The following is a 57671-nucleotide window of genomic DNA, read 5'->3' on the forward strand; positions in this document are numbered from 1 at the left end:
ATTCCCAGCTAGTTTTATTCTAAGCTGGTTAGAATATATGTATAAGCTAACAACAAGCAAAACTTTTTCATTTTCTTTCTCCCAAAAGAATGAAAATCCCAAAACTCCCTTTTTGATCGATGCGGTTTACTCTCTTTTCCGCATCGATTTTTTTGTGTCTGGTATTTGAGAGTGGAAATGAGGACTAGGCGTATCAAACTCGCCGTAAATGGCTTAGGGAGGATTGCTCGGTAAAGCGCTTTCCTTTTTTGCAAAAACTAGCGTAAAGTTGCTTAGTTTTTGCTATAATAACGATGAGGTGAGCGGAATGAAAAAAATGTGGGCCAAAGATCACCCAAGTATGGTGATGGGAATTTTAAACATGACTCCAGATTCGTTTTCTGATGGAGGAAAATACATAGAGCTTGAAAAAGCTGTTGAACATGCCGTTCAAATGGCGGATGATGGCGCAGAAATTATTGATATTGGTGCCATTTCAACAAGACCAGGTCATGAACCAGTTTCTGCGGACGATGAAAGAAAGCGTCTTTTGCCTGCAGTTCGAGCGGTTCGAGCAGCGCTTCCAGATATTTGGATCTCTGTGGATACTTGGCGAAGTGAAGTGGCTGAGGAAGCGGTTCTTGCTGGCGCTGATTTTTTGAACGATCAGTGGGGCGCAAGGTTTGATCCGCGGATGGCAGATGTGGCGGCCAAGTATCAAATTCCAATTTGCTTGATGCATAATCGTAAGGACCAAGCGTATACAAATTTTATGGAAAATGTGAAGGAAGACTTGCTGGAAAGTATTCAGATTTGTAAGGATGCAGGTGTTTCGGATGAGCTTATTATTCTTGATCCTGGTTTTGGCTTTGTGAAAACTAAAAATCAAAATCTCGAAGTTTTGCGTCGTGTGGATGAGCTCGTAGATTTGGGTTATGAAGTGCTTCTTGGAACAAGCAGGAAAGGGACGATCGGATGGGTGCTAGATCTTCCGTCAGACGAGCGCGTGGAAGGTACGGGAGCCACGGTAGTTTATGGAGTTACAAAAGGTTGCTCGATTGTGCGTGTGCACGATGTGTTGCCGATTGCTCGGATGGTTAAAATGACGGATGCGATCACTGGGAAAGTAGTTTTGGATGAGGAGAAGGGATGAAAACATTGGATAAAATTTATATGAATGAACTGAGTTTTTATGGGTATCATGGTGTTTTGCCGGAGGAAAACAAGTTGGGACAAACATTTCAAATTTCACTTGTTTTGCATCTGTCGACGAAGAAGGCAGGGGAAACGGATAGCGTGGAAGATACGGTGAGCTACGCGGATGTGTATGAGACGGTGAAGGCAGTTGTGGAAGGGAAGCGGTTTAAGCTGATCGAAGCTGTAGCAGAGACTATTGCGTCGGAGGTTTTGGCGGGCTATCCACTTCTTTCGCGGGTAACTGTCAAAGTGGTGAAGCCGAACCCGCCGATTCCTGGCCATTATCATTCGGTTGCGGTGGAAATTGAACGGGAGCGTGCTTTGTGATGAAGACGGCTTATCTTTCGCTTGGAACAAATATGGGGGATCGCCTGCAAAATTTGATGGATGCTGTGCAAATGCTAGCGGCGTCAAGCGGAATTTCTGTTATAAAGGTTTCGAGTGTTTATCAGACGGATCCGGTTGGTTATGAAGATCAGGATATCTTTTTTAATATTGCGGTTGAAGTTGCGACAAGTCTTTCACCAGATGAATTGCTTGATCGTTGTCTTGCAATTGAGCTTGAACTAGGACGTGTTCGTTTGTTCAAGTGGGGGCCGCGCTTGATTGATATTGATGTTTTGTTGTATGAAGATGTTGTGATGGATACGGAAAAGCTTAAAATCCCACATCCTTATATGAAAGAGCGTGCGTTTGTCATGATTCCTTTGCGAGAAATTGCTGAATCTGTGGCTCTTAACTATTGGTGCGAGGATTTGATTGCTGGGCAAACGGTTTTAAAAACAGATTTTTAAGTAAAACTGTGAAAAATGGCTTGCGAATCTTTAAATCTGTGTTAACATATCACTAGCGCATGAATAAGGAATTTTTTGGAAAAGGAAGGGGTTTTTAAATGTTTCAAATTGGTGATGTGGAGATTAAGAATCGTGTGGTTGTTGCACCGATGGCCGGCATTTCAAACTCTGCGTTTAGGCTTACGGTAAAAGAATTTGGTGCAGGCCTTGTTTGCTGTGAAATGATCAGCGACAAAGGGATTGCTTACCGCAACAAGAAAACAATTGATATGCTTTATATAGATGAGCGTGAAAAGCCGCTTAGTTTGCAAATTTTTGGTGGTGAAAAAGAAACGCTTGTTGAAGCAGCAAAATTCGTTGCTGAGAATACGACCGCAGATATTATAGATATCAACATGGGTTGCCCAGTGAATAAAATTATTAAGTGTGAAGCTGGGGCGAAGTGGCTGCTTGATCCGAATAAAGTGCACGATATGGTCAAAGCGGTTGTGGAAGCCGTGGATAAACCTGTGACGGTTAAAATGCGAATCGGCTGGGATGATGAACACGTCTTTGCAGTTGAAAATGCATTAGCTGCGGAAAGTGCAGGGGCATCGGCTGTTGCGATGCATGGCAGAACGCGTGTGCAAATGTATGAAGGAAAAGCGAACTGGGATATTCTTCGTGATGTGAAGCAGGCCGTTAAGATTCCGTTTATCGGAAATGGCGATGTGAAGACGCCTGAAGATGCGAAGCGGATGCTTGAAGAGACAGGCGTTGATGGTGTTATGATCGGACGCGCGGCACTTGGCAATCCGTGGATGATTTACCGGACGGTGAAATATCTAGAAACAGGCGAGCTTCTTCCTGAACCGGAACCGCGTGAAAAAATCGAAACGGCTTTGCTTCATCTTGACCGTCTCGTAGCTTTGAAAGGTGAAAATATTGCGGTTCGAGAATTTAGACAACATGCGGCTTACTATTTGAAAGGTGCTCGGGGAAGTACACGTGCAAAAGTCGCAGTTAACCAAGCAAGTGAAAAAGAAGAAATGGGAAAAATTCTGCGTGATTTCGTTGCGCAATATGAGCAAAAAACGTTATCTAAGCAATCTTAATACGTGGGAAAGTTGTCTAAATTTAAATTTAGACAACTTTTTTTCGTTTTAGGCTAGAAAAAAGAGGAGGTTTAAGCGTATAATGGAAACATCTGTAGATATTGAAAAGAATAGGAGTGTCATGACATGAGTCACGAAAATCACGAAGAATTAAACGACCAGCTGATTGTTCGCCGTGAAAAAGTGGATACACTGCGTGCTGAAGGCGTCGATCCTTTCGGCGGAAAATTTGACCGTACGGCAAGTCCGGAAGAACTGGAAGAAAAATATAAAGATAAATCGAAGGAAGAATTGGAAGAAGCAGCTATTGAAGTATCCGTTGCGGGACGAATCATGACCAAACGTGTAAAAGGAAAGGTCGGCTTTACGCACATCCAAGATCGCTTCCACCAAATTCAAATTTATATTCGTAAGGATAATATCGGCGAAGAGGAATATGCAATTTTTAAACAAGCCGATTTAGGAGATATCATTGGAATTAAGGGAACGGTATTTCGGACAAACACGGGAGAGCTTTCTGTAAAAGCAACGGACTTTATGATGCTTACAAAGGCGCTTCGTCCGCTACCGGATAAATACCATGGTTTGAAAGATGTGGAACAGCGCTATAGACAACGTTATTTGGATTTAATTACTAACGAGGAAAGCCAAAAACGGTTTGTGATGCGTAGTCAAATTTTAAAATATACGCGTGACTACATGGATGACCATGGTTACTTAGAAGTGGAAACGCCAGTGCTTCACACTGTCGCAGGTGGTGCAGCAGCTAAACCGTTTATAACGCATCATAATGCGCTTGATATGGATTTGTATTTGCGTATCGCGCTAGAACTTCACTTGAAACGTTTGATTGTAGGCGGCATGGATAAAGTGTATGAAATCGGACGGGTATTCCGGAATGAAGGGATTTCAACACGTCACAACCCTGAATTTACGATGCTTGAATCTTATGCGGCGTATGAAGATTTTGAAGATATCATGAACTTAGTGGAAGGCCTTGTTTCTTATGTGGCTGAAAAAGTTACTGGAGGAACAACTATCACTTATGGTGAATATGAAGTGAATCTTGCACCGAAATGGAGAAGAGTTCACATGGTTGATGCCGTTAAGGAATATACGGGCATTGACTTTTGGAATGTTACAACGGAAGAAGCACGTGCACTTGCGAAAGAGCATCATGTGGAAATTACGGAACACATGACTTACGGACACATTTTAAATGAGTTCTTTGAAACGTTTGTTGAAGAAAAATTGATTCAGCCAACTTTTGTTTACGGGCATCCGATCGAAATTTCGCCGCTTGCTAAGCAAAATAAAGAAGATGGCAGATTTACGGATCGATTTGAACTCTTTATTGTGGGTCGCGAACATGCGAATGCATTCTCGGAATTGAATGACCCAATCGATCAAAGAAAACGTTTTGAAGCTCAAATGGTTGAGCGGGAACAAGGAAACGATGAGGCACATGAAATGGACGAAGACTTCCTGACTGCTCTAGAACAAGGGCTCCCACCAACTGGTGGACTTGGAATCGGAATGGATCGCTTGATTATGCTTCTAACAGACGCTCCTTCAATTCGCGATGTACTGCTATTCCCGACGATGAAGCATCGGGACTAATACGATTTAGGCGGCTCTTGCAGGTTTAAAGTTCGTGTGCTTGCGCTTCTAAATTTTGCTGTTATAATAAAGGTATTCAAATGAACGAAAACGTAGATGGGAAGAAGTACAAAGCGGGGAACTTAAAGAGAGAGTCCGGTGAGCTGGGAAGGACTTAGTGAAACGACTTTGGAAATGCATCCTGGAGTTCTTGCGGGAAATGAAGTATCGCAAGACGGCGCAGGCCGTTAAAACTAGTAATGAGGTGGGGCTTTTTTGAGAAAAGCTCAATCAGAGTGGAACCGCGCAAGGCGTCTCTGTTTTTATGGGGGCGCCTTTTTGTTTTGAATAAATGTTCGTTTGATAGGAGTCAGCAAAAGAGGGATCTAGGAGGAAACGACATGGTATGGAAAGTTAAGGAGGATTTGCGTGCGATTATGAAAAATGACCCAGCAACGCGAAGTTATGTGGATGCGTTTTTCACAAATGCGGGTGTTCATGCCATTTGGGCATATCGGTTGGCTCATTTTTTCTACAAGCGCAAGTTGATACTTTTTTCAAAAATCATTTCGCAAGTAGCGCGATTTTTAACGAATATTGAAATCCACCCGGGAGCAGAACTTGGTAGACGTTTATTTATTGATCACGGGGCTGGTGTCGTTATTGGGGAAACTGTGGAGCTTGGAACGGATGTAGTGCTATTTCATGGTGTAACACTTGGCGGAACGGGGAAACATACGGGTAAGAGGCATCCAACGGTGAAAAATGGTGCGATGATTTCAGCTGGTGTGAAAGTGCTCGGTCCGGTGACGATCGGCGAAGAATCAAAAATTGGTGCGGGAGCAGTGGTCTTAAAAGATATTCCGCCTTATGCAACAGTAGTTGGGATTCCAGCTAAAGTGGTCAGGATTAATGGGAAATCTGTGGGACATGCTGAGCCGAATCTGGAAAATTTATATGAACGCATTGAAGTGCTAGAACGAAAATTAGCTCAATATGAGGAGAAAAAGGAGTCGATGGATAAATGACTTTGCAGATTTATAACACGTTGACGCGCGAGAAGGAAGCTTTTAAGCCGATTGAAGCTGGAAAAGTAAAAATGTACGTATGTGGTCCAACGGTGTATAACTACATTCACATTGGGAATGCTCGTCCAATCATTGTGTTTGATACAGTGCGTCGCTATCTCACTTACCGAGGTTATAATGTGGATTTTGCTTCGAATTTTACGGATGTGGATGATAAACTGATTCGGGCTGCGGAGGAATTGAAGCTTACTGTTCCAGAAGTGGCAGATAAATTTATTGGCGCATACTTTGATGATGTTGATCAATTAAATGTTGCCAAAGCCACTGTGAATCCGCGTGTTACGGAAAATATGGATGATATTATTATGTTTATTTCTGCGCTGATTGAAAAAGGTTTTGCCTACGAATCTGGCGGCGATGTTTACTACCGGACGCGAAAATTTGCTGATTATGGTAAGCTCTCGCATCAGCCGATTGAAGAGTTGCGCCACGGTGCGCGTGTTGAAACAAATGAACTAAAAGAAGAACAATTGGATTTTACGCTGTGGAAAAAAGCTAAGCCGGGTGAAATTTACTGGAAAAGTCCTTTTGGAAATGGACGTCCTGGTTGGCACATTGAATGCTCGACGCTTGCGAAGAAATATCTAGGAGATACGATAGATATTCATGCTGGAGGTCAAGATTTGATTTTTCCACATCACGAAGATGAAATTGCGCAGTCGGAGGCTTTAACGGGACACACGTTTGCTAATTACTGGATGCATAATGGCTTTTTAAACATTGACGGCGAGAAAATGTCGAAGTCGCTTGGCAATTTTATTACGCTACATGATCTTCTCAAAGAAGTTGACCCAAATGTGATTCGCTTTTTCATGCTTTCTGTTCATTATCGCCGACCGATTTCACTTAGCGATGCTACGCTTAGCGATGCTGCAAATGGCCTAGAACGTCTGCAAACGGCTTATCAAAATTTGAAATATCGCCTTGAAACGATGGATGAGGATCACTTTGAACCAGAGCATCAAGATGAGTGGCTCGAACAATTAACGGAATTGAAACAGCAATTTGAATCGGAAATGGATGACGATTTTAATACGGCAAATGCTATTACAGCTTTTTATGAGCTCGCGAAGCGTTCCAATATTTATTTAGCGCGTGACAAAGTCTCGGTAACGGTTCTCCGTGAGTTCTTGAGTATGTTACAGCTCTTTGCGAATGTATTAGGGATTAAATTGGAACAAGTGACTGTTTCTGGGCTGGAAGACGCGGAAATTGATGCGTTGATCGAGGAACGACTCCAAGCAAGAAATGAGCGGGACTTTGCTCGTGCGGATGAAATTCGTGATTTGTTGAAGGAAAAGAATATTATCTTGGAAGATACGGCGCACGGAACGCGCTGGAAACGGGGTTAAGCGATGCCTCGAGTGAAAGATTATAAACAGTTAAATGGCTTGACGCTTGCGTATATGGGCGATGCGGTGTATGAAAAATATATTCGTGAGCATTTGCTTGTGTCAGGAAAAACAAAGCCAAATCAACTTCATAAGACGGCAACAAAATATGTTTCTGCAAAGGGACAAGCAAGGGTTTTAACCAGACTTTTAGAGCAAGGATTTTTGACGGAAGAAGAGGAAGCGGTCTATCGGCGTGGTCGAAATGCAAAATCGCATTCGGCTCCTAAAAATACGGATCTTGCGACTTATAATTTATCGACAGCTTTCGAGGCTGTGATTGGCTATTTATATTTAGGTGAAGAGGAAAGTCGACTTGAGGAATGGCTGCTTTTGGCAGTGCAAATGATTGAGGAGGAGAATCTGGATGGCAAAAAATGAAGATTGGATTGGTGGACGAAATCCGGTTCTCGAAGCGCTGCGCTCAGGACGGGAAATTCAACAAATTTTAGTTGCAGAGGGCTCAAATAAAGGTGTGATGCAACAAGTGGTTCGTCTTGCAAAGGAAAGAAAAATTGATGTACGCTTTGTGCCAAAAGTGAAAATTGACAAGGTCGCAGAAGGTGCTCACCAAGGTGTTGCGGCGCAGGTGGCAGCTTATCATTATTATGAATTGGATGATTTGTTTAAACGCGCAGAAGAAAAGGGCGAGCAACCATTTTTTATTATTTTGGACGAGCTTGAAGATCCGCACAACTTAGGTTCGATTATGAGAACTGCAGATGCGGTTGGCGCGCACGGAATTATTATTCCAAAAAGGCGTTCTGTTAGTTTGACGCAAACGGTTGCCAAAGCATCTACTGGAGCGATTGAATATATTCCCGTTGTGCGAGTGACGAATATTTCGCAAACGATGGAAGAGTTGCAGAAACGCGGCTTGTGGATTTTTGGGACAGATGCGTCTGGCAGCAGTGACTATCGTACGATGGATGCGGAGCTTGCTCTTGCGCTTGTGATCGGGAGTGAAGGGAAAGGGATGAGTCGCTTGGTTCGTGAGAAGTGTGACTTTCTAATTCATTTACCGATGATAGGAAAAGTAACGTCGCTTAATGCCTCTGTTGCTGCAAGTCTTTTGATGTACGAAGTTTATCGCAAGCGGAATCCGTTGGAGAGTTGAAATAATGAGACGGATACTACTTGTTGATGGCTATAATGTCATTGGTGCTTGGCCAAACTTAAGTCGTTTGAAGGATTATGATCTTGAGTCGGCTAGGAACATGCTGATTGAACTAATGGCTGAATATCAAAGCTATTCAGGTTATCAGGTTGTTGTTGTGTTTGATGCACAGTATGTTCGGGGTATTAAAAGAAAGCTTCGTCAAAATAATATTGATGTGATTTTTACGAAGGAAGATGAAACTGCGGATGAGTATATTGAACGCAAGGCTGTAGAATGGAAGAATGCCAAAACGCAAATTATGGTTGCAACGAGTGATTATGCAGAACAATGGGCCATTTTTGGACAAGGGGCACTTCGGATTTCGTCACGAGAACTCTTTTTTGAAATTCAAGAAATGGGGCGGGATATTGATAAGAAAATCAAAAGTATCCAGGAAGAAAAGCCAAAATCAAAACTAAATTTGGATTCTGAAGTGATTGAGCAGTTAGAAAACTGGCGAAGAGGCGAAAAATAGTCGTTGACGGTAGAAGTTCTGCTTCGTTATAATAAGGCAACCTAAAAATCTTCTTACAAAGGAGCTTAGCCGACATTGAAGCATGAAAATAATGAAGAACGTAATGAACTGGATTTGCTTGAACTTGCTCGGGATGGAGATGCGGATGCGCTTGAATATTTCTTTTCAAAGTATCAGCCGGTGGTTTACTGGAAGGCTACGCAATATTTTTTGCAAGGAGCAGAACGAGATGATTTGATTCAAGAAGCCATGATCGGCCTTTTTAAAGCGATTCGCGATTTTGATCCGGAAAAGGAAGCTTCTTTTAAATCGTTTGCCGAAATGTGCATTAATCGGCAATTGCTTTCGGCTGTGAAGCGCTCACTGCGAAAGAAAAACATGCCTCTTAATCAGTCGGTCTCGCTAGATACGCCACTTGCGTCGGATGAAGATGTGGTTGACTGGACGTTAATAGATGTGATTTCAGAAAAGCAAGCGGAAACTCCGGAAGATTTCTTGATAAAAAATGAAGATTTGGCTCATGCGGTCAAAAAATTAGAACAAGTTACGAGTCCGTTTGAGAAAAAAGTTTTGCAGCAATATTTGGAAGGAAGAAGCTACCAAGAAATGGCTGAGAACTTCGATGTGAAAGAAAAATCAATTGATAATGCTTTGCAGCGCATTAAAAGAAAAATGGGGCAGGAACTTTCTTGAGCAAAAACTGTAACAAAATCTTCACAGAATTGGGTTTGACGTTTGGGGGCAACTAGTGATATATTTATAAAGGTGAATAGTCTTCTTTGAAACACCACGTAGTGAAATAGTATCGGAGTTGAAAGAAGTCAATGAAAAAGAAAACTTCACTTGCATGTAGCGAGTGTGGCTCAAGAAATTACACAGTAAGTGCCAGTGGATCAAATAAGCAGGTTCGATTAGAAGTGAAGAAGTTTTGCCGGCACTGTAATAAACACACTTTACATCGAGAAACGAAATAGAGGTATTGGAGGTTTATAAGCATGTCCGCAATTACGAGATTCTTTAAAAATGTAGCGTCTGAAATGAGCAAAGTAACATGGCCGACGCGTCAAGAAATGGTGAAATATACGGTAACTGTAGTAATCACAGTTATTCTTTTTGCTGTCTTCTTCATGGTCTTAGATTTTGGAATTGAACAATTGATTCAACTTCTTATGTAAAAGCTAGGATTTTTTTAAAAAGAATGCTATAATACTACTTGAGCTAAAACCCGATTGATGCGGGTTTTTTGTTTTGAGAAAAATGAGTCTAAAGATAAATGATTAATTTGAAGGAGGAAGACAGCACAGGCTGTCAAAAAATGTGATGGAAAAAAATTGGTATGTGGTTCACACTTATTCCGGTTATGAAAACAAAGTAAAAGCGAATCTTGAAAAACGTGTAGAATCAATGGGCATGTCGGATAAAATTTTCCGTGTAATCGTCCCTGAGGAAGAAGAAACAGAAGTTAAAAACGGTAAAACGAAAACAATCAAACGGAAAACTTTCCCAGGTTATGTGCTAGTTGAAATTGTGATGACGGATGATTCTTGGTATGTCGTGCGAAACACGCCGGGCGTAACTGGTTTTGTTGGTTCGGCAGGATCGGGATCAAAACCAACACCGCTTCTTCCAGATGAAGCTGACCGAATCCTGAAAAGTATGGGAATGGTCGACAAAGCTGCAGAAGCTGATTTCGAAATCGGCGAGACAGTTATGGTTAAAGAAGGGCCGTTTGCGGATTATTCTGGTAAAGTGGATGAAATGGACTTTGATAAAGGTAAAGCCAAAGTTATGGTTAACATGTTCGGGCGGGAAACGCCAGTTGAAGTTGACTTTGACCAAGTTGAAAAAATTTAACTTAGAAAACAGTTCGCGTAAGCGGTCTGTTTTTTTATGTAGTTTTTAAATGCAACGAATTTGTGAACAATGAGTGGGACTACTTAGCTTTTCTAGGTCTAGGTATTCTAAAGGTCCTGTTGCCTATGCTACACTGAAAAGTGACTAAAATGACATCAAGGAGGAGTTTCAACATGTTGAAAAGAATACTAGCAGTTAGTTTTGGGATGGTTTTGATAGCGGGAAGTTTTGGAATAGTGAATGTTAATGCAGTCGGGAATACCGGAGATACTACATTTAATTTGAGATTAGCACCATCGAAAAATGATCCAGATTACGATCATACTAAATTTCGCAAAAAAAATAATACTTCGGCTGTTTATATGAAAGTTAATTACGTAAAAAACAATAAAAACAAAGTATCAGCATGGGTTCTTGGTGGTAATGGGTGGACAAGTAAGAATTGTTCAGGTGGAAACTATTATAGTGCACACGTTCGTGGAATAAAGAAGATGACGAACTATGTGAGAGAAGAAGGAAGAACAAGTGCTTCGATCAAAGCTGGAGCTGATCCAAAACATCCCAATAATGTTGAAGGAGCCTGGAGTCCTGACTCGAGAAGATAGTTAATCAGAAAGATTCACGGTCAGCTGACTATGGATCTTTTTATAAAAAGGAGTGGTAGGGTGCACCATTATTTTATTCGACGTATTTTTAAACGAAAACCATTTCAGATTGCATTAGCTACTGGAATGTTGTTATCTCTTTTTTATTTAATTGCAGACATTTATCCTAATCGTTTTTATGGAGGTTCTCCTTATACGAGATGGATCGAGAGTTTTACAGGATCGGAAGTTCCTCATCTATTATTTAAGTTTATGCCAATTATTGCAGCAATGGCAGCTGCGGATATTTATGCGTCTGATAAAAAGGCCGGATTTTTTGACCATATCTATCTGAAAAGGAAAAAAATAAGTTACTTTGCTAATCTATATGGCTATAATTTCATTCTTGGAGGTGTGATTTTTATAGCCCCACTTTTACTAAATATCTATGGCTGTTTTATGCTGCTACCCAATCATCAGCCCGATTTAGTAGTCACGACGAATGAAGCCGTTCCATTATTAAATTCTACGACACTGTTTCCAGAGTTATATTATGCACATCCTTTTTTACATATGTTGATGTATATTGGTATTGCTTTTTTCTCTGCTGGAATGTTCGCAACGATCGCATTAGCGGTTGGAATGTTTTTGAAACAAAGTTTTGTGATATTTCTTACCGCTTACATCATAGACTATCTTTGGAACTATGTTATTCCAGACGATGTTGAGAATGTCTTGTCATATTATCCAACTCTTTTTTCTAAGCAAATTACCTCCCCTGTTTTATCTTGGCAAATTATGGTAGGTGTCTTGTGTGTTGGAACGGCGCTAGCGACAATCGGTTATATCTTTGGAGTTAGAAAAAATGTTATTAAATAAGTATGCGTTTAAGCAAATGGCACTGGATATCCAAGCAAAAAAATGGCTTTTTATAGGCATTTGGATAGCCGTTTTTGCAGCGGTTATGAACGCGGCGTTTTCATCAGAAATTACTGATGGAATCGATTTGCTCACCTTTTTTGGTGGTGGTTTGTTAGAAAAAATCATTTTGCCAGCTTTCTCCATTTTATTATATATTATGGTTGTAAATTGCTTGCTGACTAACCATGTTTTCGCATTAGGCAGCAGATCCAAATTAGTCTCTGTCTTAATCGGAAGATCCGTACTTACTGCGACGGTCTATATCTTCGCTTATACTGTTTTCGCTTTTTTGGCAAGTTTCTTTGCGAACGGTAGTATCTCTTGCTCGCTGAGTATGTTAGTTAAACTCGTTTTGCTATATTGGAGCTTCTTGGTTTTTATTGCAGCTATCTTTATTCTCGCCACTATCTTGATTCGTTACTTTATTGCGGCGATTATAATCGTGCTATTTATCTTGCCGATCGATCAAAGTATTGATGTGTATTTCAATAAATCCATCATTAATAAACGAATTCTTTGGAGTGCGCCAGAAGATTTGTTTTTCTCGGAAGCGCTGATGCGGATTTCCTTTTTCATCGGCATCAGTTTATTGCTTTTTGTTGTGATAGACAGCATAATCAGGCAGAAAAATTTCTATTGATGAGGAGGCAAGAAGATGCAACAACTTCGCTTATTAATGAGGCGTGACTGCCTGCTACTCGCCGCGAAAAGCTACAAACGAATGATTGCGGTTTTATTTATACTAATCGGAATAACCTTTAAGGAGGCCAAGACTACCGCTTTCGAACAAAACTCAGTCGCCGACTTACTTATCAATATGATGGGTGGTATCCCGATCGAAGTTTTGAAAGACAACCCTCTGCAATTTCCGGCAACATGGTTTCTCCTGCTCTTAATTCCCATCCTAATCTCGCATGATTTTTTGCGTGTGGATTTATTCGGCGAAGCGAGTCACGTGCTTGTTAAACTTTCGAACCGGTCGCTTTACTGGCTAAGTAAGTGCAGTGTCATCTTGATGTTAAATATTGTACTGCTTCTTAGCTACATCTCTATTATCATGGCTGTCAGTTTGTTATTTAGGTTTGACTTTTCTGTTTTTTTTAGAATGCTACCGTACGCTGGCTATTTGTTTTTAGGGATGAATCTCAGTTGTCTATTTTTCGTGCTCCTGACACTCTTCGTGAAGGAAATTGCAGCTGTTCTTTTGGTGATGATTTTTTTGTGTAGTGGACTGAGAAGTACGAATTTACTTTTCCCAACAGGGCATTTGATGTGGGTGAGGCACACAGATGTGACGCAGTTCGTGCTCTCGGCAAAGAGCACGCTCATATATGGAGGTGTGCTAGGAGCGATGTGGATGGGAATTGGGGTTTTGGGGATTACTCGGATTGATATTTTGACGACTAAAAATGAGGAGTGAATATATGGGAAGTTTGATTCAACTTGAGAATGTGACGAAGGTTATTAAGGGGAGGACTGTTCTTAGTCAGGTGACAGGGACTTTTGGTAGAAATCAAATTACAGGCATACGTGGTGAGAATGGATCGGGAAAGACGATGTTGCTTCGGGGGATTTCAGGACTAATTAAGACGGATGGTCGGATTTTGTTTGATGGAAAGGAGCAACTTGCAAACGGCAAATTTGCGCAAAATATGGGCATTTTAATTGAGCGCCCGGGATTTTTGAATGAATTTACTGGTTATAAAAATTTGGAACTTTTAGCGCTTTTGGATCGAAAAAAGCGAGAAATTGGTGATGAAATAAAAAAAACGTTGGAGCTTGTCGGGCTTGATCCAAATGATAAAAGGAAATTTGGCAAATATTCGCTTGGAATGAAACAGCGACTCGGGATTGCGCAAGCGATTATTTTTAAACCAGATGTGATTTTGCTGGATGAGCCGACGAATGCGATTGACGAAGGTGGGGTTGAAGAGTTGATAAATTTGCTACTCAAACTTAGGCAGCAAGAGACAACACTTATCGTGGCAAGTCATGACTCCTCTTTTTTACAAAAAATTGCTGACGTGACGTTCGTTATGAAAAATGGCGTTTTAAGTGAAGGAGCGTGATGGTGAAAAAGATTTTGTGGGCAATTTGTATTACGCTTTTGGCCGTTCTCTTTATTGGTGGCAGTATTTGGCGATATATGGTGCTTAATGAGGCAGGATATTTTATTGAGGAAACAACACATCATTTCGGTGAGGAGGTTGCGATGGGAAAACTGACCTATAAAATTGGAAAACCGCGGATAAAAAAGGTATATGCAAAGGAATATGACGATTATGTAAATCAATATTTTATTCCATTCGAAGCGGAAAATAAAACAACAAACAGTTCGGTGACGCAAAAAGTGACGATTGATGATCTTGTGATTGTGAGTGCTGGATCGAAGTGGCAGGTTGATCCGTTTGCATCCGCTGATTTAGGGGTGAACCGGAAACTTAAGAAAAAAATTCAACCTGGCGAAAAAACAAGCGGGGAGATGTTGATTGAAATTCCAATTGATAAAAAGGGCGAGGGCTACTACACGGCAGATGTCTTAAAGAATTATCAACTGTATTTTGTGGAGCGTCATAAACGAGGAGCCGATAAATATAAATTTCAAAACTAGCCTTGCTATCATGCTTGAATAATGGTATCATGTAAAAGTACGTTTTCGCGTACTTTTTGTCGTGGGAGGGGAAATCTCAATCCCCATCATAACCACAGCACGGACTTAAGGAGGTATGTCTCGTGGCTAAGAAAGTTATCAAAGAAGTGAAGCTTCAAATTCCAGCAGGTAAAGCAAATCCTGCACCTCCAGTCGGACCTGCACTAGGTCAAGCTGGTGTAAACATCATGGGCTTCTGTAAAGAGTTTAACGCTCGTACAGCCGATCAAGCTGGTCTTATCATTCCTGTTGTTATCAGTGTATTTGAAGACCGTTCGTTTACGTTCATCACTAAGACTCCACCAGCTGCTGTTTTGCTTAAAAAAGCTGCTAAAGTGGAAAAAGGATCTGGTGAACCTAACCGTAACAAAGTTGCTAAAGTGACTCGTGCTCAAGTACAAGAAATTGCTGAACTTAAAATGCCTGATCTAAATGCTGCAAACGTTGAGTCTGCAATGCGTATGGTTGAAGGTACTGCTCGTTCTATGGGATTCACTGTAGAAGACTAAGTTTTAGTAATTCTGAACAATAAGGAGGAAAAGAAATGGCTAAGAAAGGTAAAAAGTATCAAGAAGCTTTGAAAAAAGTAGATACAGCAAAAGCGTATTCTGTTGAAGAAGCAGTAGCGCTTGCTAAAGAAATTGATTTCGCCGGTTTCGATGCGACTGTTGAAGTAGCATTCCGTCTTGGCGTAGATCCTAAAAAAGCAGATCAACAAATTCGTGGTGCCGTAGTACTTCCAAACGGTACTGGTAAAACTCAACGTGTTTTAGTATTCGCTAAAGGAGAAAAAGCAAAAGAAGCTGAGGCTGCTGGCGCTGACTTCGTTGGAGATGCTGAATATGTTGAAAAAATCAACCAAGGTTGGTTTGATTTTGATGTAATCGTAGCTACACCTGACATGATGGGTGAAGTTGGTAAACTAGGTCGTGTGCTTGGACCAAAAGGCTTAATGCCAAACCCTAAAACTGGTACGGTTACTATGGACGTAACAAAAGCAGTAAACGAAATCAAAGCTGGTAAAGTGGAATACCGTGTTGATAAAGCCGGAAATATTCACACTGCAATCGGAAAAGTTTCGTTTGATACTGATAAATTAGTTGAAAACTTCCGCACTGTAAATGATGTGCTTCAAAAAGCTAAACCAGCGGCAGCTAAAGGGACTTACGTGAAACATTTGAGCGTAACAACAACTTTTGGCCCTGGAATTCAAGTAGACCCAGCGTCATTTTAATACTAGCTTGACGTAGTAGTTGTTTTTTGTTAAAATAACTAAGGCTTATTAAGTGAATATCCTTACCGTAGACAGCAGGTACACGTTTGTGTTTAAATTTGCCCGCCGAGGAGATTAACGATAAAAACAGTTTAGGCTGTTTTCTCGACCCTTGCTGATACGGTGGCAAGGGTCATTTTTATGTAGCTGATATCGTTTTGGACGGAGGTGTAAAAATGAGTGCAATCTTAGATGCTAAGAAAAACAATGTTGAAGAAATTACAACAAAACTTACAGACAGTGTATCTACAATCATTGTAGACTATCGTGGACTTAACGTAGCAGAAGTTACTGAATTACGTAAACAATTACGTGAAGCAGGTGTTGACTTCAAAGTCTACAAAAACACGATGGTACGCCGTGCTGTTGAAGCGAAAGGTTTTGAAGGACTTGAAGAAGTTCTAACTGGACCAAACGCTATTGCGTTCAGTAATGATGACGCTGTTCTTCCTGCTAAAATTTTGAATGACTTCGCGAAAGACCACGAAGCACTTGAAATCAAAGCGGGTATCATCGAAGGTAAAGTATCTTCTGTGAACGAAGTCAAAGCTCTTGCAACACTTCCATCTCGCGAAGGCTTGCTATCGATGCTTTGCAACGTATTACAAGCGCCAGTCCGCAACTTCGCACTTGCTGCGAAAGCTGTAGCTGACCAAAAAGAAGGACAAGAAGCTTAAGTTTGTCTAAAGGGAAATTAGCCCCTAATAAAACATTAAATGGAGGAATTTTAAAATGGCTTTAAACATTGAAGAAATCATTGCTTCCGTTAAAGAAGCATCTGTATTAGAACTTAACGATTTAGTAAAAGCAATCGAAGAAGAATTTGGCGTAACTGCAGCAGTTCCTGTAGCTGTAGCAGCTGCTGGCGGTGCTGCTGGTGGCGCTGAAGAACAAACTGAATTCACTGTAGAACTTACTTCTGCTGGGGATTCTAAAATCAAAGTTATCAAAGTGGTACGTGAAATCACTGGTCTTGGCTTGAAAGAAGCTAAAGAATTAGTAGACAACGCTCCAAAACCACTTAAAGAAGGTGCTTCTAAAGAAGAAGCTGAAGAAATCAAAGCTAAACTTGAAGAAGTTGGCGCTAGCGTAGAAGCTAAATAATTTCACTTTAAGTAAACGAAAAGCCTGTTAGGATTCATTTCCTAACAGGCTTTTTTTATATTCGCTAGGGGTCATTCCGACTTCTTCAAGAAAAGCTCGGTTGAATGAGCGAACAGAGTTAAACCCGGCGAGATCTGAAATTTGGCTAAGGCTGGATGCAGTTGTTTGGATGAAATTTTTGGCATAACTTATTTTGATAAAGATGGCGAGTTCGCGGGCGTTCATTTGGAAAGTTGCAAGTAGTGCTTGTTCGATATTTTTCTTGGAAGTGAAAAATACTTTTTCGAGTTTTGCGAGCGAAAGGTCAAGTTTGAAGTTTTCAGTCATGAAAATATAAATTTGAAAAGCTAAAGTTGGCTCCGCTTTTTTTGATGCTTGTTGATGATAATCTTTGGGTGTTTCGGCATAAAGCAGTTTAAATTGGCGGTTAAAACTAGGGAACGAATAAAATCCAACGCTAGAAGCAATGGTTTTAATGGGCAAGTTAGTGACCTGCATAAGCGCTCTAGCATGATTAAACCGAATTTGAGTCAGATTTTGCAATAAATTTTTCCCAGTGAGTTCTTTTAGTTCTTGGTTTAGTTTTTCGGGTGTGATTTTGAAATGCTGGGCAACTTTTGCGGTGTTTAATGGTTTGTTGAAATAATAGTGTAGGTATCTTAGAGCTTTCCAGCCGGTGGTGGTACTAAATTTTGGTTTTTCTTTATAAATTTGTCGTAAATAAAGCAAAATGATTTTTGTAACGTTGGCGAGAACAATGGTTTCAAATAACGGGTCTTTAACTTCTGATTCGTGCAGGGCTTCGCGAAATAGTTGCTCCAGTTGTTTGGCATCTGGATAAGTGATAACAGGTGAAAAATAATTTTGAAACATCATTTTATGCAAGTGGGCTTGATCGGGTCCATCAAGAATCTGCAACAAAACGCGGAGTGGAAAAGCGATTTCGATCACTTCAAGATTTTCTGCGTCAGCTAGGCTTGTTGAATGATAAGGGAAAATCCATGAAAGCGAGCCTCGTGAAATGGGATAGCGCACACCGTTGATTTTAATTGTGCCATGTCCTGATATTGTGGCAAATAAACGAAGTCGCTCGGTTTCATGATCTTTACGGGCTCCGGTGGTTAAGTGTCTAAAAATGTTGAAAATAGGTGTTTCCCATAAGTTGTTAGAATAGGTATTCGTTTGCGATTGTTCCAATGTCTATCACCTCTTTTTTATTATAACTGGAATCAGGATAATAAAAAACCTCATTTTGTCTCATTTAACAAAGGGAAACGTGTTAAAGTAATATTGCGATTAATTTCACTAAGTTTCATTAGACAACTGAAAGCGAGGGAAAAAGCATGGAAAAAATATTTGTTTTAGGTGGCACTGGATTTTTAGGCTACTATACAGTGAAGGAACTTTTAAAACGTGGCTATCAAGTGGAAACGGTTGCACTACCACCGATGCCTGAAGAGGGCTTGCTGCCAAAAGAAGTTAAATGTACCCTTGGCGATATTGGAGCCATGTCGGATGATGATATAAAAGCAATGCTTAAAGGCGTTTCTGGTTTTATTTATGCAGCTGGTGCAGATGAACGGATAATACCAAAAGCGCCAGCAGAAAAATTCTTTTATGAAGCGAATGTGCTCCCAACACAACGCCTAGCTCGACTGGCTAAAGAAGCTGGAGTCAAAAACTTCGTAGTATTCGGCTCGTATTTTGCAGAGTTTGCAGAACGCTTTCCGGAAACGGGTTTGAAAGATCAACCTTATCCAAATACGCGTTTACTGCAAGAGCAAGTAGCGTTTGCTGAAGGTGAGGGTTCGATGAATGTTTCAAGTTTGCGATTGCCTTATATTTTTGGAACAATGCCTGGCAGAATGCCGCTTTGGAAAATGTTTACCGATCAAATTAAAGGACAAACTGTTTTCCCTGCGCTTAAAGGCGGAACTGCGATGGTGACGGTGGAACAAGTTGCGGAAGCGGCAGTCGGCGCACTTGAAGCTGAAAAACACCGCGCTACTTATGCGATTTGCGGAGAAAATATGAAATATCAAACTTTTTATAAATACATGGTTGATGCTTTAGGGCAAGAAACGGAAGTGCCCGTTGTACCACTTGATGCAGTTCGTGACGTCTATGAAGGGATGGATCAAGCGTCGGTAGCTGATGGAACTGAGCATGGCATTCATTCGGTAGTAACAGCAGAACTTCAAGAGTTAGATTTATTTTTGAATCCTGAAGATACGAAAGCGATTCTTGGGATTCAAGATCATGATGTCGAACGCTCGATTCGTGAAACGCTTGCGAAATGTGTAGCTGAATAAAAAGTAAGCCCGTGGTAAAAAAATATGTGCCGCGGGCTTTTTGTATGGTAGAATACACAAGTGAAGGAGGTAGTTGAATGACAAATAATCATTATTTTACAAACGATCAAAATTTATCATCAAACCGACAAACTTTTAGCTACCAGTTGCGAGGCTTTGATTTGCAGTTTATTAGTGACGAAGGTGTGTTTTCTAAAAAAACTGTGGATTTCGGTTCGCGACTTTTAATAGAAACATTCGAACTACCTGAGCTTACAGGAAAGGTGCTTGATGTTGGTTGTGGATATGGACCGATCGGACTCGGGCTTGCGAAAGATTTTTCGGATCGAGAAATAGAAATGGTAGATGTGAATTTGCGAGCACTGGCGCTAGCAAAAGAAAATGCGGCGCTGAATAACATTCAAAATGTGCAGATTTATGAAAGCTCTGTTTATGATCGTGTAGATGTGAAAAACTTTGCAGCGATTGTGAGCAATCCGCCGATTCGAGCAGGTAAAGTCGTAGTTCATGCTATTTTAGAAGAGGCATACGAGCGCTTGGCTCCGTCTGGTGAGCTTTGGATTGTGATTCAAAAGAAACAAGGTGGGCCATCTGCAGCTCGCAAAATGGAGCAGACTTTTGGGAATGTAGAGGTTGTTAAAAAAAATAAGGGTTATTATATTTATCGAAGTATAAAAGCGTAAAAGAAGTCTTGATTTTAAGGCTTCTTTTTTGTAAACTAATGGGTTGACTTTTTTTGAGGGGTGTTGTATCATAGTAAGATGCCAAAAGAATCTAGACTGTTTTTTCGCATGCCCATTTTTCTGAAATGAGCTAGGGAAATGAAGTGTTTGCAAGGGTTTTGGCAAAATAAGACATGGATGTGGTTTTCAGAGCTGACAAAGCAAATTTTAAATTTAGCTGTTGTCGTGAAACTTTTTTAGGAAAGGATCAAAGCAAGTTGAATTCCGCTTTCTTTTTGTCTAAAAACAGGCTAGATTAATTGCTCAAGTCCCACTTTCTTTCTTGTAGAATAAAGGCAAGTAGCAGGAAACTTTTGATGAACGTTTGTTTAAGCGAGTATTTTTTACACGTGTAGAAAGCTCTTTGCTTAAATGACGGGTGCGGGGGGTTCCACTGTTTCGCGATTCTATTGAAAGCAGAAAGTGTGCTTATAAATTTAAAAAATTTGAGGGGTGAAGAGTTTGTCAGGACATGTAGTACAATACGGCAGACACCGTAAGCGTAGAAGTTTCGCTCGGATTAGTGAAGTGCTTGAATTACCGAATTTGATCGAAATTCAAACAGCTTCTTATCAGTGGTTCTTAGATGAAGGTCTTCGGGAAATGTTCCGCGATATTTCTCCAATTGAAGACTTTGCAGGAAATCTTTCACTTGAATTTATTGATTATGACCTTGGAGAACCGAAATATTCGGTTGAAGAGTCTAAAAACCGCGATGCAAACTACGCAGCTCCGCTTCGTGTGAAATTGCGCCTGATCAATAAAGAAACTGGTGAAGTAAAAGACCAGGAAGTTTTCATGGGTGATTTCCCGCTCATGACTGAAATGGGAACATTCATTATCAACGGTGCTGAACGTGTTATTGTTTCACAATTAGTTCGTTCACCAGGAGTTTATTTTAATGACAAAGTGGACAAAAATGGTAAAAAAGGTTTCGGATCGACCGTTATTCCAAACCGTGGTGCTTGGTTAGAGTATGAAACAGATGCAAAAGATGTTGTGCATGTTCGTATTGACCGCACACGTAAATTACCAGTTACAGTCCTTCTTCGCGCTCTAGGATTTGGTTCCGACCAAGAAATCATTGATCTGATCGGAGACAATGATTATCTGCGCAATACGCTTGAAAAAGATAATACAGACAATGCAGAAAAAGCGTTGCTTGAAATTTATGAACGACTTCGTCCAGGTGAACCACCAACTGTGGAAAATGCTAGAAGTTTGCTGATCTCTCGTTTCTTTGATCCAAAAAGATATGATCTTGCAAGCGTTGGACGTTATAAAATCAACAAAAAACTTCACCTTAAAAATCGTTTGTTCGGTCAAGTATTGGCTGAGACACTCGTTGACCCAGAAACAGGAGAAATCATTGCATCTAAAGGAGATATCTTAGATCGTCGCAAACTCGATGCAATCATTCCAAATCTTGAAAATGGGGTTGGATTCCGTACACTTCACCCACGTGATGGCGTTATGGAAGATGAAGTACTTGTTCAATCGATTAAAATTTATGCGCCAGAAGATGAAGAAAAAGAAATCAACATTATTGGTAATGCATACATTGATGAAAACGTAAAACACATTACGCCTTCTGATATTGTTTCGTCAATCAGTTATTTCTTTAACTTACTTCATGGTGTAGGTGGAACAGATGATATTGACCACTTGGGAAATCGTCGTCTTCGTTCTGTCGGAGAACTTCTTCAAAACCAATTCCGAATTGGTTTGTCACGGATGGAACGTGTTGTTCGTGAACGGATGTCTATTCAAGATATGAGTACAATTACACCGCAACAATTAATCAATATTCGTCCAGTTGTTGCATCAATTAAAGAATTCTTCGGAAGCTCGCAGCTTTCACAATTCATGGACCAATCGAACCCACTCAGTGAGCTTACGCATAAACGTCGTCTCTCTGCGCTCGGACCAGGTGGTTTGACGCGTGAACGTGCAGGCTATGAAGTTCGTGACGTTCACTATTCACATTATGGTCGTATGTGTCCAATTGAAACACCGGAAGGTCCGAACATCGGATTGATTAACTCGCTTTCTTCTTATGCGAAAGTAAATCGTTTCGGCTTTATTGAAACACCATATCGCCGTGTTGATCCAGAGACGCATCAAGTTACAGATACAATTGATTATCTAACAGCTGATGAGGAAGATAATTATGTTGTAGCGCAAGCAAACTCGAAACTTGATGATGACGGTGTCTTCACGGAAGAAGAAATCATGGCTCGTTTCCGTTCTGAAAACTTAGCGGTTGAAAAAGAACGGGTTGACTACATGGACGTATCGCCAAAACAAGTCGTGTCTGTAGCGACTGCATGTATTCCGTTCCTTGAAAATGACGATAGTAACCGTGCCTTAATGGGTGCGAACATGCAACGTCAAGCTGTGCCACTTATGCACCCTGAAGCTCCATTTGTTGGAACAGGGATGGAACACGTTTCTGCAAAAGACTCCGGTGCTGCTGTCGTAGCAAAACACGACGGAATCGTTGAACACGTTGAAGCGAAAGAAATCTGGGTTCGCCGCGTTTCGATGGTTGACGGAAAAGAAGTTACGGGAGGAATCGACAAGTATACGCTACGTAAATTTGTTCGTTCTAACCAAGGAACTTGTTATAATCAACGTCCGAATGTTTCAGAAGGAGATCGTGTTGTAAAAGGCGAAATTCTTGGGAATGGTCCTTCAATGGATTCTGGGGAACTTGCACTTGGAAGAAACGTTCTTGTTGCCTTCATGACTTGGGATGGTTATAACTACGAGGATGCGATCATCATGAGTGAACGCCTCGTAAAAGATGATGTGTATACATCTATCCACATTGAAGAATTTGAATCTGAAGCTCGTGATACGAAACTCGGACCTGAGGAAATGACGCGTGACATCCCGAATGTCGGTGAAGATGCGCTTCGTGACCTTGATGACCGCGGTATTATTCGTGTCGGAGCAGAAGTTAAAGATAATGATTTGCTCGTAGGGAAAGTAACGCCAAAAGGTGTAACGGAACTTACGGCTGAAGAACGCTTGCTTCATGCCATTTTTGGTGAGAAAGCACGTGAAGTTCGCGATACTTCACTTCGTGTACCTCACGGCGGTGGCGGAATTGTCTTGGATGTTAAAATCTTTACGCGTGAAGCGGGAGATGAATTACCACCAGGCGTGAACCAACTTGTTCGTGTGTATATCGTACAAAAACGTAAAATTCATGAAGGAGATAAAATGGCTGGTCGTCACGGTAACAAAGGGGTTATTTCCCGGATCTTACCTGAAGAAGATATGCCGTTCCTTCCTGATGGAACGCCTGTTGATATCATGCTTAACCCACTAGGGGTACCGTCTCGGATGAATATCGGGCAAGTGCTCGAATTACACCTTGGAATGGCTGCTCGTATGCTTGGTATTCATGTTGCAACGCCTGTATTTGATGGTGCAAATGAGGAAGACGTTTGGAGCACTGTTGAAGAAGCCGGAATGGCACGTGATGCGAAGACCGTACTTTACGACGGACGTACTGGGGAACCATTTGATAACCGTGTGTCTGTTGGGGTTATGTATATGATTAAACTGGCTCACATGGTTGATGATAAACTTCATGCTCGTTCAACTGGACCATACTCGCTAGTTACGCAACAACCACTCGGAGGTAAAGCGCAATTTGGTGGACAACGTTTCGGGGAAATGGAAGTTTGGGCACTAGAAGCTTATGGTGCCGCTTATACACTCCAAGAAATCCTCACAATTAAGTCAGATGACGTTGTTGGACGTGTTAAAACGTATGAAGCAATCGTGAAGGGAGAAAGCGTACCTAAACCAGGTGTGCCTGAATCCTTCCGCGTCTTGATTAAAGAATTGCAAAGTCTTGGAATGGACGTTAAAATCTTGTCTGCTGACGAAGAAGAAATTGAAATGCAAGATTCGGATGAAGACGATTTTAATGGTCAAAACGATGCTTTCAATATTGTAAAACCAGAGGAAACTACCGAGCAGGTTGATTAACCCGCCCGATTATAAAACTCCAAAATAAATGAAAAACGAATGTTTTTGCCGATAAACTAGGTGTGTTTCTAGAAGTAGTGACTGATGAGTGGAAAAAACTTGTGAGGCTGCTTCTAGTGAACTGCCAACAAAATTAGGAGGTAGGGCACTTGATAGATGTTAATAATTTTGAGTATATGAAAATAGGGCTAGCATCTCCAGACAAAATTCGTTCTTGGTCGCATGGCGAAGTGAAAAAGCCAGAAACGATCAACTACCGTACACTTAAGCCTGAGCGTGACGGTCTTTTCTGTGAACGGATTTTTGGCCCAACAAAAGACTGGGAATGTTCTTGCGGGAAATATAAACGTGTGCGCTATAAAGGGGTTGTCTGTGACCGCTGTGGCGTAGAAGTTACAAAATCTAAAGTTCGTCGTGAACGTATGGGACACATCGAACTTGCTGCTCCTGTATCGCATATTTGGTATTTCAAAGGAATTCCAAGCCGTATGGGTCTTGTTATGGACATGAGCCCACGTGCCTTAGAAGAAGTTATTTATTTTGCTTCTTATGTCGTTACAGAACCAGGCGATACACCGCTTGAGAAGAAACAACTTCTTTCTGAAAAAGAATATCGTGCTTATCGCGACAAATATGGCCAAACATTCCAAGCTGGTATGGGTGCTGAAGCGATCAAGAAAATTCTTTCGGATATTAACCTTGAGAAAGAAACGAACGAATTAAAAGAAGAGCTTGAATCTGCACAAGGACAACGTCGTACGCGCGCGATTCGTCGCTTGGAAGTCATGGAAGCATTCCGTAACTCTGGAAACGATCCAAGTTGGATGATTCTTGACGTTCTTCCAGTAATTCCGCCTGAACTTCGTCCAATGGTACAACTTGAAGGTGGACGTTTTGCAACAAGTGATTTGAACGATTTGTATCGCCGTGTTATCAACCGGAATAATCGTTTGAAACGTTTGCTTGATCTTGGAGCACCTACTATCATCGTTCAAAACGAAAAACGGATGCTACAAGAAGCAGTTGACGCACTAATTGACAATGGTCGTCGTGGCCGTCCAGTAACTGGACCAGGAAATCGTCCATTAAAATCACTTTCGCATATGTTGAAAGGGAAACAAGGTCGTTTCCGTCAAAACTTGCTCGGAAAACGGGTTGACTATTCTGGTCGTTCTGTTATCGTCGTTGGACCAAACCTTAAGATGTATCAATGTGGTCTTCCAAAAGAAATGGCACTTGAGCTCTTTAAGCCATTTGTGATGAAAGAACTCGTAGAACGCGGTTTGGCGCACAACATTAAGAGCGCAAAACGTAAAATTGAACGCATGGCTCCGGAAATTTGGGATGTACTTGAAGAAGTTATTCGTGAACACCCAGTTCTCCTAAACCGTGCCCCTACACTTCATAGACTCGGTATCCAAGCTTTCGAACCAACGCTTGTTGAAGGACGTGCAATTCGTCTTCATCCGCTTGTATGTACTGCTTATAATGCCGATTTTGATGGTGACCAAATGGCGGTTCACGTTCCGCTTTCTGCTGAAGCACAAGCGGAAGCTCGTATTTTGATGCTAGCAGCTCAAAATATCTTGAACCCGAAAGATGGTAAACCAGTTGTTACACCTTCACAAGATATGGTACTAGGAAACTACTACTTGACGCTTGAACGTGAAAATGCTGTTGGTGAAGGAATGATCTTCAAAGACTTGAATGAAGCAAACCTAGCTTATCAAAATGGCTATGTGCATCTTCACTCTCGTATCGCTGTTTATGCCGGTTCAATTCCAAATGAACGCTTTACAGACGAACAACGCAAGCAACTACTAATTACGACAGTTGGTAAATTGATCTTTAATACAATTCTTCCAACATCGTTCCCTTATATTAACGAACCAACGAAATATAACTTGGAAATAGAAACGCCTGAGAAGTATTTCGTTGATACGACAACGGATGTAAAAGCGCATATTGCTAAACAACCGCTTGTTGAACCATTCAAGAAGAAAATTCTTGGAAACATCATCGCAGAAGTCTTCAAACGATTCCATATCACGGAAACGTCGAAGATGCTTGACCGCATGAAAGATCTTGGCTTTAAGATTTCAACAAAAGCTGGGATTACGGTTGGGATTGCGGATATCTTAACGCTTAGCGAAAAAGGAGAAATCCTTGAAGAAGCGCATGATATGGTGGAAAAAATCACGAAGCAATTCCGTCGTGGTTTGATTACAGACGAAGAAAGATACGAACGCGTTATCGGTGTTTGGAACACGGCTAAAGATGAAATTCAAGAAAAACTAATCGATAGTTTGGAACGCCTCAACCCAATCTTCATGATGCAAGACTCTGGAGCTCGTGGTAACATCTCGAACTTTACACAGCTTGCTGGGATGCGTGGACTTATGGCTGACCCATCTGGACGTATCGTTGAACTTCCAATCACATCGAACTTCCGTGAAGGTCTAACAGTCCTTGAATACTTCATCTCGACCCATGGTGCTCGTAAAGGTCTTACCGATACAGCCCTTAAGACAGCCGATTCTGGTTACCTTACTCGTCGTCTTGTTGATGTTGCTCAAGATGTTATCATTCGTGAAGATGACTGTGGAACTGATCGTGGCTTAACAATTAAAGCCATTCGTGAAGGTACTGAAATCATCGAATCGCTTGAAGAACGACTTGAAGGTCGTTATGCTCGTAAAACTGTTCGTCATCCTGAAACAGGAGAAATCCTTGTTAAGGAAAACGAACTAATCACAGAACCTGTTGCACAAGCTATCGTGGATGCAGGAATTGAAGAAGTTTCAATTCGCTCTGCCTTCACATGTAACACGAAACATGGTGTATGTAAGAAATGTTACGGTAAAAACTTGGCAACTGGAACAGAAGTTGAAGTTGGAGAAGCAGTGGGAATCATTGCTGCTCAATCTATCGGGGAACCAGGAACACAGCTTACAATGCGTACGTTCCATACCGGTGGGGTTGCCGGAGACGATATCACACAAGGTCTTCCACGTATCCAAGAAATTTTTGAAGCACGGAATCCGAAAGGTCAAGCAACGATCACAGAAGTAGCTGGTGAAGTTGTTTCGATTGAAGAAGGACGTGACCGTGGTCAAGAAATTACAATCCAAGGAACGGATGACCGCCGCAGCTATACGGTACCTTATACAGCTCGCTTACGTGTGCAAGAAGGTTCGGTAGTTGATCGCGGGGAAGCTCTTACAGAAGGTTCGATTGATCCGAAAGCATTGATTCGTGTACGTGACGTATTGTCCGTTCAAGAATACTTGCTTGCAGAAGTACAAAAAGTTTACCGGATGCAAGGGGTAGAAATTGGCGACAAACACGTTGAAGTTATGGTTCGTCAAATGCTTCGTAAGATCCGTGTCATGGATACTGGGGATACAGATATTCTTCCTGGTACACTCATGGATATTCAGTCGTTTACAGAGGCAAACCGTGATGCAATCATGAATGGTAACCAACCTGCTACAGGTCGTCCAGTCTTGCTTGGAATCACAAAAGCATCTCTTGAAACTGACTCGTTCTTGTCAGCTGCATCGTTCCAAGAAACAACACGTGTTCTTACGGACGCAGCGATTAAAGGCAAACGCGATGAACTTCTAGGACTGAAAGAAAACGTTATTCTTGGTAAACTTGTTCCAGCGGGGACAGGCATTGGTCGTTACCGCAAGCTGAAATCAGAAGTTGTGGGAGCGAAACAAGAAGATAGCGAAGAAACAACAAATGCGTAAAAATAAATAGGCAAGAAAAAAGTTCTCCAAGTTTTGGCTTGGAGAACTTTTTTTAGTATTAACCGAATTTATTCAACTTAAATCTTCACCATTTGTAGCGATGACTTTTTTATACCAATCAAAAGAGTCTTTTTTGGATCGATTCAATGTTCCATTACCATCATCATCTTTGTCTACATAAATAAATCCATAACGCTTGGACATTTCGCTTGTAGAAGCACTGATTAAATCAATTGGTCCCCAACTTGTATAACCGATCAAATCGACACCGTCTTTGATGGCTTCTTTCATTTGTTCAATGTGCTTACGCAAATAATCAATTCGGTAGTCATCATGAATTTTTCCATCCGCTGTAACGGTATCATAGGCACCAAGACCATTTTCCACAATGAATAGCGGCAATTCATAGCGACTATAAAAGTCATTTAATGTATAGCGCAACCCTTTCGGATCAATTTGCCAGCCCCAATCGGACGTTTCTAAGTATTCATTTTTGACACCGCCCATGAAGTTGCCACCTGTTTGTTTCCCATCAGGATTTGCTGAAGCTGAAAGCGACATGTAATAGCTAAAAGAAATGAAATCAACCGTGTGTGCTTTCAAGATTTCGTCATCCCCAACTTCTTTTTGGATCGAGATGTTATTTTCCGCAAAGTAGCGCTCCATGTAGCTTGGATATTCTCCGCGGGCCTGAACGTCTGTGAAGAAGAGATTCATTTGATTCAAATGCTGTGCCTTCAAAATGTCATCCGGATTGTTGGTTGCCGGGTAAGTTGCCATCCGAGCAAGCATACAGCCTACTTTAGCATCTGGGATGATTTCGTGAGCAAGTTTTGTGGCAAGCGCGCTTGCCACAAATTGATGATGCGCTGCTTGATAGCAAACTTCTAGGCGATTTTTGGCATCTTCAACTAAGACTCCGCCGCCTGTGTAAGGGCTAATCGCGATAATATTAATTTCATTGAAAGTGAGCCAGTATTTGACTTTGTCTTTATAGCGTCTAAAGACTGTTTCAGCATAAGTCGTGAAGAAATCAATCACACGGCGGTCACTCCAGCCGTTATAGTTAAGTGTTAAATTTAATGGCGTTTCATAATGGGAAAGTGTCACAAGCGGCTCAATCCCGTATTTTAAACATTCATCGAAAACGCGGTCGTAGAAGGCAAGTCCTGCTTCGTTGGGGGTTTTATCGTCCCCATTTGGAAAAATTCTCGACCAAGCAATCGAAAGTCTGAACGTTTTAAATCCCATTTCGGCAAATAAGGCAATGTCTTCTTTGTAGTGATGATAAAAATCAATGCCTTCCCGCTTCGGAAAGCGCGCATTCTGGGTGTTTCCTGCTAAAATTTCTTCTATTTGTTTTTTCGTCACATCAAGCGCGTGTTCCCCCGTTTTGCGTTCGGATTTCGGGATAAACCGCACCATATCTGCAGTTGTTAGTCCTTTGCCATCTTCGTTATAAGCGCCTTCAATTTGGTTCGCTGCTGTTGCGCCGCCCCATAAAAAGCCTTCAGGAAAGCCAGTTTTCATCTTCGCCATCATTGTCACTCCTTCAGAATATTTATTTCTTCTTTATCGTACGTTATGTAATGCATTACATGTCAAGCCGGAATTTTTCGTGTCGGAGCATTGCTAAAATGTGGTTTTTTCGGTAAACTTTAAAAAAAGAGCAATGGAGGCAGCGATGACTACAAAAGAAAAAATTATTGAATCTGCAATTTCTGTCATTCAAAGTGAAGGGACGACGAACTATAGCTTAGCAAAAGTGGCTGAGAAAACGGGGATGACCAAAGCCGCGATTTTTTACTATTTTAAAAATAAAGCGGAACTAACGCGCTCCTTGATTAGCTACACGATTGATGCGTATGAAAAAATTCTTCAAGAAGAGTATCAACTTGCAAAGCCGAACTCAGCGTTCCCATTTACGGAAGCCTATATTAATGGGAACTTGCGTCAGCTTGATGATGAAAAATTAGTCGGGCTTCACGCTGCACTGATTGGAACAGTTATGTCTGGCGAAGCAACTGGGTATGACTGGAATGATGCTTATTTGAAAGATTTTGAGCGACTTGTCCCAGAAATCGGAGAAGAACGTGCGGAATTTGTTCGCTATACGATTGATGGCATGTGGCATGCGCGGATTCTTAGAATTCCTGAATTTGCCATGGAAGGAAGAAAAAGCGTGGCTGCAAGTCTTTTATCCATGATTAAGCAAAAGTGAGAAACATTTTGCTTGCATTTTATATAGTTTAGTTCTAAACTTTAATCAAAGGAGGCCGATGAAAATGGTAAAATCGGAGGAAAGATTAGGTATTTTATTATGGTTCAGATTGAGCCGTTTCTATAATCAAAATATCAAGAAAACCAATCAAAACTTAAAAGAAGCTGGGATTTCGACGGCAATGTTTGACTGCATCGCACAAATCGGCCCTGGAAATAAATTAACGCAACAAGATCTTGGTGAAAAACTGGTCGTGACAAAAGGGAATATCACACAGTTGCTCGTCAAATTAGAAAAATTAGAACTTGTAAAACGTGAAAAAGTCGGGCGAGAAAAATTTATAGTTTTAACGGAAAAAGGAATCGCTTGTTACAAGGAATTTGTTCCCAAACAAGAAACTTTTCAACAGGAACAATTTAGTCGGCTAACAAGACCTGAACAAAAAGAACTTTTAAGGCTACTCAAAAAATTGGATTAAGATGGAGGGGTTTTAAATGGAATTAAAAGGACTACATCATGTTTCGATTTTCACTGAAAATGCAAGGAGAAACTTTGATTTTTATACAAAAGTATTGGGACTTCGCTTGGTGAAAAAAACAGTGAACCAAGATGATCCATATACGTATCATTTATATTATGCAGATGAAATTGGCAATCCAGGAACGACGGTCACTTTTTTTGAAGTGCCCAACATGGCGAGTAATCGCTTAGGTCGCAATCAAATTTCGGCTCTGGGCCTCCGCGTTCCAAATGATGAGGCGCTTCAATTTTGGAAAAAACGATTGGATGAATTCCAAATTTTCCATAGCCCGATTGAAACGCGTTTCAACCGGAAGACCATGCGGTTGAAGGATCCAGATGGCTTATTGATTTGGCTTGTTTCGGATGAATTAAACGAAGGGGTTCAAGGCGGGAATCCTTGGAAGGAAAGTCCTGTTCCAACTGAGTATGCCATCACTGGACTTGGTCCCGTTAGGATTTCTGTTTTTAAGAAGGAAAGAACTGCGCAAATGCTTACGAAAATACTAGGTTTCAAGAAAGTAGGCGAATACCAAGATGCAGGAAATTTGGTAACGGTATTCCAAACAGGGGAAGGTGGAACTGGCGCGGAAGTACATCTAGAAGAACGTGCGGATCTTCCAGAAAATAATTTAGGCGCCGGAGGGATTCATCATGTTGCTTTTCGAGTTGCAAATGATGATGAGATGATGGAGTGGATTGAGCGAATTTCGGATGCAAACTACCCGAATTCGGGTTATGTAGATCGCTACTATTTCCATTCACTTTATTTCCGTGAATCGAATGGGATTTTGATTGAACTTGCCACTGATGGGCCTGGTTTTAGAACAGATTTTGAGGTGGAACATGGCACTTATGTGGAATTGCCGCCAAAACTAGAAGCTCGTCGGGAAGAGATTTTGGGGCACCTTTCGCCACTTGATACCGATCAGTGATTGGTAGATGATTGACGAAAGAGTGTGATGGTGGTAGAATAATGACAAAGAAATGGACATTTTGAAAAATGAAAACCCCTCGCTGTTGCAGCAGCGAGGGGTTTTTATTTAGCTGGACATTGTCGCCTAGCTTTCATTTGTTGTTTTGCTTGTCCAGCATGTATTTGAACCAAGCGATTCCGCATCCGACAAGAAGTGGAGCAATAAACTCTGAAAAGAAAGTGGACATTTTGACTAGAGCCTCCTTTCTTTAAAAAATTCGTCAAGAAAGATAGACGACGGATGTATTATAGCATCTGCTTTTTTGCCGTCAAATTGGGAAAAAGGGATTTTGACACTTCAGAAAAAGAGATAAATGGATGCAAAGGCTCATCCCCACTTTTAAATCAAAGAAAAGCGTGCTAAAATGAAGCGAAATGTTTTTTTCTAGGAGGATTTTTAGTTGGCATCTCAAAGTTTAAGGTTTTATTTTGTGAGACATGGTAAGACGGAGTGGAATTTATCTGGGCAGATGCAAGGCTGGGGCGATTCACCGCTCGTTACAGAGGGGAAAAATGGTGCGATTGCTGTTGGCGAAGCGTTGCAAGATGTCAAGTTTAGAAATGCTTATGTGAGTCCGAGTAAGCGGACGCAGGAAACAGCAAAATATATTATTGGTTCGCGGAAGATTCCTGTTCAGTTGATGGACGATTTTCGAGAAATGGGTTTTGGTTCTTGGGAAGGGGAATATATTAGTGATCTTGATGTGCGTTTTAAAGAAGCGCGCACGGAAATGCTTACTAGCCCAGCAACTTTTGATGCCAAGGAAAATGGCGGAGAAACGTTTTATGAATTAGAGGAGCGCGTTTTACGTGGCGTCGAAACGATTATTCAGCAGGAGAAAAAAGGTGGGAATGTCTTGATTGTTTCACATGGCATGGCACTGACGCTGCTTTTATACGTGCTTTCTGGTGGCAAAATGAGTGACCATAGAACGAAAGGGACACGAATTCTTAATACGAGTATTAGTGTTGTCGAATATCAAGATGGCAAGTTCCATATTTTAGATTTGAATAATACGAATCATTTGGATTCAGTTCGGGTTTAAGAAGGTATCGGAAGGTACCTTTCTTTTTTTGTTGACATTTTAATCAGGTACCTTTATAATGTTTTTTGTAAGGTACCTTTCTATTAAATTCATTGGAGGAATCATAATGGAAAATCAAGATTTAATGAAACAATTTTTGAAGCTCGACAAACTGATGCACCGCTATCAAGGAATACGCATGCAGCAATTTGGTCCGATGGGAAATCCTTATCGTGGTCAAGGTCGTGTTCTGGCACTTCTTAAGATGCAGCCTGAAATTACGCAAAAAAAATTAGGCTTTTTACTCGATATGAGAACACAGTCGCTTGGGGAGTTGCTTTCTAAACTCGAAAAACAAGAACTTATTACACGCGAACCATCTGAAGCGGATCGTCGTGTGATGAATGTTAAACTAACGGAAAGCGGCAAAGCACGTGCGGAAGAAATTGGACAAAACGATCAACAATCGGGTGAGTTGTTTGATTGCCTTTCAGACGAGGAAAAAGAACAACTCGCGGAATTATTGAATAAAGTCTCTAGTCATCTTGAAAGCTTGCATCAAGAACAAATGCAAAATTTTGCAGGATTTGATGGACCAGATAGAGAAATGCCGTTTGGATTTGGCGGTAGAATGGATCCGTCCAAAGCAGATTTGCGTGATTGGAAACACATGCACCGTAGACATCATCATTTCGGATTTGGTGGATTCCCTGGAGATTTTGAATGATCTTAATAAGGAACTAAGTTAAAAAAGCAGCGAAACAAGAGGATTTCTCATTGTTTCGCTGCTTTTTGTTTGGAAATAGCTTATAATGAGGATATGGATAAGGTGTAAGTAGATTTTGATTGCACGTATCTCTTTTTTTATAGCAAACTAATTATTATAATCGATCAAATAAGGAGAAAATCATGCCAATAAAGGAAGTTGTTTTAAAGCAAGTAAAAGAACCAGCAACTTTTCAAAATGTCGCGCCGACTTTTTTAACGGATGACACGATGAATAAAAGGAAGAGTCAATTGCTAAAGCGGATGAAAGAAGAGTCTTTTGATACGCTTGTGATTTATGCAGATAAAGAACACAGCAGTAATTTTGAATATTTAACAGGTTTTATCCCGCGGTTTGAAGAAGGTTTATTAGTCGTGGAAAGCTCAGGAAGTTGCACGGCAATTTTAGGAAACGAAAACTTGAAATTAGCTCCTTTTTCGCGCACGCCAGTTGAACTCATTCATAGTCCGCTTTTCTCGCTTCCAAATCAGCCAATGGATAATGATGAAACACTAGAAGCTATTTTTGAAAAGCTAGGTTTCGCTAAGAAAAATAAAATTGGAATTGTCGGTTGGAAGATGTTCACAACGAAAGCAAGTGATTCGAGTAAGTTGTTTGATGTGCCACATTTTATCGTTCAAGCGCTCATGAATACAAAGTCAGCCCAAGCTGAAATGTATAATGCGGCTTATCTTATGATTGGTGAAGACGGGGTACGTACGGTAAACAATGCTAACGAAATTGCTCACTACGAATATGGTGCCAATTTGGCTTCTCGCTGTATGTTAAATGCGATGAATCAAGTTGAAATTGGGAAAAAAGAATCGGAACTTGGAGCGGCTTTATCGGCTGAAGGGCAATATCACTCGGTTGTGACAATTGTGGCTACTGGAAAACGTTTCGAAATGGCGAATATTTATCCGACGCATAAACAAGTACAATTAGCTGATCCGCTTTCTCTGACGGTAGGCTATAAAGGCGGTTTATCCAGTCGGAGCGGTTTTGTCATCAAAGAAGAAAAACAACTGCCGGAGAACCAAAAGGATTATTTGGATAGAGTTGCGAAGCCTTATTTTCGTGCGGTAGTGAGTTGGCTAGAGGAGATCAAGATTGGGATGAAAGGAAAAGAACTATATCAACTTGTTGAAGAAACTTTTCCCAAAAAAGAGTATCACTGGCATTTAAATCCTGGGCATCTGGTTTCGGATGACGAATGGATGTCATCGCCGGTTTACAGTGACTCGAGTCAAATTTTGAAAAGCGGTATGATTTTTCAAATTGATATTATCCCATCTGTTGAAGGCTACACGGGCGTCAGTGCCGAAGAATGCGTGGCTCTAGCAGACGAAAGTTTGCAAGAAGTGATCAAGATGGAATATCCGGAACTTTGGGAGAGAATCTCTCTTAGAAAAAGTTATTTGAAGAATGAATTGAATATTGAGCTCAGTCAAGATGTTATTCCACTTTCGAATACAGTGGCTTATATGCGACCGTTCTTTCTTGCTAAAGACTTGGCTTTTCAAGTGGGAAAATGACGTGAAATAAACCGGATAAGATAACTTGTCCGGTTTGTTTAGTGGGAAAATAAGTTTATGTAAAATGATATGTGAAAAATGTAACAATCATGTTATACTAAAAAAGGGAAAATTGAAAAACGGAGGGAACGTCATGAAAAAGAAATGGTTAGTTGCGCTTAGTTTGATTTTGACGATAATTCTAGTAATTGCTGGTTGTGGGTCAAATGCTGACAAAGCAAAAGAAAAAAAGGTGAATAAGTCTGAGAAAACGGAAGCAAATTCAGGTGCATCGGAAGCAAGCTATACGGAGCTTAGTAAGTTAAAGGAAAAATATGATATTATCATCATCGGAGCTGGCGGCGCCGGAATGACTGCGGCCCTTGAAGCTAAAGAAAAGGGCATGAAGCCGGTAATTTTTGAAAAAATGCCTGTTGCAGGTGGGAATACGTCCAAAGCTTCTTCCGGGATGAATGCGTCTGAAACGAAATTTCAAAAGGAACAAGGAATTAAAGACAGCAACGATCTTTTTTATGAAGAAACACTTGCAGGTGGACACGGAACGAATGATAAAGCGATGCTACGCTACTTTGTCGATCATTCTGCAAGCGCCATTGATTGGTTAGATGGGAAAGGAATTCGTTTAAACAATATCACGATTACAGGTGGAATGAATGAAAAACGGACGCACCGGCCAGAAGACGGATCAGCTGTCGGACAATATCTTGTGGATGGGTTACTGAAAAATGTGAAGGAAGAACAAATTCCAATTTTTGTAAATGCCAATGTGGTTGATATCTTAGAAAAAGATGGCAAGGCAGATGGTGTGAAAGTGCGTTTCAATGATACAAAGGAAAAAACGGTTCACAGTTCAGCGGTTGTTGTGACAACTGGCGGATTTGGTGCGAGCAAGGAAATGATCGAAAAAGCGCGACCGGATCTTAAAAATTATGTCACTACAAACCAAGAAGGAAGTACTGGCGATGGTATTAAGATGATCGAGAAACTTGGTGGAACAACGGTTGATATGGATCAAATTCAAGTGCATCCAACGGTACAACAGGATAAATCTTATTTGATTGGCGAAGCTGTCCGCGGGGAAGGTGCGATCCTTGTTGATAAGGATGGCAAACGGTTTGTAAACGAAATGGATACACGTGACAATGTAACGGCGGCTATCAATAAATTGCAAGACAAATCGGCTTATTTGATTTTTGATGCTGGCGTGAAAGATCGCGTGAAGGCAATCAAACAATATGAAGAAATGGGCGTTGTGAAAAAAGCGGATTCAGTCGATGCGTTAGCAAAAGAAATTGATATGTCAGCTGATACGCTGTCGGCTACTGTGGATACTTGGAACAAGTCGGTGAAAGATAAAAAAGACGCAGCATTTAAGCGAGCAACTGGGATGGATCATGATTTGTCGAAAGCGCCGTTTTATGCAATCAAAATTGGACCAGGGATTCACTATACGATGGGCGGCGTTAAAATCAATACGAATACCGAAGTTCTTAATAAGGATGGAAAGCCGATTCCGGGCTTGTTCGCAGCTGGAGAAGTAACAGGTGGCTTACACGGTGAAAACCGAATTGGTGGTAACTCGGTTGCGGAAATTATTATTTTTGGTCGTCAAGCGGGTGTGAAATCTGCTGAGTTTGTAGAGAAAAATTAAGTGAAGTAAGGGAGACCTCTTTTTCTTGCGGGAAGAAGGGGTTTTTGTTTTAGGCATATTAGTTGAAAGTTTTGGTCATTTATTCGTATACTTAAAACAATTTTGAAAGAAAGAAGTGTGTGTAATGCGTAAAAACAATAATTTTGAAGAAATTTTAACGGGAAGACGCTCTGTGCGTGTTTATGATGAGAAAGTGAAGATTTCTAAGCAAGAAATGAAGCAAATCCTTGAAGAAACAGTGCGTGCCCCATCTTCAGTTAACATGCAGCCTTGGCGCTTTGTGATTGTGGAAAGCGATGAAGCGAAGGAAAAGCTTCGACCATTAGTTCGCTTTAATACGCGCCAAAATGATACTTCCGCGGCGATGATTTTGATTTTTGGTGATTTAGAATGTTACGTTTATGGAGAAGAAATTTACAATCAGGCTTTTCAAGCGGGAAAAATCCCTGAGCAAATTAAAAATGAACAGCTAGAAACGATCATTCCGCTTTATGAGAGCCTTAGTAAAGAAGAAATGAGTCGCATTGTATCGATTGATGGAAGCCTTGCTGCGATGCAACTTATGCTTGTTGCACGCTCTTATGGCTACGATACAAATCCAATTGGTGGTTTTGAGCTCGACCGGCTAGCTGAAACTTTCGGGATGGATAAGAAGCGCTATCTTCCTGTCATGATTTTGTCCATTGGCAAAATGAAAGAGCCGGGTTATGAATCGGTTCGTTTGCCAATTGACAAAGTGGCTGAGTGGAAATAAACAGGAAAAGAGGAGAACGGATGTCGCTTATTTCGAGCATACTTTGCGTAATTGTCGCATTGGAGCACTTTTATATTTTTTACCTAGAAACGGTGGTGCCGGCTTCTACAAAAACAGCGAAGACTTTTCAACTACCACTTAGCTTTACGAAAGACAAGATGGTTCAAACACTCTTTAAAAATCAAGGAGTTTACAATGGGCTGTTTGGAATCGGCTTACTATATGCCACTTTTGTATCAGAAAATGGCTTTGAAATTGCTACATTGTTCATTTGCTTTGTGATTATTGCTGCGCTTTATGGCAGTATCACAAGTTCGGCTTCCATTTTGGTTAAACAAGGCGGGCCGGCAATTTTAGCGCTACTCAGTTTGATCATTTTCCATTAAAGTTAAAGCCGCAAGCTGCTTAATCAGCAACTTGCGGCTTTTTTTAAGGTTTAAAGCTCAGCTCCGTTTGTTTCAATCACATCTTTATACCAGTAGTAACTCTTCTTAGGAATCCGAGTCATCGGATCCTCATCGGAAATGTCGCGGTCAATATAAACAAAGCCATAGCGTTTTTGATAGCCATTTAGCCAGCTAAGAAGGTCCGTGAAGCTCCACGTGCAGTATCCGATCACCTCGGTACCATCACTGATGGCATCGCGGATAGCGCTCACGTGGCTTGCCAGATAATCAATGCGGTAATCATCATTTACCTCACCGTTTTCAAGCTTATCAAATTCGCCTAGCCCATTTTCCGTGATCAAAACAGGCAAATCGTAGCGACTCGTGATGCGGCGAAGCGCAATTTGAAGGCCTTTCGGATCGATTGTCCAATCCCAGTTCGTCGTTGAAACAAATGGATTGACGACCTTTTTATAAACTCCTTCGACGCCAGTTTCCTTGGCGGTTCCTTTTTTACCAGTATTGTTAATTTCATTGCTCATCCCAACCCCATCAAGCGGATTGTAGGCAACCGTTGCCGATTGATAATAATTCACGCCCATAAAATCAGGTTTGGCACGTTTTAAAAGTTCCATATCCCCAGGTTTGATCTCAGGAGAGAGACCGTTTTCTTCCAAGTAGTGCATCACAGCGCGCGGATAGCGGCCGTATGCGTAGACGTCCATCCAGAAGTAACTGTTTAATTCCTCGGCGTCATCAGCAGCTTGGACGTTTTTCGGATCGGTATCAATTGGGTAATGCGGTGTGTAGGCGAAACTCGGTCCGATTTTCCCATCTGGAACAAGCTCGTGAAAGGCTTCAATCACGCTTGCGTTTGCCAAATTGGCGATATGATTGACAGCATACATCCGCTTCATGTCAGCAACCTTAGGCGGGTGTAAAGCTTGGCCGTAGCCCATCCCGACGAAAATATTTTGCTCATTCAAGGACACCCAGTATTTCACGCGGTCACCGTAACGCTTGAACAAGGTTTTTGCGTAACGCGTAAAGTCAGCAATCACTTCGCGTGACTCCCAGCCCCCATATTCATCAAAAAGAGCTTGTGGGATATCCCAGTGATAAATCGTTACGAGCGGTTCAATGTTATATTTCAGCAGTTCGTTGATCAAATTATCGTAAAATGCGAGCCCCGCTTCGTTTACTTCTCCTTTTCCTTGTGGGAAAATCCGCGACCAAGCAATCGAAAAACGATAGGCTTTCAGTCCCATATCGGCCATGAGTTTGACGTCTTCTTTGTAGCGATGATAGTGGTCAACCGCTACATTTCCAGTCGTTCCTTTATAAGTAGCCCCGGGAATCCGAACGTATTCGTCCCAGACAGAAGCTCCTTTGCCGTCTTCGTTCCATGCGCCCTCAATTTGATAAGCCGCTGATGCGGAACCCCATAAGAAATTAGCCGGGAACCGCTGGCGAGTCTTGTGTTCCATAATTATCCCTCCTGCATCTACATTCTTCCTAAAAAATTGAACATCTTTCTTTTAAAGTATAGCCTTTTTCGCGCGGAATGAAAAGTAATAATTCACAAATTCGTCACACATAGCTCATGACTTTTGGTGTATAATCAGGAGAATCTTGTATGAAGGGAGACTGTTATTTTGGGTTTTTTAGAAGCTTATAAATCTTTTTGGCGAAATTACGCTAATTTTTCGGGGCGTGCATCACGGTCTGAATACTGGTTCGCCACTTTGTGGAATGGGATTATTACGATGGCTTATTACATAATAACGCTAGTTTTTGGACTTTCTACAGCTCTTGCTTTTGCATCAACAGGTGGGTCTGAGGCATCAAACCTTGTTGCGCTTGGCCCAATTCTATTTATTGGACTTATTTTCTGGCTTTATGCAATTGCCATCATTGTTCCATCTGTGAGCTTACTAGTTCGCCGAATTCGAGACACAGGAAGAAGTCCGTGGATGATCTTTCTTGGTTTCATTCCACTTGTGGGTCCGATTATTCTTTTTGTATTTACACTGTTACCAAGTGAGTATGCAGATTTTGATGCCGATCCATATGGCTATTAAGAAAAAAACGAACGTGCCGCTCGGCACGTTCGCTTTTTCATGATTATTTCTCAAAAATAAATTTATCAAATGCGACAGCCACGCCATCTTGATTGTTACTTGCCGTGACAAAATCTGCAATTTCTTTTAGTTTCGGAATGGCATTTCCCATCGCAACCGCTGTTCCGGCATATTCAAGCATCGTAGTATCATTTTCGTGGTCGCCAATACACATGACTTCATCTCGCTTAATATGAAGAAGTTCAGCGAGTTGGTGTACAGCATTTCCTTTGCTTGCATCGCGATTCAACACTTCAAGGTAAAAAGGAGCGCTTCTCACTAGGTGATATTTATCATAAAAATCAGCAGGGAGTTTTTCGATGCCCGCTTCAAGGATTTCCGCTTCATCAATCATCATGGCTTTCGAAACTTTGAAGTCATCTGGAACATTTTCAATTTCTTCATAGATCAATTGGCTGTTCGTCAAGTAAGCTTCGACAACCGTATATTTGCCGATATAGCGGTTTGGCGTATAAAGTGCGGATTCATCGAAAAAGTGCATGTGAAGCCCAGCTTTTTCTGCTGCATCTGCAACTTCAACCAAGTCTCCTTTTGTCAAAGTGAGGTGTGAAACCACTTCTTTACTGAAAGTATCCTGAACGAGAGCGCCGTTAAAGCTGATAACATAATCGCCTTCCTCGCGAAGTTTCAGTTCGGATAAATACTGCTCCACGCCGACAAGCGGACGTCCAGTACAAAGAACCACTTTCACGCCGCGCGCTTTTGCTTTTTGGATCGCTTCATTCACTTTTGGTGAAACCTCATGATGGTCGTTTAAGAGTGTACCGTCGATATCAATTGCTACTAATTTAATCATTTCATGCGTCCTCCATCTATATTTCATACGTGTTCAGTATAGCACAGTTGGGATGAGGATTGAAACTTGGATGAAAATATGGCAAACTGGTCTGGAGAGAATCTTTTAGAAGAGAGTGAAACGATGAAGAAAAGTTATCACGTGAAATTTTTAACGAATAAGCCAGAAGACATTGATCTTGCAGAAGCGGTATGCAAGAAATGCGAGGATTACTACAAACTTGAGAAGGGGCGGGCGGCGACGCGTGAAGATGCGGCAGCTATCATTTTGGAACTCCCTGAAGGCAAGACGCGCTATGATAAATTTGTGATGGCCATTTTAGATGAAGCAAATACGCCAATTGGGCTGATTGATGTCGTTGCAGACTATCCAAAAACCGGGGAATGGATCATTGGACTCTTGCTTCTTGTGCCAGAAGCGCGAAGCGGCGGGATGGGACGTGTTCTCCACGAAGTCATCCGCGAATGGGCGCAAGATAGCGGAGCGGATTCACTTCGGGTTGGCGTACTCAAATCGAATGGAACTGCGGCTGGATTTTGGAGCCATCTTGGCTACGAGCACCAGGGGGACAAAACCATCCAAGTTGGCGGACGTGAAAACGAGGTAGAGGTTCTAACACGCAAAATCGACAAGGCTTAATGGAAGTTTCTTGCTAGGAGGTGATTTTATGAAAGCACGTGTGACGGTTTTGACGCTTGGGGTGGCTGACCTTGAGCGGGCGGTGGCATTTTATCGCGACGGATTGAAGTGGCAGACGGAAGGAATCATCGGGCAAGAGTTCGAACACGGGGCGGTAGCTTTTTTTGATTTGGAATCGGGAATGAAGCTTGCGCTCTGGAAGCGAGAGAATATTGCACATGATACGGGTCTTTCAGCTGGGCAGCCAAATCAGACGGAACTCACGCTTGGACATAATGTTTCTAGTAAGCTTGAAGTAGATCAAGTGATGCAAGAAGCGAAAAGTGCTGGGGCTACGATTGTTAAGGCAGCTCACGATACATTTTGGGGCGGCTACTCAGGCTATTTTCAAGATCTGGATGGGCATTTGTGGGAAGTCGTTTGGAATCCCGAATGGTCGATTGAAAATTAAATTTTACTTGCAAGTGAAAAAGCCAACGCGTAATCCTCCAATTAGGATTACGCGTTGGCTTTTCTTGATTAGTTAGCAAAAAATTGTTCGATATCATAAGTAACTTGTGGCTTTACTCATCGTTTTGAATTTTTTGATACAAGCTTGTAAGCCACTCTAAATCAATGGTAAGGTGCTGGATAGCATTTTGCGTAATGTAGGCGGTGATGCTACCTTCTGGATATTTATTTTCTTCAAGACTTTGATGTAGTTCTTTTTCAATTCTTTGGCGGCGCTCATCTAACAGCTGGAGTAGATGTTCTTTTTCAGCATAATTGAAAAAGAGTAGCGCTGGGTAAATCAATTTGAACGAATGAACATCTTTTTTGAGAACTTTTTCTAATTCTTTTTCGATTTGTGCCCGCCCAGCTTCCGTAATTTGATAAATCGTTTTGGTTGGTGTTTTTTCGTTTTCAACCACTTCGGAAACTTCCACAAACCCGCCTTTTTCAAGCGATTCGAAAGCATAATAGATCTTGGCATCACTGATTTGGAAGAGATAATCCCATTTGTAACGTTTTAAAAAGCGTTTGATGTCATATGGATGCACATTGTGTTGATCTAAAACGCCTAAAATGACAAGTTTTAATGACATACTGAACCCCCATCTTCGATTTTTACCTTTACTATAGCATTGTTTGGAAGCGAATTCGAATGATAAGAAAAGTATATACTTTTTGACATCAGTTTCAGGAAAACATATAATAAATACCATAGAAGGCAAGAGGAAAGGGTGTCACTTATGAGTAATTTGAATTGGGCTATTGTTGGACCGGGCGGAATCGCTCACCAATTTGCGGATGCAATGACAAAAGAAGGTCGCTCGGTTTATGCGGTTGGGGCGAGAAATAAAGAAAAAGGCGAGGCATTTGCCAAGGAATATGGCATTGGGCTTGTTTATGATGACTTTGATGCACTTTTTGCGGATGAGAATATTGATGCGGTTTATATCTCAACGCCGCATTCGAATCATTATGAATATATGATGAAGGTGGTACAAAATGGCAAGCATATCTTGGTCGAGAAGGCGATTACGGTGAGTTCCCGTGAACTCGAGGCGGTTCTCCAAGTTTCTCGCGAGAAAAAGGTTGTGGTTATGGAAGCGATGACGATTTTCCACATGCCGCTTTACGCGAAACTCAAGGAAATAGCGGTCGAAAAGAAGCTTGGTGCTTTAAAAATGATTCAAGTTTCCTTTGGGAGTGCGAAACCGAATGATCCAAGTAATCGCTTTTTCAGCATGGATCTTGCGGGCGGCGCGCTGCTTGATATTGGGACTTATGCGCTCTCGTTTGCGCGCTATTTCTTGAGTGAGAAGCCTACTGAAGTGCTTTCGACGGCGAAGAAATATGAAACGGGTGTGGATGAACAATCCGGTATTTTACTGCGAAATGCGCAGGATGAAATGGCGACTATCAGCTTGACTTTCCGGGCAAAAATGCCAAAACGTGGGATTGTGGCTTATGAAAATGGCTTTTTGACGGTAGACGATTTTCCTCGTGCGGACCGGGCAATGTTGACTTATACAAATGGGGAGTCGGAAGAAATTACCGCTGGAGATACCGCTTCGGCACTGCAATATGAAATTCGTGATATGGAAAAAAATATCGCAAACGGTGAAAATCCGCTTAGTGAATTGACGGAAGATGTTGTTGAAATCATGACAAAAGTGCGGGCAGATTGGGGTATTGAATTTCCATTTGAAAAGTAAAGACGCGTGAAAAGCTGATTTTTCCATTTTTTAATGGAAGGTCAGCTTTTTTTAATTTGTTCTTGCAATTTTTGATGCAAGGGACAAAAGAAGCTTTTTTTAAATTTGTTTTTAGGAACGAAAGACCTAATTTTGTGAATGTGCACACTATCACTTTTCATTTAACGATATATTGTGCTATATTAATTAAGCAGATACCATATATAGAAAATGGGGGAGTGATCATGTATAGCGAACAAATAACGGATCAACAGGTTGTGAAGCGAGACGGTCGGAAAGTAACCTTTGATTTGATTAAAATCCGCAATGCTGTTGAAGCATCGATGAAAAGCATTCAAGTAGAGGACGATATCTTTTTGGAGAATGTGATCGTTTCAATTGTGAATAGTTTACCAAGTGAAGCGGAACTGACGATTGATACGATTCAAGAAACGGTAGAAAATGTTTTGATGAAATCGAGCTATCCAAGTGTCGCGAGAAGTTACATAGAATACCGTCATGATCGTGACGCGAAACGTGCGAATTTGACGGATATGACGAAAAGTGTGCAAAAACTGCTTGAAAAAGACGAAGCGGTCGTAAACGAAAATGCTAATAAAGACGCAACGGTTTTCAATACGCAGCGAGATCTCACTGCAGGTGCCGTAGCGAAAAGTTATGCGTTAAAATATATGCTCCCAAAACACGTTGCGAATGCTCACTTAAAAGGGGATATTCACTTTCACGATCTTGATTATAGCCCGTATCACGCGATGACAAATTGTTGTTTGATTGATATCCGTGGAATGCTTCAAAATGGCTTTACAATTGGGAATGCCAATGTGGAAAGTCCGAAATCAATTCAAACGGCAACGGCTCAAATCGCTCAAATTATTGCAAATGTGGCAAGTTCACAATATGGCGGTTGCTCGGTCGACCGAATTGACGAAATTCTTTCGGATTATGCCAAATTGAACTATGCGAAGCATGAAAAGGAAGCAGCGGATTGGGTTGTCCCAGAGAAACAACAGGAATACGCGGAAAGCCGAACGAAAAAAGATATTTATGATGCGATGCAAAGCTTGGAATATGAAATCAACACGCTTTATACGAGCAACGGTCAAACGCCTTTCGTGACACTTGGATTCGGACTTGGCGAGGATTGGTTTGCGCGTGAAATCCAAAAAGCGATCTTGAATGTACGAATTGGCGGGGTAGGAAAAGATAAGCATACGGCGATTTTTCCAAAACTAGTATTCTCACTAAAACGGGGCACGAATTTAGAAAAACAGGATCCAAACTACGATATTAAACAATTAGCGCTTGCTTGTTCAGCGAAACGGATGTATCCGGATGTGCTGAGCTATGATACACTCACTCGGTTAACGGGAGATTTTAAAGTGCCGATGGGATGCCGCTCGTTTTTACCTGCGTGGAAAGACGAGGAAACAGGCGAGAATGTAAATGCTGGCAGGAACAATTTAGGCGTCGTAACGTTAAACGTACCGCGGATTGCTTTACAAAGCCGAGGAGATCAAGCCAAGTTCTGGGAAATTTTCCACGAAAGAATGAAGACCGTGAAAGATGCGCTATTATTCCGTTTGAATCGCGTTCGTGAAGCGCAGCCGGAAAATGCGCCGATCCTTTACAAATATGGGGCATTTGGCAAGCGTCTTGAAGACGGGGAAAGCGTCGACCAACTGTTTAACCACAACCGTTCTACGATTTCAATTGGATACATTGGCCTGTATGAAGCGGCGACAGTTTTCTATGGCGGCGAATGGGAGCAAAATGTTGAAGCCAAAACCTTCACTCTTGATATTGTTAAAGCTCTTAAAAAATACGCGGATAGCTGGAAAGAGGAGTATGGCTATTGGTTTAGTGTGTATTCGACCCCGAGCGAGAGTTTGACTGACCGATTTAATCGGCTGGATAAAGAGAAATTCGGCATTGTGAAGGACATTACGGACAAAGAATACTATCAAAATTCTTTCCACTACGATGTTCGAAAGAAAATTACACCGTTCGAAAAAATCGACTTTGAAAAAGAGTATCCAGAATACTGTTCAGGCGGTTTCATCCATTACTGCGAGTATCCGAAGCTCATGCACAACACAAAGGCGCTTGAAGCTGTGTGGGACTATGCGTACGACCGGGTAGCCTATCTCGGCACGAATACTCCGATTGACAAGTGTTACGAATGTGGATTTGAAGGAGAGTTTTCGCCGACAGAAGAAGGATTCAAGTGCCCACATTGCGGCAACACCGATCCAGAAAAAGCCGATGTCGTAAAACGAACTTGTGGCTATCTAGGCAACCCAATGAAGCGTCCGATGGTTCACGGTCGTCATGTTGAAATTTCGAAACGCGTGAAGCACATGGAGCTTCGAGATGAATAATCCAGCTCCAAAAGAATGGCAATCGAGTCGCTTGAGTTGCGGTTATATTGCCGATTACAAGCCATTTAATTTTGTGGACGGGGAAGGCGTGCGTTGCAGTTTGTATGTGTCTGGCTGCCCGTTCCACTGTGAAGGTTGTTACAATAAAGCGGCGCAGTCCTTCAAGTACGGCGAACCTTTCACAGACGAGCTACTTGCCAAAATCGTTGCGGACGTTGGCCACGAAAGCGTGCAAGGACTCACGCTTCTAGGCGGCGAACCATTTTTAAACACAGAGACTTGTCTTATAGTCGTCAAGAAACTCCGGGAAGTCTATGGCAATTCGAAAGATATTTGGTCTTGGACGGGCTACACGTTCGAGGAAATGCTACAAGAAACAGAAGACAAATTGGAGTTGCTATCGCTGATTGATGTACTTGTTGACGGCAGATTTGAGCAGTCGCTATTTGATCCAAACTTGGCATTTCGAGGTTCAAGCAACCAGCGGATTATTGATGTAAAACAAACACTTAAAGCTGGAGAAGTTGTACTATATCTAGAATAGAAAGTTTCAGAAAACCGATTTTCCTCTTTGCTAGAGAGAAAAATCGGTTTTTTTGGCAAATAAAAAGCGCTGTTTTGATTTGTCAGCACTTTTTAACGAAATTATTTTTTCTTTTTAAAAGCAATAACTAGCAAAATAAGAGACGCGATAACCAAACTAAAAATCCCGATTTGTGTCATGATAATGGATTGAGTTAAACTACCAAAGATGGACAGTAGAGTGGCCATCACGATAACAATGATTAGAATTAATTGCCATTTTTGAATATGCATAAAATCACTTCATCCTTATTGTTTGCCTTTTCCTACTAATCTAAATCCTTTAAATTTCAACCAAATGCCATTGTTCATATAACCTGAACTTATACTCCAGATTGCGGAAACAACAGATAAAGCTAAAGGCATCGCGATTCCTCCACTAAAAATTGTTAAAATCGCGGCTGCACCTAATCCACCGTTCCCTATTGCTTTAGCTAATGAGGCACTAAGATAAACATAGGTATATCCTTTCTTTTTAACAATTTTAGATACACCGTTTTTTCTTAACATTGAAGCTCTCAATAGATCTGGGGGAACATTTTGTCCATTATTTCTCAGGCGTTGCACGGCTTGACTATCAGATACAGAATAAGTTTTAGTGGTACGCCCTTGCTCTACTTCCTGTTGGATACTGATAAACGAGAGTTGGCTTTTGGAAGCAGTTGTGTTTTGTTTGTTAGCATACGCAGTCATTGAGGGAGTGAGAGGTGTTAAAACAAGTGTTGCTATCATGACAGGTGTGAAAAATTTTCTTAGTTGGCTTTTCTTCATTTTTCTTCAACTCCTTTATTAAATTAAGGTATTATATCATAAAAAATTAAGACGAAACCAAAAATGTAATGAAATGTCGATTTTTTGTAATAAATGATGAATTTTAAGAAGTTTCATATGATATTTGTATTACCGTCAGAAAATATTGTTCATTGAAGAATACTAGAAAGCGGAGAAGCCTATACTCTGATATGTTAGAATAAACAGAAAATAATGGAGAGGATGAAGAAGTTATTACCAGTAGTATGAACGATGATTGTAGTCTCATTAGTAGGTGAAATAGAAACAGAAAGTGTTAGTGATTACATATGAGTGACATAACAAAAAGTAAAGAGCTTATTCATGATTTATATAACAAATTATCAAACCGGTCTGATCCCAGTAATGAGCTATTAGATATATTGGATGTTTTATATCAAGTATATCTGAAAATTGATACTGTAAATAACCCCGAAGCTTATGTTCAGCGATTGGTTAATTATATCTATAGTGTTGGTCTCAAAGGGCGCCTTTATTTTCCGGAAGATGAAAATAGTTTGATTGCAGAACTTGGGATTATCGGTCAGAAAGCTGGTTTGAACGGCTTGTACAAAGCTAATTACGGGGATAAATCTCAATTTTATAGTTATTTTGATGAGAATAAGAAGCCTAGAAGTTAAAGAAATGATCTATTCAAAATAAAAAAACAGATATAGCTTGGAGGAGGCGTTTAGAGATGGAATTGGTAAGCTTTGATTTTTTTATGGGTATCGGTGGTGTTACCGTTTTATTTGCAACAACTTTTATTCATGAGTTAGGACACCTCTTTTTTGGTTACTTGGTTGGGAATCATTTTCGCACTTCTCCCAATGAAGTTTGGAACTTACAAGTCAGATGGCTATCAAACTTATCATCTTTTCTTGAAAAAAGAATCCCTTTGAAGTTAAAGAAGAACCCCGCCGATTCACGAATCGGCGGGGTTCTTGCGGTATCCACATTTTTCTTAATAAAGTTCCGGACGTCTATCCTCGAAAACGGGAATGCGGCCGCGGACTTTTTTTATTTCACTGAGGTCAATTGTTGTGTAGAAATTGCCTTCGGACCCATCTGCTTGAAGCAAAATTTTACCACTTGGATCCACAACGAGCGAATGTCCGCCAAATTCATTTTTTGGATCCTTTCCGACACGGTTTACTGCCACTACAAATGCTTGATTTTCAATGGCACGCGCCACAGCTAGCTTCTCCCAGTCATGGATGCGTTCGCTTGGCCATTCGGCTGCAATGAAGAGAACTTCGGCGCCGCGCGTGGTATGTGCGCGGAACCATTCTGGAAAGCGTAAGTCGTAGCAAATGAAACCAGCCACTTTGGCATCGTTTAGTAAAAACAAATTCGTGTCGTTTCCTGCCTCGAGAAAAAGGTGTTCGTCCATCAATTGGAAAAGATGCACCTTTTTGTAGCTCGAAAGAAAGTCGCCGTGCGCATCGAAAGCGTACATGACGTTCGCGAATTTGCCATCGTTTTTCACGGAAACGGAACCGCCAACGATGTTTAGCAAATGTTCGGCCGCAATTTCAGATAAAAATCGTTTCGTACGTTCGCCGTGGCTGTCGGCAAGGCTGCCAAGTTCGGTTAAGGCGTACCCGGTGTTCCACATTTCTGGTAAGACGGCAACTGTTGCTCCCTTTTCTGCTGCCTCAGCAAGCGCTCGCCGAACCTTCTTGAAATTCGCCTCAGGCTCCCCGAACTCGATATCAATTTGGCAAAGTGCAATTTTCCACATGTAATGAATTCCCCCAGTTTGTAGGCTAATCTTTTTTTAAACGTCGTGCTAATACATTGCCAAAGGATTGCAGGAGTTGCACCATAATAATCAAAATCACAATGGTCGCGTACATCACGGTTGGTTCGAAACGCTGGAACCCGTATTGATAAGCAATCGTTCCAAGTCCGCCAGCTCCAACAAGTCCTGCCATCGCCGTCGCGCCAATCAAACCGATCGTCGCAATCGTCATTCCAAGAATAATTCCTGATCGAGCTTCACGAATAATGACGTGCCAAATGATTTTGGTGGTCGAAATCCCCATCGCCTGGTAAGCTTCAATCACACCGCGATCCACTTCAAGTAAAGCAGATTCCATTAGTCGCGCAATATACGGCGCTGTGAAAAATACCAGTGGCAAAATAACACCCTTAACGCCAATTGTAGTGCCAACGACGAGTTTTGTAAATGGCAGAATCAAAAAAAGTAAAATGATAAACGGCAGGGAACGCAAGATGTTAATCACCCAATTGAGTAGCGTATAAACGACTTTGTTCTCCGCTTGTCCGCCAGAACGCATTAAAATGAGTAGAATCCCAAGCGGCAGCCCAATCACAATCGCGATCACAAGTGTGATCGCAGTCATTTCTAGTGTTTCGAGAAACCCTGTCCAAAGAGTTTCACCCCATTCAGAAAAAAAGTTTGCCATCAGGAAGCCACCTCCCGAACAGTAACGCCTTTTTCAATTAAAAATTGAATCGCATTGTTATAAGCTTCTTCTTCGCCTTTTAAGTGAACGAGTAGCTTTCCAAGGGTATCATTTTTTAAGTTTTCAATGCCGCCTGCAAGAATGCTCGGCAAAACGTCAAAATGACGAGATACGAGTGCAAGGGCGGGCTCATCCGCGCTTTGCCCAACGAAATACAGTGAGACGAGCTTTCCAGTTTGCTTATAGTGCTCAAGCAGTTCAGGCGGAATCTCGAAGCTCGCTTCTGAACCAACGAAACGTTTTGTGGTTTCCTTTTTCGGATTTGTGAAAATATCTAAGACAGAACCAGCTTCAACGATTCTTCCTTGCTCCATCACAGCGACGCGATCACAAATTCGTTCGATCACTTCGAGTTCGTGGGTAATGAGAAAAATTGTGATGCCGAGTGTTTTATTGATTTCAAGCAAGAGTTTTAAAATTGAATCCGTCGTTTCAGGATCCAAGGCGCTCGTTGCTTCATCGCTCAAAAGAATCTCCGGTTCGTGTGCGAGCGCTCTAGCGATGGCAACGCGTTGTTTTTGTCCCCCGGAAAGTTGAGCAGGATAATGTTCTTTTTTATCTGTTAGCCCAACAATTTCTAAATATTTTTCCACGCGTTCGTGAATGAGTTTGCTTTCTAAGCCTTCAAGTTTCAGCGGAATTGCTACATTTTCATAAACAGTCGCTGTTTTTAAAAGGTTGTAACCTTGAAAAATCATTCCAATTTTACGGCGCGCTTCTCGAAGCGCTTTTGCATTCAAATTCGCCAAGTCTTGCCCCGCGATTTTCACGGTGCCAGCAGTTGGTTTTTCAAGGAAATTGATGCAGCGGACAAGCGTGCTTTTCCCAGCGCCACTATAGCCAACAACGCCATAAATTTCACCTTGTTCGACGCGAAGTGAAACCTCTTTAACTGCTTCAACAGTCGTGTCGCCGAGTTTGAAGTTTTTCGATACGTTCGTTAATTCAATCATTCGAATTCCCCCTTAAAACGCCGGAACGACAGAACCGTTAAATTCTTTAGCAATAAAATCCTTCATTTCTTTGGAATGATAGATTTTTTCCAGTTTTTTCACGGCATCATCATTTTTATTGTCTGTGCGGACGACGAAAACATTGGGATAAGGATTGTTTTTCGTTGGCTCATGATAAATCGAATCGTCGTTGATTGTTAAGCCCGCACCCATCGCGAAGTTTGTGTTGATCGCTGCCGCTTTTACTTCTTTTAACTGGGCAGGAATCTGCGAAGCTTCGAGTTCAACGATTTCAAGATCAAGCGGATTTTCAGCTAAATCATTTTTAGTAGCCTTCTCTTCCACGCCTTTCTTGAGTTTCAAAACGCCAGCATCTTCAAATAACTTGAGCGCCCGGTATTCGTTTGAAGGATCATTCGGAACGGCAATTTTATCGCCTTTTTTGAGGTCCTTCAGCGATTTTAATCCGTCTGAATAAATCCCCATCGGAAAGGCAACCGTCTTAAAAGCAATCGAAAGCTTATAGCCTTTGTCTTTTTTCTGCGTTTCTAAAAAGGGAATAGTTTGATAATTATTCGCATCCAAATCCCCATCGTTTAAAGCCGTATTCGGCGTGTTGTAGTCATCAAATGTTTTGATTTCAATATGTATATCTTCTTTTTTAGCGAGTTTTTTAGCTTCCTCAGCGATTTGCTGATGGGGTCCGCCGGTTACACCTAGCGTGACTTTATCAGTTAAACGCACTTCCTCCTTCTCGCCGCCACAAGCCGCGAGTGAAAAGAGAGCAACTCCCGCTAAAATTCCTGTTAAACTTCTTTTTGTCCACTTTTTCATTGTATTTTCCTCCTAAATGGGTATTTTAGGCCATAAAAAAGACTTCTCTAAAAGATTAGAGAAGTGAATGCAAAAGTGGATTCGCTTCTCTTATCTCTCAAACTAACGTCACGTCAGTTTGCTGGAATTAGCACCTTCACTTTTTTAAAAAGTTAGGTTGCCGGGCGTCGCAGGGCCAGTCCCTCAGCCGCTCTTGATAAGAGAATTCAGTTTTAATAAAACCTGTTGCTGAACAGTATACCGAGATTGAAATATTTTGTCAATGGTTTTTAAAATTTTTTATAACCAGACTAGACAAAATTAGCAGAAAACTTTATCATGTTTATCAAACTGAAAGTGGGGATGAAAATGAAACCAGCGAAACGACTTCAAAATTTACCAGAACAATTTTTTTCCAAGCTCGTGCAGGATGTGAATCAAAAAATCAAGGAAGGCGTGGATGTGATCAATTTGGGGCAAGGGAATCCCGATCAACCTACGCCAGATCACATTGTAAAGGCACTTGCTCGTGCTGCGGAAGACCCGCAAAATCACAAGTATTCGTTGTTTCGCGGTAAGCCAGAATTCAAGCGAGCGGCTGCGGATTTTTACCAAAGAGAATACGAGGTGACGCTTGACCCAGAAACGGAAATTGCGATTTTATTTGGCTCGAAGGCGGGACTTGTTGAACTGCCGCTTTGCTTTTTGGATGAAGGTGATTTGATGCTTCTGCCAGATCCGGGCTATCCAGATTATTTATCGGGAATTTCGCTTGCAGATGCACAATTTGAGACGATGCCGCTCCGCGAAGCAAACCAGTTTTTGCCGGATTATCGTGAAATCACGGCGGAAACACGGGAACAAGCGAAGTTAATGTTTTTAAATTACCCCAACAATCCAACAGGGAGCGCGGCAACGAAAGAATTTTTTGCAGAAACGATTCAGTTTGCAAAGGAAAATGAGATCGGCGTCGTGCACGATTTTGCATATGGGGCGATTGGATTCGAAGCGGAGAAGCCGATTAATTTTCTAGCGAGTGAGGGAGCGAAAGACGTTGGGATCGAACTTTACACGCTTTCGAAAACGTATAATATGGCCGGATGGCGCGTCGGTTTTGCGGCAGGAAACCGCGAGATGATTGAGGCAATTAATTTGCTTCAAGACCACCTTTACGTGAGTTTGTTTCCTGCCATTCAAGATGCGGCTTGCGCGGCACTTTTAGATTCCCAAGAAGCGGTGCAAGTCCAAAACGATCGCTACCGGAAACGCCGAGATGCCTTCCTCAGTGCGGCTGCGAAAATTGGATGGCAAGGCTCAGCGCCGGCGGGTTCCTTTTTCGCTTGGATGAAAGTTCCAGCGGGTTATACGAGCAGCAGCTTTGCTCAATACTTGCTTGATGCGGCTGGGGTTGCAGTGGCGGATGGAAGTGGCTTCGGGACGTTTGGCGAGGGCTACGTGCGGATCGGTTTACTTGTGAGTGAGGCGCGGCTTGAAGAAGCGGTGGATCGAATTGGACAACTAGCAGTTTTCCAAAAAGCAGAAGAAAATTTCATAAAAAGTTATTGACGCGATTTCGGAAATGTGGTTTAATTAGTAGGTGCCTGTTTTAAGGTGCTGAAAGGTTCCGTGGTGTAGGGGTTAACATGCCTGCCTGTCACGCAGGAGATCGCGGGTTCAAATCCCGTCGGAACCGTAAAAAAGAGGACGTCAATCCACTGGATTGACGTCCTCTTTTTGTAGCATTTCATTTCGGTTGCGCTGTAATAATTCAGAAAATTTATGGCTTGTGTTATAATGGGTACAGGTGATTCTAAAATAGTTTTAGAGCCTCGACTGAAATGAAGGTGAGTTGAGGAACACCGTTTGATAAGAGATACTTTATGAAATCCATTTTTAGGAGGACTGTGTAACATGTCAGAGAAAAAAGTATTAGTTGTAGATGACGAGAAACCAATTGCAGATATTGTTAAATTTAATTTAAATAAAGAAGGATTCGATGTTTACTGTGCTTATGACGGAGATGAAGCGCTCGAGCTTGTCGAAGAGGTACAGCCGGATTTGATTTTATTAGATATTATGTTGCCTGGTAGAGATGGCATTGAAGTTTGCCGCGAGGTGCGTAAAAAATACGACATGCCAATCATCATGGTAACGGCAAAGGATTCTGAGATTGATAAGGTACTTGGGCTTGAATTAGGTGCGGATGATTATGTGACGAAACCATTTAGTAATCGGGAGCTGATTGCACGGGTTAAAGCGAATTTGCGTCGTCATAGTAAAATTAGTTCGCAAGCGGCGGAAGAGAATGAAAATAGCGAGCTTGAAATTGGTTCACTTGTGATTCATCCGGATGCGTATGTGGCGTCGAAGCGTGGAGAAACAATCGAGCTAACGCACCGTGAATTCGAACTCTTGCATTATTTGGCAAAACATATGGGTCAAGTCATGACGCGCGAACATTTATTGCAAACTGTATGGGGCTATGATTATTTTGGGGACGTGCGGACGGTCGATGTCACTGTGCGACGTTTACGTGAGAAAATCGAGGATAATCCGAGCCATCCAGCTTGGCTTGTGACAAGACGCGGCGTTGGCTACTATTTGCGCAACCCGGAACAGGAATAATGGACGCTTCCAATGAAGGAAATCGAAGGGAGGACTGATTAAAGCAGTCTTCCTTTTTGTGCGTTTAAAAGACACGTGGAACAGGCTTTCTTGCCCGTTTTTTTGTTGGTTTCTTTCGTTTGGAAAAGTATGCTATACTTAGTTATAAAAATAAGGATTTAGCGGATTTTAGGTGCTTATGCTAGAAGGAAAATACATGTGAAATCTAGATTTCATCCCGAACAGGAGTAGAAGCTTTTATGCAGAAAATAAAAAAGTTTTTCCAGTCGGTTCAGTTTCGCCTGGTAATGATTTATCTCTTGCTTATTCTTGTAGCCATGCAGGTTATCGGTGCATACTTTGTTCGCGAACTTGAAGGACAGCTCGAAAAGAACTTCCAAGATTCAATCAAGAGCAGTACAAAACTGCTAGATTACAATGTTCGTGAAGAGATTTTAAAGAATAGCGATAATAGTGCGCAACTGCAAACGGATATTCGCGAATTGCTAGTTGATTTTGCGCGAAATAATGGTAGTTTAGATGAAGTTCGAATCGTTGATGACAAGGGGAAAATTCTTGGAACTTCGGATATGGATAATCAAGGGATTGTTGGCCAAAAATCAACCACACCACTGATTAAACGAGCTCTTTCACTCAGTTCTTCGGAAGATAAAATTTATATGGATGAGTCAGACGGGAATAAACGCGTTTGGGTCAATGTTTTGCCGATTAAAAATAAAGATAGTGTGATCGGTGTTATTTACCTTGTCGCGGATATTGAGTCTGTTTATACGCAAGTCAACTCGATTACAAGTATTTTTATAACCGGGACTTTGATTGCGATGGCGATTACGGCGGTGCTTGGGATTTTACTATCTCGAACGATCACCAAGCCACTAATTGATATGAAACGGCAAGCTTATGCGATGGCGCGTGGGAACTATAGCCGTAAAGTAAAGGTTTATGGGCTAGATGAAATCGGCCAGCTTGCGGAAAGCTTCAACTCGCTTACAAGAAAGGTTCAGGAAGCGCAAGCAATGACAGAAGGAGAGCGAAGAAAGCTATCTTCTGTGCTATCCTATATGACGGATGGTGTTATTGCGACAGATCGCCGCGGGAAGGTTATTCTAATCAATTCGCCAGCAGAAAAAATGCTGCGTGTGCCTCATGAAAGTGCCAATGGTGAAGCGATCATTGATGTGCTTGATATTGGAGATAGCTATCAATTTGAAGATTTGATGGGACAAGAAGCGACGATCACACTAGACCGGAGTACGGTCGACGAACGGTATATTTTACGTGTGAACTTTTCCGTCATTCAGCGGGAAACAGGTTTCGTGAACGGGGTTATCGCAGTTTTACACGATATTACTGAGCAAGAAAAAGTCGATCAGGAACGCCGCGATTTTGTATCGAATGTCTCGCACGAACTAAGGACGCCGCTTACGAGCATGCATAGTTACTTAGAAGCTTTAAGTGATGGGGCTTGGCAAGATCCTGAACTCGCGCCGAAATTTTTGGAAGTGACACAAAATGAGACGGAACGAATGATTCGACTCGTTAATGATTTATTAAAACTTTCAAGAATGGACGGTGGGCGTGAACAGCTGGACAAAAGCTTCGTGAACTTCACGGATTTCTTTAACCATATTATTGACCGCTTTGAAATGATGAAAAAAGATTCGATTAAATTTAAACGATTTATTTCAAAAGAGCCTGTTATTATTGAGATTGATGAAGATAAAATTATGCAAGTGCTCGATAATATTATTTCAAACGCCAATAAGTATTCACCAGATGGTGGACAGATTTCCTTTTTCTTGAAAAAATTTGCTAGTCATATTGAAGTTGCGATTAGTGATGAAGGGCTTGGAATTCCAAAAGAAGACTTGGATAAAGTATTTGACCGCTTTTTCCGTGTAGATAAAGCGCGCTCAAGAGAAATGGGAGGAACAGGGCTTGGTCTTGCGATTGCTCGAGAAGTAATCCGGGCGCATGGTGGCGATATTTGGGCGGAAAGCAATCGCAACAAAGGAACCACTGTGAAATTCACCCTGCCATATAGCGAGCTGCCGGAGGATGATTGGGAATGAGGAAATTTTCTTATGTAAGAGGCTTGCTTCTAACGATTTTAGTCGTCTTAAGTGTCGTCTTAAGCTATCTAATTTGGAAAGCACAACCTAATTACGAGTCGATTGATGTGAAGGAAGTTAAAAACACGGCTATTGATAAGCAAAAAACGGCTTCTCAGGTCTTTAAACCGATTCTTGCTCAAATCAACCAAGGCGGTTTGCATTACCAAACGAATACTGAGGAATTTGTAAATCAATTGGCAACTCAAGGCCGGGCGTTTACGTTTTCTGAAATTGTTTCTTCTGGTAAAAAAAGCAGTCAGGAATATGATCGGTTAATCCATCAAAATGGGACAGTTGAACTGGTTTATCCAAATAACATTCCATTTTCGATTTTCTCGCAGATTTATGAGCTTACTGGAAAGGATTTAGAAGCCGCTTCATTTAATCGCATTGTATTTGACACAAATACAACCGAAGCAGGACTTTATACGGTGTACTTTACAAATGACCGTGAAGACACGATCTATCAAAGTTCGTTGCCGCAAAAAGATATTACAATCATACGGAATTTAGTGGACAATGCTAATGAACAAGATGAGCTTGGCAAGGTGGAAGAAGTTAGTACTAGTAATCATGCCTTGTTTCTTTCAAAAAAAGCAACGACACTAAAGAGCAAAAAATATATTATTGATACGATGGATATTAGTTTGTTTACAAAAGCGCTTTTCCCAGATGCGAGTTCTGTTAAGAATGAAGATAACTCGTATACAGATGGTTCTAGTAAAATTGTGCTAGATACTGATAACAAGGTGCTTGAATACATTAATCCCGCGCAAGAAAATGCAAACCCAGCTACGCAAAGTGAAATGCGGCGGGCCAATATGATTCAAGATAGTTTTAACTTTATCAATGAACATTCAGGTTGGACGGACGAATATTACTTTACTGGCTACAACTTGGCAAGTGGCAGTACGAAATTTAGCATGTTTGTCGATAACCTTCAAGTTCTAAGCGATAGCGGGATGTCAGAGATGGCGGTAACGGAAGGACAAGAAGCGGTTTATAAATATAGTCGTCCCTTTTTCAAGCTAGATTACACGATTCCACGAGAAAGTACGAATGTGACGCTTCCTTCTTCTTATGACGTTTTTGAAAAATTGCGGAATGAGAATATCGAAACGGATGGGTTACAGATGATCACGCTTGGCTATAAAATGAACTGGTCAGAAGATAAGGGCTTGAAGCGAATTGTTGAACTAAAACCAACATGGATTTATAAATATCGCGGGAAATGGCTTGAGGCTGACATGAAGGAGAGTGATTAAAAATGGATTGGAGAAAAACAGAGATCATTTTTATCATCGCTTTCCTGTTGCTTGATATCTTTCTTGGTGTGATGTTTTTGAATAAGCAAGCAAC

General features: G+C 41.4%; 61 protein-coding genes, 1 tRNA gene, 1 riboswitch and 2 other annotated features (1 of these 65 running past the window's edge). Of the genes, 50 read left to right on the forward strand and 12 right to left on the reverse strand.

The window, feature by feature from the left end; all coding sequences use genetic code 11:
• Window positions 1–307: 307 nt before the first annotated feature.
• The 24 genes from folP (at window position 308) to rplL (ending at window position 17162) form a co-directional block, all read left to right on the forward strand.
• Window positions 308–1132 (forward strand): dihydropteroate synthase, encoded by an 825-nt coding sequence (gene folP / locus HCK02_RS03925; RefSeq protein ID WP_167628826.1) that lies wholly within the window; start codon window positions 308–310, stop codon window positions 1130–1132.
• Window positions 1133–1137: 5 nt separating this feature from the next.
• Window positions 1138–1503 (forward strand): dihydroneopterin aldolase, encoded by a 366-nt coding sequence (folB, locus tag HCK02_RS03930; protein ID WP_167628878.1) that lies wholly within the window; start codon window positions 1138–1140, stop codon window positions 1501–1503.
• A complete protein-coding gene (gene folK / locus HCK02_RS03935; RefSeq protein WP_167628827.1) occupies window positions 1503–1970 on the forward strand; it encodes a 2-amino-4-hydroxy-6-hydroxymethyldihydropteridine diphosphokinase in 468 nt (155 codons plus the stop codon). Before folB ends, folK begins: the two co-directional genes overlap by 1 nt.
• Before the next feature lie 98 nt (window positions 1971–2068).
• Window positions 2069–3064, forward strand: a complete 996-nt coding sequence (gene dusB, locus HCK02_RS03940) for a tRNA dihydrouridine synthase DusB (protein WP_167628828.1) — start codon at window positions 2069–2071, stop codon at window positions 3062–3064.
• Window positions 3065–3190: 126 nt separating this feature from the next.
• Window positions 3191–4684 (forward strand): lysine--tRNA ligase, encoded by a 1494-nt coding sequence (gene lysS / locus HCK02_RS03945; RefSeq protein WP_167628829.1) that lies wholly within the window; start codon window positions 3191–3193, stop codon window positions 4682–4684.
• Between the two features lie 84 nt (window positions 4685–4768).
• Window positions 4769–4985 (forward strand) — a binding site (T-box leader).
• A gap of 79 nt (window positions 4986–5064) precedes the next feature.
• A complete protein-coding gene (gene epsC, locus HCK02_RS03950; RefSeq protein WP_167628830.1) occupies window positions 5065–5691 on the forward strand; it encodes a serine O-acetyltransferase EpsC in 627 nt (208 codons plus the stop codon).
• On the forward strand, window positions 5688–7103 hold the full coding sequence (cysS, locus tag HCK02_RS03955; protein WP_167628831.1) for a cysteine--tRNA ligase: 1416 nt from the start codon (window positions 5688–5690) through the stop codon (window positions 7101–7103). The genes epsC and cysS overlap by 4 nt, the downstream gene beginning before the upstream one ends.
• Window positions 7104–7106: 3 nt before the next feature.
• Complete coding sequence (locus HCK02_RS03960; protein ID WP_167628832.1) at window positions 7107–7523, forward strand: Mini-ribonuclease 3; 417 nt, start codon at window positions 7107–7109, stop codon at window positions 7521–7523.
• On the forward strand, window positions 7510–8259 hold the full coding sequence (gene rlmB, locus HCK02_RS03965; protein ID WP_167628833.1) for a 23S rRNA (guanosine(2251)-2'-O)-methyltransferase RlmB: 750 nt from the start codon (window positions 7510–7512) through the stop codon (window positions 8257–8259). Before HCK02_RS03960 ends, rlmB begins: the two co-directional genes overlap by 14 nt.
• A 4-nt stretch (window positions 8260–8263) precedes the next feature.
• Window positions 8264–8776: an NYN domain-containing protein gene (locus tag HCK02_RS03970; protein WP_167628834.1), complete on the forward strand. Its 513-nt coding sequence runs from the start codon at window positions 8264–8266 to the stop codon at window positions 8774–8776.
• Between the two features lie 75 nt (window positions 8777–8851).
• Window positions 8852–9469, forward strand: coding sequence for an RNA polymerase factor sigma-70 (locus HCK02_RS03975; protein ID WP_167628835.1), 618 nt, complete (start codon window positions 8852–8854; stop codon window positions 9467–9469).
• Window positions 9470–9600: 131 nt separating this feature from the next.
• Window positions 9601–9750, forward strand: a complete 150-nt coding sequence (gene rpmG, locus HCK02_RS03980; RefSeq protein WP_077913506.1) for a 50S ribosomal protein L33 — start codon at window positions 9601–9603, stop codon at window positions 9748–9750.
• A gap of 21 nt (window positions 9751–9771) precedes the next feature.
• A complete protein-coding gene (gene secE, locus HCK02_RS03985) occupies window positions 9772–9951 on the forward strand; it encodes a preprotein translocase subunit SecE (RefSeq protein ID WP_036070117.1) in 180 nt (59 codons plus the stop codon).
• A 145-nt stretch (window positions 9952–10096) separates the two neighbouring features.
• Complete coding sequence (gene nusG / locus HCK02_RS03990) at window positions 10097–10630, forward strand: transcription termination/antitermination protein NusG (RefSeq protein WP_036070118.1); 534 nt, start codon at window positions 10097–10099, stop codon at window positions 10628–10630.
• Window positions 10631–10803: 173 nt separating this feature from the next.
• Window positions 10804–11235 (forward strand): DUF2712 domain-containing protein, encoded by a 432-nt coding sequence (locus HCK02_RS03995; RefSeq protein ID WP_167628836.1) that lies wholly within the window; start codon window positions 10804–10806, stop codon window positions 11233–11235.
• Between the two features lie 60 nt (window positions 11236–11295).
• Window positions 11296–12093 (forward strand): hypothetical protein, encoded by a 798-nt coding sequence (locus HCK02_RS04000; RefSeq protein WP_167628837.1) that lies wholly within the window; start codon window positions 11296–11298, stop codon window positions 12091–12093.
• Window positions 12080–12775 carry a hypothetical protein gene (locus HCK02_RS04005; protein WP_167628838.1) on the forward strand — a complete coding sequence of 232 codons (696 nt, stop codon included), beginning with the start codon at window positions 12080–12082 and terminating at the stop codon, window positions 12773–12775. The genes HCK02_RS04000 and HCK02_RS04005 overlap by 14 nt, the downstream gene beginning before the upstream one ends.
• Window positions 12776–12790: 15 nt before the next feature.
• Window positions 12791–13555 carry a hypothetical protein gene (locus HCK02_RS04010; RefSeq protein WP_167628839.1) on the forward strand — a complete coding sequence of 255 codons (765 nt, stop codon included), beginning with the start codon at window positions 12791–12793 and terminating at the stop codon, window positions 13553–13555.
• Window positions 13556–13559: 4 nt separating this feature from the next.
• Window positions 13560–14204, forward strand: a complete 645-nt coding sequence (locus tag HCK02_RS04015; RefSeq protein WP_208970435.1) for an ATP-binding cassette domain-containing protein — start codon at window positions 13560–13562, stop codon at window positions 14202–14204.
• Entirely contained in the window at window positions 14204–14746 is a 543-nt protein-coding gene (locus HCK02_RS04020; RefSeq protein ID WP_208970436.1) for a hypothetical protein, read from the forward strand. The genes HCK02_RS04015 and HCK02_RS04020 overlap by 1 nt, the downstream gene beginning before the upstream one ends.
• Window positions 14747–14868: 122 nt before the next feature.
• On the forward strand, window positions 14869–15294 hold the full coding sequence (gene rplK, locus HCK02_RS04025; RefSeq protein ID WP_036070142.1) for a 50S ribosomal protein L11: 426 nt from the start codon (window positions 14869–14871) through the stop codon (window positions 15292–15294).
• A gap of 35 nt (window positions 15295–15329) precedes the next feature.
• Window positions 15330–16019, forward strand: coding sequence for a 50S ribosomal protein L1 (rplA, locus tag HCK02_RS04030; RefSeq protein ID WP_167628842.1), 690 nt, complete (start codon window positions 15330–15332; stop codon window positions 16017–16019).
• Between the two features lie 47 nt (window positions 16020–16066).
• Window positions 16067–16209 (forward strand) — a sequence feature (ribosomal protein L10 leader region).
• 25 nt (window positions 16210–16234) lie between these two features.
• Window positions 16235–16735, forward strand: coding sequence for a 50S ribosomal protein L10 (gene rplJ / locus HCK02_RS04035; RefSeq protein ID WP_167628843.1), 501 nt, complete (start codon window positions 16235–16237; stop codon window positions 16733–16735).
• A 55-nt stretch (window positions 16736–16790) separates the two neighbouring features.
• Complete coding sequence (gene rplL / locus HCK02_RS04040) at window positions 16791–17162, forward strand: 50S ribosomal protein L7/L12 (protein ID WP_167628844.1); 372 nt, start codon at window positions 16791–16793, stop codon at window positions 17160–17162.
• 27 nt (window positions 17163–17189) lie between these two features.
• Here rplL and HCK02_RS04045 read toward each other — a convergent pair whose 3' ends face one another.
• The gene (locus tag HCK02_RS04045) at window positions 17190–18359 is read right to left on the reverse strand and encodes a helix-turn-helix domain-containing protein (RefSeq protein WP_167628845.1); all 1170 of its coding nucleotides are present in this window, start codon (window positions 18357–18359) and stop codon (window positions 17190–17192) included.
• Between the two features lie 146 nt (window positions 18360–18505).
• Between HCK02_RS04045 and HCK02_RS04050 the strand changes: the two genes are divergently transcribed.
• The 4 genes from HCK02_RS04050 (at window position 18506) to rpoC (ending at window position 27956) form a co-directional block, all read left to right on the forward strand.
• Window positions 18506–19474 (forward strand): NAD-dependent epimerase/dehydratase family protein, encoded by a 969-nt coding sequence (locus HCK02_RS04050; protein ID WP_167628846.1) that lies wholly within the window; start codon window positions 18506–18508, stop codon window positions 19472–19474.
• Between the two features lie 77 nt (window positions 19475–19551).
• The gene (locus HCK02_RS04055) at window positions 19552–20157 is read left to right on the forward strand and encodes a class I SAM-dependent methyltransferase (RefSeq protein ID WP_167628847.1); all 606 of its coding nucleotides are present in this window, start codon (window positions 19552–19554) and stop codon (window positions 20155–20157) included.
• Window positions 20158–20649: 492 nt separating this feature from the next.
• On the forward strand, window positions 20650–24201 hold the full coding sequence (gene rpoB / locus HCK02_RS04060; RefSeq protein ID WP_167628848.1) for a DNA-directed RNA polymerase subunit beta: 3552 nt from the start codon (window positions 20650–20652) through the stop codon (window positions 24199–24201).
• 149 nt (window positions 24202–24350) lie between these two features.
• Window positions 24351–27956, forward strand: coding sequence for a DNA-directed RNA polymerase subunit beta' (gene rpoC, locus HCK02_RS04065; protein ID WP_167628849.1), 3606 nt, complete (start codon window positions 24351–24353; stop codon window positions 27954–27956).
• A gap of 72 nt (window positions 27957–28028) precedes the next feature.
• On the opposite strand, the gene HCK02_RS04070 is transcribed toward rpoC, so the two are convergent.
• A complete protein-coding gene (locus HCK02_RS04070) occupies window positions 28029–29495 on the reverse strand; it encodes a glycoside hydrolase family 1 protein (protein WP_167628850.1) in 1467 nt (488 codons plus the stop codon).
• 145 nt (window positions 29496–29640) lie between these two features.
• Between HCK02_RS04070 and HCK02_RS04075 the strand changes: the two genes are divergently transcribed.
• The 3 genes from HCK02_RS04075 (at window position 29641) to HCK02_RS04085 (ending at window position 31631) form a co-directional block, all read left to right on the forward strand.
• Window positions 29641–30177 (forward strand): TetR/AcrR family transcriptional regulator, encoded by a 537-nt coding sequence (locus tag HCK02_RS04075; RefSeq protein WP_167628851.1) that lies wholly within the window; start codon window positions 29641–29643, stop codon window positions 30175–30177.
• A 64-nt stretch (window positions 30178–30241) separates the two neighbouring features.
• Complete coding sequence (locus tag HCK02_RS04080; RefSeq protein WP_115753326.1) at window positions 30242–30655, forward strand: MarR family winged helix-turn-helix transcriptional regulator; 414 nt, start codon at window positions 30242–30244, stop codon at window positions 30653–30655.
• 16 nt (window positions 30656–30671) lie between these two features.
• Window positions 30672–31631 carry a ring-cleaving dioxygenase gene (locus HCK02_RS04085; protein WP_167628852.1) on the forward strand — a complete coding sequence of 320 codons (960 nt, stop codon included), beginning with the start codon at window positions 30672–30674 and terminating at the stop codon, window positions 31629–31631.
• 133 nt (window positions 31632–31764) lie between these two features.
• Here HCK02_RS04085 and HCK02_RS14270 read toward each other — a convergent pair whose 3' ends face one another.
• Window positions 31765–31860 (reverse strand): type I toxin-antitoxin system Fst family toxin, encoded by a 96-nt coding sequence (locus tag HCK02_RS14270; protein ID WP_115753324.1) that lies wholly within the window; start codon window positions 31858–31860, stop codon window positions 31765–31767.
• 213 nt (window positions 31861–32073) lie between these two features.
• Between HCK02_RS14270 and HCK02_RS04095 the strand changes: the two genes are divergently transcribed.
• The 6 genes from HCK02_RS04095 (at window position 32074) to HCK02_RS04120 (ending at window position 37789) form a co-directional block, all read left to right on the forward strand.
• Complete coding sequence (locus HCK02_RS04095; protein WP_167628853.1) at window positions 32074–32718, forward strand: histidine phosphatase family protein; 645 nt, start codon at window positions 32074–32076, stop codon at window positions 32716–32718.
• 106 nt (window positions 32719–32824) lie between these two features.
• Entirely contained in the window at window positions 32825–33424 is a 600-nt protein-coding gene (locus HCK02_RS04100; protein ID WP_167628854.1) for a MarR family winged helix-turn-helix transcriptional regulator, read from the forward strand.
• A gap of 182 nt (window positions 33425–33606) precedes the next feature.
• Window positions 33607–34998 (forward strand): M24 family metallopeptidase, encoded by a 1392-nt coding sequence (locus tag HCK02_RS04105; RefSeq protein ID WP_208970437.1) that lies wholly within the window; start codon window positions 33607–33609, stop codon window positions 34996–34998.
• 133 nt (window positions 34999–35131) lie between these two features.
• Complete coding sequence (locus HCK02_RS04110; protein ID WP_167628855.1) at window positions 35132–36649, forward strand: flavocytochrome c; 1518 nt, start codon at window positions 35132–35134, stop codon at window positions 36647–36649.
• 124 nt (window positions 36650–36773) lie between these two features.
• Entirely contained in the window at window positions 36774–37403 is a 630-nt protein-coding gene (locus tag HCK02_RS04115) for a nitroreductase family protein (protein ID WP_167628856.1), read from the forward strand.
• Between the two features lie 20 nt (window positions 37404–37423).
• Entirely contained in the window at window positions 37424–37789 is a 366-nt protein-coding gene (locus HCK02_RS04120; protein ID WP_167628857.1) for a DUF1304 domain-containing protein, read from the forward strand.
• A 50-nt stretch (window positions 37790–37839) separates the two neighbouring features.
• Here HCK02_RS04120 and HCK02_RS04125 read toward each other — a convergent pair whose 3' ends face one another.
• Entirely contained in the window at window positions 37840–39276 is a 1437-nt protein-coding gene (locus tag HCK02_RS04125) for a glycoside hydrolase family 1 protein (RefSeq protein WP_167628858.1), read from the reverse strand.
• Window positions 39277–39444: 168 nt separating this feature from the next.
• Here HCK02_RS04125 and HCK02_RS04130 point away from each other — a divergent pair, with 168 nt between their 5' ends.
• Complete coding sequence (locus HCK02_RS04130) at window positions 39445–39870, forward strand: DUF805 domain-containing protein (RefSeq protein ID WP_167628859.1); 426 nt, start codon at window positions 39445–39447, stop codon at window positions 39868–39870.
• A 43-nt stretch (window positions 39871–39913) separates the two neighbouring features.
• Here HCK02_RS04130 and yidA read toward each other — a convergent pair whose 3' ends face one another.
• Window positions 39914–40726, reverse strand: a complete 813-nt coding sequence (gene yidA, locus HCK02_RS04135; protein WP_167628860.1) for a sugar-phosphatase — start codon at window positions 40724–40726, stop codon at window positions 39914–39916.
• Between the two features lie 123 nt (window positions 40727–40849).
• On the opposite strand from yidA, the gene HCK02_RS04140 reads away from it, so the two are divergent.
• Both HCK02_RS04140 and HCK02_RS04145 read left to right on the forward strand, forming a co-directional pair.
• A complete protein-coding gene (locus HCK02_RS04140) occupies window positions 40850–41365 on the forward strand; it encodes a GNAT family N-acetyltransferase (RefSeq protein ID WP_167628880.1) in 516 nt (171 codons plus the stop codon).
• Between the two features lie 28 nt (window positions 41366–41393).
• Window positions 41394–41816 carry a VOC family protein gene (locus tag HCK02_RS04145; RefSeq protein WP_167628861.1) on the forward strand — a complete coding sequence of 141 codons (423 nt, stop codon included), beginning with the start codon at window positions 41394–41396 and terminating at the stop codon, window positions 41814–41816.
• A gap of 112 nt (window positions 41817–41928) precedes the next feature.
• On the opposite strand, the gene HCK02_RS04150 is transcribed toward HCK02_RS04145, so the two are convergent.
• Window positions 41929–42450, reverse strand: coding sequence for a PadR family transcriptional regulator (locus HCK02_RS04150; RefSeq protein WP_167628862.1), 522 nt, complete (start codon window positions 42448–42450; stop codon window positions 41929–41931).
• 147 nt (window positions 42451–42597) lie between these two features.
• On the opposite strand from HCK02_RS04150, the gene HCK02_RS04155 reads away from it, so the two are divergent.
• From HCK02_RS04155 to nrdG, 3 genes are all read left to right on the forward strand, one after another.
• A complete protein-coding gene (locus HCK02_RS04155) occupies window positions 42598–43566 on the forward strand; it encodes a Gfo/Idh/MocA family protein (RefSeq protein WP_167628863.1) in 969 nt (322 codons plus the stop codon).
• A 224-nt stretch (window positions 43567–43790) separates the two neighbouring features.
• Window positions 43791–45944 (forward strand): anaerobic ribonucleoside-triphosphate reductase, encoded by a 2154-nt coding sequence (nrdD, locus tag HCK02_RS04160; protein WP_167628864.1) that lies wholly within the window; start codon window positions 43791–43793, stop codon window positions 45942–45944.
• Window positions 45937–46488, forward strand: coding sequence for an anaerobic ribonucleoside-triphosphate reductase activating protein (gene nrdG / locus HCK02_RS04165; protein WP_167628865.1), 552 nt, complete (start codon window positions 45937–45939; stop codon window positions 46486–46488). Before nrdD ends, nrdG begins: the two co-directional genes overlap by 8 nt.
• 101 nt (window positions 46489–46589) lie before the next feature.
• Here nrdG and HCK02_RS04170 read toward each other — a convergent pair whose 3' ends face one another.
• Window positions 46590–46760 (reverse strand): hypothetical protein, encoded by a 171-nt coding sequence (locus tag HCK02_RS04170; RefSeq protein WP_167628866.1) that lies wholly within the window; start codon window positions 46758–46760, stop codon window positions 46590–46592.
• 15 nt (window positions 46761–46775) lie between these two features.
• Window positions 46776–47297 carry a hypothetical protein gene (locus HCK02_RS04175; protein ID WP_167628867.1) on the reverse strand — a complete coding sequence of 174 codons (522 nt, stop codon included), beginning with the start codon at window positions 47295–47297 and terminating at the stop codon, window positions 46776–46778.
• A 308-nt stretch (window positions 47298–47605) separates the two neighbouring features.
• Between HCK02_RS04175 and HCK02_RS04180 the strand changes: the two genes are divergently transcribed.
• The gene (locus tag HCK02_RS04180; RefSeq protein WP_167628868.1) at window positions 47606–47956 is read left to right on the forward strand and encodes a bacteriocin immunity protein; all 351 of its coding nucleotides are present in this window, start codon (window positions 47606–47608) and stop codon (window positions 47954–47956) included.
• A 323-nt stretch (window positions 47957–48279) separates the two neighbouring features.
• Here HCK02_RS04180 and HCK02_RS04185 read toward each other — a convergent pair whose 3' ends face one another.
• The 4 genes from HCK02_RS04185 to HCK02_RS04200 are packed head-to-tail and all read right to left on the reverse strand — an operon-like array spanning window position 48280 to window position 51594.
• Window positions 48280–49059, reverse strand: a complete 780-nt coding sequence (locus HCK02_RS04185) for a carbon-nitrogen family hydrolase (protein WP_167628869.1) — start codon at window positions 49057–49059, stop codon at window positions 48280–48282.
• A gap of 25 nt (window positions 49060–49084) precedes the next feature.
• A complete protein-coding gene (locus HCK02_RS04190; RefSeq protein WP_167628870.1) occupies window positions 49085–49747 on the reverse strand; it encodes a methionine ABC transporter permease in 663 nt (220 codons plus the stop codon).
• Complete coding sequence (locus HCK02_RS04195; protein WP_167628871.1) at window positions 49747–50760, reverse strand: methionine ABC transporter ATP-binding protein; 1014 nt, start codon at window positions 50758–50760, stop codon at window positions 49747–49749. The genes HCK02_RS04190 and HCK02_RS04195 overlap by 1 nt, the downstream gene beginning before the upstream one ends.
• Window positions 50761–50772: 12 nt before the next feature.
• Complete coding sequence (locus HCK02_RS04200) at window positions 50773–51594, reverse strand: MetQ/NlpA family ABC transporter substrate-binding protein (protein ID WP_167628872.1); 822 nt, start codon at window positions 51592–51594, stop codon at window positions 50773–50775.
• Between the two features lie 87 nt (window positions 51595–51681).
• Window positions 51682–51797: riboswitch (SAM riboswitch) on the reverse strand.
• Between the two features lie 145 nt (window positions 51798–51942).
• Here HCK02_RS04200 and HCK02_RS04205 point away from each other — a divergent pair.
• The 6 genes from HCK02_RS04205 to HCK02_RS04230 all read left to right on the forward strand — a co-directional run.
• Window positions 51943–53139, forward strand: a complete 1197-nt coding sequence (locus HCK02_RS04205) for a pyridoxal phosphate-dependent aminotransferase (protein ID WP_167628881.1) — start codon at window positions 51943–51945, stop codon at window positions 53137–53139.
• Window positions 53140–53193: 54 nt separating this feature from the next.
• Window positions 53194–53266, forward strand: a tRNA-Asp gene (locus HCK02_RS04210).
• 218 nt (window positions 53267–53484) lie between these two features.
• Entirely contained in the window at window positions 53485–54198 is a 714-nt protein-coding gene (yycF, locus tag HCK02_RS04215) for a response regulator YycF (RefSeq protein ID WP_036070213.1), read from the forward strand.
• A gap of 239 nt (window positions 54199–54437) precedes the next feature.
• Complete coding sequence (gene walK, locus HCK02_RS04220) at window positions 54438–56270, forward strand: cell wall metabolism sensor histidine kinase WalK (protein ID WP_167628873.1); 1833 nt, start codon at window positions 54438–54440, stop codon at window positions 56268–56270.
• Complete coding sequence (locus HCK02_RS04225; protein WP_167628874.1) at window positions 56267–57577, forward strand: YycH family regulatory protein; 1311 nt, start codon at window positions 56267–56269, stop codon at window positions 57575–57577. Before walK ends, HCK02_RS04225 begins: the two co-directional genes overlap by 4 nt.
• Before the next feature lie 2 nt (window positions 57578–57579).
• Window positions 57580–57671: the start of a two-component system regulatory protein YycI gene (locus HCK02_RS04230; protein ID WP_167628875.1), read on the forward strand. It continues 709 nt past the right edge of the window; the window shows 92 of its 801 coding nt (coding positions 1–92); its start codon is at window positions 57580–57582; its stop codon lies beyond the right edge, outside the window.

Source organism: Listeria valentina (genome assembly GCF_011800755.1).
Taxonomy (GTDB): domain Bacteria; phylum Bacillota; class Bacilli; order Lactobacillales; family Listeriaceae; genus Listeria; species Listeria valentina.

Coding starts and splice junctions, on each gene's coding strand:
- folP (WP_167628826.1), top strand. CDS start 308: ATGAAAAAAATGTGGGCCAAAGATCACCCAAGTATGGTGATGGGAATT.
- folK (WP_167628827.1), top strand. CDS start 1,503: ATGAAGACGGCTTATCTTTCGCTTGGAACAAATATGGGGGATCGCCTG.
- dusB (WP_167628828.1), top strand. CDS start 2,069: ATGTTTCAAATTGGTGATGTGGAGATTAAGAATCGTGTGGTTGTTGCA.
- lysS (WP_167628829.1), top strand. CDS start 3,191: ATGAGTCACGAAAATCACGAAGAATTAAACGACCAGCTGATTGTTCGC.
- epsC (WP_167628830.1), top strand. CDS start 5,065: ATGGTATGGAAAGTTAAGGAGGATTTGCGTGCGATTATGAAAAATGAC.
- cysS (WP_167628831.1), top strand. CDS start 5,688: ATGACTTTGCAGATTTATAACACGTTGACGCGCGAGAAGGAAGCTTTT.
- HCK02_RS03960 (WP_167628832.1), top strand. CDS start 7,107: ATGCCTCGAGTGAAAGATTATAAACAGTTAAATGGCTTGACGCTTGCG.
- rlmB (WP_167628833.1), top strand. CDS start 7,510: ATGGCAAAAAATGAAGATTGGATTGGTGGACGAAATCCGGTTCTCGAA.
- HCK02_RS03970 (WP_167628834.1), top strand. CDS start 8,264: ATGAGACGGATACTACTTGTTGATGGCTATAATGTCATTGGTGCTTGG.
- rpmG (WP_077913506.1), top strand. CDS start 9,601: ATGAAAAAGAAAACTTCACTTGCATGTAGCGAGTGTGGCTCAAGAAAT.
- secE (WP_036070117.1), top strand. CDS start 9,772: ATGTCCGCAATTACGAGATTCTTTAAAAATGTAGCGTCTGAAATGAGC.
- nusG (WP_036070118.1), top strand. CDS start 10,097: ATGGAAAAAAATTGGTATGTGGTTCACACTTATTCCGGTTATGAAAAC.
- HCK02_RS03995 (WP_167628836.1), top strand. CDS start 10,804: ATGTTGAAAAGAATACTAGCAGTTAGTTTTGGGATGGTTTTGATAGCG.
- HCK02_RS04005 (WP_167628838.1), top strand. CDS start 12,080: ATGTTATTAAATAAGTATGCGTTTAAGCAAATGGCACTGGATATCCAA.
- HCK02_RS04010 (WP_167628839.1), top strand. CDS start 12,791: ATGCAACAACTTCGCTTATTAATGAGGCGTGACTGCCTGCTACTCGCC.
- HCK02_RS04015 (WP_208970435.1), top strand. CDS start 13,560: ATGGGAAGTTTGATTCAACTTGAGAATGTGACGAAGGTTATTAAGGGG.
- HCK02_RS04020 (WP_208970436.1), top strand. CDS start 14,204: ATGGTGAAAAAGATTTTGTGGGCAATTTGTATTACGCTTTTGGCCGTT.
- rplA (WP_167628842.1), top strand. CDS start 15,330: ATGGCTAAGAAAGGTAAAAAGTATCAAGAAGCTTTGAAAAAAGTAGAT.
- rplJ (WP_167628843.1), top strand. CDS start 16,235: ATGAGTGCAATCTTAGATGCTAAGAAAAACAATGTTGAAGAAATTACA.
- rplL (WP_167628844.1), top strand. CDS start 16,791: ATGGCTTTAAACATTGAAGAAATCATTGCTTCCGTTAAAGAAGCATCT.
- HCK02_RS04050 (WP_167628846.1), top strand. CDS start 18,506: ATGGAAAAAATATTTGTTTTAGGTGGCACTGGATTTTTAGGCTACTAT.
- HCK02_RS04055 (WP_167628847.1), top strand. CDS start 19,552: ATGACAAATAATCATTATTTTACAAACGATCAAAATTTATCATCAAAC.
- HCK02_RS04070 (WP_167628850.1), bottom strand. CDS start 29,495: ATGGCGAAGATGAAAACTGGCTTTCCTGAAGGCTTTTTATGGGGCGGC.
- HCK02_RS04075 (WP_167628851.1), top strand. CDS start 29,641: ATGACTACAAAAGAAAAAATTATTGAATCTGCAATTTCTGTCATTCAA.
- HCK02_RS04080 (WP_115753326.1), top strand. CDS start 30,242: ATGGTAAAATCGGAGGAAAGATTAGGTATTTTATTATGGTTCAGATTG.
- HCK02_RS04085 (WP_167628852.1), top strand. CDS start 30,672: ATGGAATTAAAAGGACTACATCATGTTTCGATTTTCACTGAAAATGCA.
- HCK02_RS14270 (WP_115753324.1), bottom strand. CDS start 31,860: ATGTCCACTTTCTTTTCAGAGTTTATTGCTCCACTTCTTGTCGGATGC.
- HCK02_RS04100 (WP_167628854.1), top strand. CDS start 32,825: ATGGAAAATCAAGATTTAATGAAACAATTTTTGAAGCTCGACAAACTG.
- HCK02_RS04105 (WP_208970437.1), top strand. CDS start 33,607: ATGCCAATAAAGGAAGTTGTTTTAAAGCAAGTAAAAGAACCAGCAACT.
- HCK02_RS04110 (WP_167628855.1), top strand. CDS start 35,132: ATGAAAAAGAAATGGTTAGTTGCGCTTAGTTTGATTTTGACGATAATT.
- HCK02_RS04115 (WP_167628856.1), top strand. CDS start 36,774: ATGCGTAAAAACAATAATTTTGAAGAAATTTTAACGGGAAGACGCTCT.
- HCK02_RS04120 (WP_167628857.1), top strand. CDS start 37,424: ATGTCGCTTATTTCGAGCATACTTTGCGTAATTGTCGCATTGGAGCAC.
- HCK02_RS04125 (WP_167628858.1), bottom strand. CDS start 39,276: ATGGAACACAAGACTCGCCAGCGGTTCCCGGCTAATTTCTTATGGGGT.
- yidA (WP_167628860.1), bottom strand. CDS start 40,726: ATGATTAAATTAGTAGCAATTGATATCGACGGTACACTCTTAAACGAC.
- HCK02_RS04140 (WP_167628880.1), top strand. CDS start 40,850: ATGAAGAAAAGTTATCACGTGAAATTTTTAACGAATAAGCCAGAAGAC.
- HCK02_RS04145 (WP_167628861.1), top strand. CDS start 41,394: ATGAAAGCACGTGTGACGGTTTTGACGCTTGGGGTGGCTGACCTTGAG.
- HCK02_RS04150 (WP_167628862.1), bottom strand. CDS start 42,450: ATGTCATTAAAACTTGTCATTTTAGGCGTTTTAGATCAACACAATGTG.
- HCK02_RS04155 (WP_167628863.1), top strand. CDS start 42,598: ATGAGTAATTTGAATTGGGCTATTGTTGGACCGGGCGGAATCGCTCAC.
- nrdD (WP_167628864.1), top strand. CDS start 43,791: ATGTATAGCGAACAAATAACGGATCAACAGGTTGTGAAGCGAGACGGT.
- nrdG (WP_167628865.1), top strand. CDS start 45,937: ATGAATAATCCAGCTCCAAAAGAATGGCAATCGAGTCGCTTGAGTTGC.
- HCK02_RS04170 (WP_167628866.1), bottom strand. CDS start 46,760: ATGCATATTCAAAAATGGCAATTAATTCTAATCATTGTTATCGTGATG.
- HCK02_RS04175 (WP_167628867.1), bottom strand. CDS start 47,297: ATGAAGAAAAGCCAACTAAGAAAATTTTTCACACCTGTCATGATAGCA.
- HCK02_RS04180 (WP_167628868.1), top strand. CDS start 47,606: ATGAGTGACATAACAAAAAGTAAAGAGCTTATTCATGATTTATATAAC.
- HCK02_RS04185 (WP_167628869.1), bottom strand. CDS start 49,059: ATGTGGAAAATTGCACTTTGCCAAATTGATATCGAGTTCGGGGAGCCT.
- HCK02_RS04190 (WP_167628870.1), bottom strand. CDS start 49,747: ATGGCAAACTTTTTTTCTGAATGGGGTGAAACTCTTTGGACAGGGTTT.
- HCK02_RS04195 (WP_167628871.1), bottom strand. CDS start 50,760: ATGATTGAATTAACGAACGTATCGAAAAACTTCAAACTCGGCGACACG.
- HCK02_RS04200 (WP_167628872.1), bottom strand. CDS start 51,594: ATGAAAAAGTGGACAAAAAGAAGTTTAACAGGAATTTTAGCGGGAGTT.
- HCK02_RS04205 (WP_167628881.1), top strand. CDS start 51,943: ATGAAACCAGCGAAACGACTTCAAAATTTACCAGAACAATTTTTTTCC.
- yycF (WP_036070213.1), top strand. CDS start 53,485: ATGTCAGAGAAAAAAGTATTAGTTGTAGATGACGAGAAACCAATTGCA.
- walK (WP_167628873.1), top strand. CDS start 54,438: ATGCAGAAAATAAAAAAGTTTTTCCAGTCGGTTCAGTTTCGCCTGGTA.
- HCK02_RS04225 (WP_167628874.1), top strand. CDS start 56,267: ATGAGGAAATTTTCTTATGTAAGAGGCTTGCTTCTAACGATTTTAGTC.